The sequence below is a fragment of the Rhodoferax sp. ZS1R25 genome, assembly GCF_056521335.1.
On record NZ_JBWMAZ010000006.1, the window covers coordinates 1 to 54,765 of the forward strand.

Below are 54,765 nucleotides of genomic sequence, written 5' to 3' on the forward strand. Positions count from 1 at the left end.
GGACCATACTACCCAGAAAAATGCGGCTTTGGTCGAAGAGATGGCTGCCGCAGCGTCCAGCCTGAAATCTCAGGCTAGGGATTTGGTTGATGGTGTCGCGGTTTTTAAGATCTCAGCTGAACACAGTAGCCCGCGCCCCAAGCTTTCTCAGCCTGTGGCGCGCCCAGTACTGAAGCTAGGCTAGAGCACGATTCTCTCTCTGATGGAGGCAAGAAACGAGATCTTGCGGGTGCGGCTCCACATACGCCTGGTCGAAAGATAGCGGGACTTGCTAAAAAGCCGCGGTACTTTGCCAGGGAAGCCGAGTGAAGCACCGCTTTTATGTAGGAGCCCCAGCAAGACTTCGCGCTCAGCCTGATGTGTCGGGACTTATGGGTTGCCAGGCAACTCGACTGTTGAATTCCGCCGAAATCTGACCCACTTAGACACGGCCGGGCCTAAACCTGAGATGGTGGTGCGGCTGGCGGGGATCGAACCCACGACCCTTGGCTTCGGAGGCCAATACTCTATCCACTGAGCTACAGCCGCGTCCAGAAGAAGGCGCATTGTAGGTGTTTTCACAGAGGGCCCCCGCTATAATCCCGAGCTGTTTCAAAGCACCCGCTATTTTTGAGGACACCCATGAGCGACAACAGCCACGCCACCGCGCACGATGAGGCCCACACTGGCCCCATCAAGACCCCCAAGCAACTGCTGTTGGCGGCATTTTTCTCGTTCGTGATTCCTATTTTCGTGATCATCGGTTTGGTGTCCTATGTCACCTCCGACTACAAGCCCGCTGCGGGCACCGTGAGCGTGGAAAAGTCCACCGCTGAGCGCATCCAAAAGGTCGGCATGGTCGAAATCCGCGATGCCAACCGCGAAATGAAGACGGGCGAACAGGTCTTCAAGGCCCAATGCTCCGCCTGCCACGCCACTGGCGCTGCAGGTTCTCCCAAGTTTGGTGATGCGGCTGCCTGGGGTCCCCGCATCAAAACTGGCTTCGACGCTCTGCTGCACTCCGCCCTCAAGGGCAAGGGCGCTATGGGTGCCCAAGGGGGTGGCGATCTTGATGACTTCGAAGTAGCGCGCGCTGTGGTCTACATGGCCAACGCCGGTGGCGCCAAGTTCAATGAACCCGCAAAACCTGCGGCTCCCGCTCCCGAAGCGGCCAAGTAAGCCACTCTCTGCCCGCGGGCAGCAAAAAGCCGACCATCAGGTCGGCTTTTTTATTGTTCTTTTGGGCCTCTAGCCCCCGTGGAACATGCGCAGATTGCTATAAAAATGATAGCTATGAGCTGGCGCTATGCTGCACCGCCGGGCTGGTGACATAGGCAAACCGGACCGGTAGATCCGCCCGGCTCACGTCTTCCAGCGCCCACAGCCCCAACTCCAGTGCGCGGGCCGCATTCTCCATATCCTGGGTATGCACCAAGCCCAGGCCCAGGGCGGTGTGCAGGTACAGCCAGCCCTGCTCGTCCAGCAGCGCGCCCAACACGTGCACAGGTGCTCCCGAATGGGCCGCCACGCCAAGGTCATCTGCCACACGCCAGACCCAGGGTGTGGCTTCCAGCTCGACGTAGACGCGCTGCGGCCCGTTCTGAAAGAACCACTGGCCTGCGGCGTCGGCCGCGTAGTTGCGCTGGATGAAGTCGATCAGCTTTTCGTGCTGCAGCAGGCTGCCCTTGGCGCCGGGCCGGCCGCTGCTGAAGGCGCCCGAGGCCTGGGCGCCGTCGTCGCGCATGTACCAGTTGCCGCGCGCGTCCAGCCCCAGCCAGCCGTAGCAGTGCGGCACGTTGGGCCACTTGGCCATGGCTTGTTTGACGATGTCGTCCACGGCGCGCTCCGGTTGCTACTGCAGCTGCTGGGCCAGCCAGCCGCCCACGGCGTCGGGCATGGTGCGCACGTGCCCGGGGATGCGCCCGTGCGGAAAGCCCACGTGGCCGCCATGCGCGGGTTGCCAGAGGGTGACGTGCTGGCCCACATCGGCCTGCGAGGGCAGGCACCAGGCGGGCACAAAAGGATCGTTGCGCGCGTTCACCACCAGCGCGGGGATGCGGATGCGGTGCAGGTGCGGCTTGGCCGACGCCCGGCCCCAGTAGTCTTCGGTGCTCTTGAAGCCGTGCAGCGGCGCGGTGAACACGTTGTCGAACTCGTACAGGTCGCGCGCGGCCTTCAGCGCCTGGCCGTCAAACAGGCCGGGGTGCTGCTCCAGCTTGCGCAGCGCCTTGGGCACCATGGTGTTGAGAAACATGCGGGTGTAGACCAGCCGGTTGAAGCCACGCCCGATGGCGTAGCCGCCCGCGGCCAGGTCGATGGGCGAGCACACCGCCGCCACGCTGCGGGCCACCTGGGCCGCGCTGTCACCCATCTCCTGCGCCCAGCGCAAGAGGGCATTGCCCCCCAGCGACACACCCACGGCGATGATGGGACCGCGGTGCTGCGCACGGAATTGGGCCAGGATCCAGCCGATCTCCTCAAAGTCGCCCGAGTGGTAGGCACGGGGCGCGTGGTTCAACTCGCCGCTGCAACCGCGGAAATGCGGCACCGCGTACGCAAACCCGCGCTCCCGCGCGAAGTCGGCAAAGGCCTCGGAATAGTGGCTGCGTGAGCTGCCCTCTAGCCCGTGGAACAGCACCAACAAGGGACGCTCGGCCGCAGCAGGCACCGGGGGCAGCGCATTACGCGCAGCGACAAGCGCGGGGGCCACATCTTCCATCCAGTCCACGTCCACAAAGTCGCCATCGGGCGTGGCCCAGCGTTCACGGCGGTAGTCCAGGCGCGGACCAAACACGCGCCGCGAATACAGCGCGGGCCAAATGGTTTGCAGATTGCCACCGGGCAACCAACGGGGTGCTACATAATTCATAGCTGCTTGCGCATATTCCATGGGGCTAGAGGCCTTTTTATCTCAATGCAGTACCTGGGGTGGGTGCTGGGTTTCCGACACGTCGCCGGGCGTGCCCGGGCTGGCGTGGTGCACCACCAGGCGCCAGCCTTGCGGGGTCTTGTGGTACACGTTGGTGGCCAGTACATGGGCCTGGGCCGGGCCGTCGGCGGTCAAGACCTCCACCTTTTCCAGCACATGGTGCACCGCACTGGCCAGCGAGTCGACACGGCGGATGTGTTCGGCCTGCACCTGGATGGCACCCCCGTGGGCAAACAGTGCATCAAATGCGGCGCGTATGGCACCAGCGCCAATGATGCGCGGGCCACCAGGGTGGATGCACACGATGTCGTCTTCGTCGGCCCAGCAGGCCATGAGCTTCTCAATGTCGCCGGCTTGCAGGGCTTCGTAAAACGCGGCTTCCACGTCGTCCGGGGTTCCGCCCATGGCGGCATGGAGTTTGGCTTTGTGTCGGGGCATGGGGCGATTCTCCCCCAACTCAGGGAGCGAGCCAGGCGCGCACGGTCTCTTGCACCGTGGCTTCGCTGGTGCGGCGTGCCAGTTCGGGCGGTGCAATGTGCACACCAGGCGGCATTTCGCGCAGGGCCACGTCCACCAGCGCGGCCAGGTCGGCGGCGCGCGGCGGCATTTCGTTGCTGGGCACCATATAGGCAAAGATGGACAGCATGCGGTGCGCCAGCCACTCCAGCACATGGGCGTGCGGTGGCGCCTGGGGCGCCGCGGCGGGCCGCACCAGCAGCAGGCGCTCAAAGCCCATGGTGGCGACGGCATGTTCGTCCAGATTCGCCAACCCTGCTTTCAGGGCCTGCGGCAGCCGGCCCTGGTCATGCGGCACCACCACGGCCAGGGTATGCACACCGCAGCGCAACATCCAGGCGGCCAGTGCTGGCAACTGCGCAGGTTGCGGGGTCCACAGCGCACGCTCGCGGTCGTTGTACAGGCTGGGTGCATCAAACACGATCACGCCCACCGATGCGGGCTGCAGCGGCCACGCGCTGGGGTCGTCGGACGCCACGGTCACCATCTGCACCCGGTCTAGCGCGGGGGTGATGTCCTCCTGCGACAACACCCGCAGCTGGCGGTAATGGTGGCTGCCCGCCAGACGCCGCAGCACCTCAGTGCCCAGCGTGCCCGCCGCACCGGCCATCAGCGCTACCGGCAAGGCCGCCGGCGGTGTGGGGCCGCGCTGGGCGGCGTGCAGAACATCAAGTGGGTCCATGGTGCGGCGGTGTACAAAGGGGCTTTAGAGGGCGCTCTATAGTACGTGCTGTTGCATTAGCAGGAGGTTCACATGCGGTTGTCTTCTTTTCGGGCTTGGGCGTGGTTGGCAGCAGGTGCGGCAGCCGTGCTGCTAAGCGGTTGCGGCTACAACGACTTTCAACGGCTGGACGAGCAGACCAAGTCCGCCTGGAGCGAGGTGCTGAACCAATACCAACGCCGCGCCGACCTGGTGCCCAACATTGTGGCCACCGTCAAAGGCGAAGCCGCCTTTGAACAGGACACGCTGACCAAGGTGGTGGAGGCGCGTGCCAAGGCCACCTCCATCCAGGTGACGCCCGAAACTCTGAACAACCCCGAGGCTATGGCCAAGTTCCAGGCCGCACAGGGCGAGCTGGGCGGTGCACTGAGCCGCCTGATGGTAGTGAGCGAGCAGTACCCCAACCTGAAGGCCAACCAGGGCTTTAGCGACCTGCGCGTACAACTCGAAGGCACCGAGAACCGCATCACCGTGGCGCGCAACCGCTATATCCAGGCGGTGCAGGAGTACAACGTGCTGGCGCGCAGCTTCCCCAGCAACCTGACGGCCATGGTCTTCAGCTACCAGGCCAAGCCCGTCTTCGCGGTGCAGAACGAAGCCACCATCAGCACGCCACCGGTGGTGGACTTCAACAAGAAGTAAGCCCGCATGCAACAACGCTCTGGCGGATGGTCTTGGTTGCGGCCTTGGGTTGCAGTGTTGGCTCTGGTGCTTTGCGCGCCGGCCCTGTGGGCGCAGGACGTGCAACCGGTGCCCGCCCTCAGCAGCCATGTCATCGACACCACCGCCACTCTGAGCGCGGCACAGCAGCAGGCGCTGGACGCCAAACTCGGCGCGTTTGAGGCCAGCAGCGGCGCCCAGGTGGTGGTGCTCGTGGTGCCCAGCACCGCGCCCGAAGACATTGCCAGCTACGCCAACCGCGTGGGCAATGCCTGGAAGATTGGCCGCAAGGACATTGGCGATGGACTGATCCTGCTGGTCGCCAAGAACGACCGCAAGCTGCGCATCGAGGTGGCCAAGACGCTGGAGGGCGCCATCCCCGACCTGATGGCCAAGCGTGTGATCGACCAGGCCATTGCGCCGCGCTTCAAAGAGAGCGACTTTGCCGGCGGCATCGACGCCGGGGTGGAGCAGATCATGGGGCTGATCCGCGGCGAGGCATTGCCCGCGCCTGCGACCACAGCCAACGGCGACGATTCAGGGAGCAGCGGTCAGGCCGGATTTCAGTGGATGGACTTGGCGGTGTTTCTGTTCTTCGCGGTGGCGATTGGGGGCAGCATGGCCCGCAAGATTTTGGGCAACAAGCTCGGCTCTCTGGTCATTGGCGGTGTAGCCGGCACGGTGGCCATGGTGGTGACGTCTAGCGTCGTGCTGGCGGTGTTGGCAGGCTTTGTTGCCGTGGTGCTGACATTGTTGAGCAGCTTGAACGGCTCCAACCGCGGCGAGGGGTCCTGGGGCGGCGGTGGCAGCAGTGGCCGTGGCAGCTGGGGTTCGGGCTCCGGTGGCGGCGGGTTTAGCTCCGGCGGGGGTGGCAATTTTGGGGGCGGTGGTGCCTCCGGGGGCTGGTGATGATTCAACGACTGCCACGTCTCTTCAAACACCGCTGGATGGAAGATGCCAGCCGTGTTCTGCCACCCGAAGCGCTGCATCGCCTGCAAGCCCGCGTGGCCGCCAGCGAGCAACAACACTCGGGCGAAATCCGCATCTGCGTGGAGGCGGGCCTGCCCAACAGCTATTTGCTGCGGCCCGACACCACGGCTGACTTGCTGCGCCAACGCGCTCTGGCGCAGTTCGGCCGCCTGCGGGTGTGGGACACCGAGCACAACAACGGCGTGCTGATTTACCTGTGCCTGGCCGAACGAGCGATCGAACTGGTGGCTGACCGCGGTGTAGACCGTGTCGTGCCCACAGAACAATGGCAAGGCGTGGTGCAACAGCTGGCCGCAGCGCTGCGCACTGGCCAGTACGAACAGGGCCTGGCCCAGTCTGTCGATGCGGTGTGCGCCGTGCTGACCCAGCATTTCGCGTTGCAGCCCGGGCAGCACAACCCCAACGAATTGCCGGATGCCCCTGCTCTGTCTTAAGCCCTGAAACGACAAAACCGCCCGAAGGCGGTTTTGCGAGGGCAAGCGCAGGGCGCTTACTTCTTGTGCAGGAATCGGCGCGCAGCCGCAATCTCAGCCGCCATCATGGCGATCTCAGACTGGATCTTCGCGATGTCGATTTCGCTCTTGGCGTTCTTCAGGGCCTCTTCGGCAGCGGCCTTGGCGGCGTTGGCTTTCTCTTCGTCCAAGTCCTTGCCGCGGATGGCCGTGTCAGACAACACGGTCACGCAGTTGGGCTGTACTTCAAGAATGCCACCGGCCACGAACACAAACTCTTCGCTGCCATCGGCCTTCTGAATGCGCACCGAGCCAGGCTTGATGCGCGTGATCAGGGGCGTGTGGCGGGGCTTGATGCCCAGCTCGCCAGCCTCACCAGGAAGCGCCACGAAGACGGCTTCACCGGAGAAGATGGACTCTTCTGCACTGACCACATCAACGTGGATGGTGTTCATTATTTAGACTTTCTTCGCTTTTTCGAAGGCTTCGTCGATGGTGCCGACCATGTAGAACGCTTGCTCTGGCAGGTGATCGCACTCGCCGCCCACAATCATCTTGAAGCCACGGATGGTTTCAGACAAAGGAACGTACTTGCCGGGAGAGCCGGTAAACACTTCAGCCACGTGGAAAGGCTGGCTCAGGAAACGCTGGATCTTGCGGGCACGTGCCACAGCCAGTTTGTCTTCTGGGGCCAAGTCATCCATACCCATAATGGCGATGATGTCGCGCAGTTCGCGGTAGCGCTGCAGCGTGCCTTGCACCGCACGGGCGGTGTTGTAGTGGTCTTCACCCACCACCAGCGGATCCAGCTGACGGCTGGTGGAGTCCAGAGGATCCACCGCAGGGTAGATACCCAGCGACGCGATGTCACGGGACAGCACGACGGTGGAGTCCAAGTGGGCGAACGTGGTCGCAGGAGAGGGATCGGTCAAGTCATCCGCTGGCACGTACACGGCCTGGATGGACGTGATGGAGCCAACCTTGGTCGACGTAATACGCTCTTGCAGACGGCCCATTTCTTCGGCCAGCGTAGGCTGGTAGCCCACGGCGGAAGGCATACGGCCCAACAGCGCGGACACTTCGGTACCGGCCAGTGTGTAGCGGTAGATGTTATCCACGAAGAACAACACGTCCTTACCTTCGTCACGGAACGATTCCGCAATGGTCAGACCGGTCAGGGCCACGCGCAGACGGTTGCCTGGGGGTTCGTTCATCTGACCGTACACCATCGCCACTTTGGACTCGGGCAGGTCTTCGAGGTTCACCACGCCGGAATCGGCCATCTCGTGGTAGAAGTCGTTCCCTTCACGGGTACGCTCACCCACACCAGCGAACACGGACAAGCCGCTGTGCGCCTTGGCGATGTTGTTGATCAGTTCCATCATGTTCACGGTCTTGCCCACACCGGCACCACCGAACAGACCCACCTTGCCGCCCTTGGCGAACGGGCACACCAAGTCAATCACCTTGATGCCGGTTTCCAGCAGCTCTTGCGAAGGGCTCAGTTCGTCGTACGACGGGGCCTTGCGGTGGATGGAAGCCGTGTGCTCCTGGCTCACAGGACCACGTTCGTCGATGGGCGCACCCAACACGTCCATGATGCGACCCAGCGTGGCCTTGCCCACGGGCACAGTGATTTGCGCGCCAGTGTTGTACACCACCAGACCGCGACGCAGGCCGTCAGACGAACCCAGCGCAATGGTACGCACCACGCCGTCGCCGAGTTGCTGCTGCACTTCGAGAGTCAGCGGAGAGCCTTCCATCTTGAGCGCGTCGTACACACGGGGCATGCGGTCACGTGGAAATTCCACGTCCACCACAGCGCCGATACATTGAACAATTTTTCCTTGGGCTTGCATTTTTCGCTCCAATAATTTTGAATTCGCTTAGCCGCTGATGGCAGCTGCACCGGACACGATTTCAGACAGCTCTTTGGTAATCGCAGCCTGACGGGTCTTGTTGTAAACGAGCTTGAGCTCGGCAATGACGTTACCGGCATTGTCTGTGGCGGCCTTCATGGCCACCATGCGTGCAGCGTGCTCAGACGCCATGTTTTCGGCCAGCGCCTGGAACACCAGAGCCTCTACATACCGCACGAGCAACTCGTCAATAACGGTTTGCGCGTCCGGCTCGTAGATGTAATCCCAAGCGTGGTGGCTGCCGTCGGCCTTGCTGTCCGCAGCCATCTGGTCCGCAGACAGTGGCAGCAGTTGCTCGACCACCGGGTCCTGCTTCATGGTGCTGACAAACTTGTTGTAGCAGACGTACACCGCGCTGACTTCACCGGCCACATAGGCGTCGATCAGCACCTTGACAGGCCCAATGAGCTTGTCCAGGTGAGGACGATCGCCCAGGTGGGTCACGTGGGACACGACTTTCGCGCCCACGCGGTTCAAGAAGCCCAGACCCTTGCTGCCGATGGCAACCGCCTGTGCGGTCTTGCCGGCAGCCTGCGTATCACGCAGCTTGCCGGTCACCTGACGCAACAGGTTGGTATTGAGACCACCACACAGGCCCTTGTCCGTGGTCACCACAATCAGACCGACGGCTTTCGCGTCGTTGGTCTTCATGAAGCTGTGCACGTACTCGGGGTTGGCCTGTCCCAGATTCGTCGCAATGTCCCGGATCTTCGTGCTGTAAGGCCGGGCAGCGCGCATACGCTCCTGCGCCTTGCGCATCTTGGAGACCGAGATCATTTCCATGGCCTTGGTGATCTTCTTGGTGTTTTCCACCGATTTGATCTTGGTGCGTAGTTCCTTACCTGCTGCCATCAATGGCTCCTTGTGATCAGGGGGAAATCAAGCAAAAGTTTTCTTGAACGCGGCCACAGCAGCAGTCAATTCAGCCTCTGCATCCTTGTCCAGTGCCTTGGTGTCTTCCACCTTGGCCAACAGGGCTGCGTGCTTGTCCTTGAGGTAGGCATGAAGACCGTGCTCGAAAGCCAGGATCTTCTTGACTTCCACGTCGTCCATGAAGCCCTTGTTCACTGCGAACAGCGAGGCGCTCATGATGCTGATGGACTGGGGGCTGTACTGCTTCTGCTTCAGCAACTCGGTCACGCGGGCACCGCGGTCCAGCTGCTTGCGGGTGGCTTCGTCCAGGTCGGAAGCGAACTGCGCGAACGCAGCCAGTTCACGGTACTGGGCCAAGTCGTTACGGATACCGCCGGATTGGCCCTTGACCACCTTGGTCTGCGCAGCAGAACCCACGCGGGACACCGAGATACCGGCGTTGATCGCGGGGCGAACGCCAGCGTTGAACAACGAGGTTTCCAGGAAGATCTGGCCGTCGGTGATCGAGATCACGTTGGTAGGCACGAAAGCAGACACGTCACCAGCTTGGGTTTCGATGATAGGCAGGGCGGTCAAAGAACCGGTCTTGCCCTTCACGGCGCCCTTGGTGAAGGCTTCCACATACTCGGCGTTCACGCGGGCTGCGCGTTCCAGCAAACGGCTGTGGAGATAGAACACGTCGCCAGGGTAGGCTTCGCGGCCTGGTGGGCGGCGCAGCAGCAAGGAAACTTGGCGGTAGGCCACGGCTTGCTTGGACAGATCGTCATACACGATCAGGGCGTCTTCGCCGCGGTCGCGGAAGTACTCACCCATGGTGCAACCAGAGTACGCAGACACGTACTGCATGGCAGCAGATTCAGAGGCGGAGGCAGCCACCACAATGGTGTACTCCATAGCGCCAGCTTGTTCCAGCGCGCGCACCACGTTCTTAATCGAAGAGGCCTTTTGGCCGATCGCAACGTAGACGCAGGTCATGTTCTGACCCTTCTGGTTGATGATGGCGTCGATAGCCACGGCAGTCTTGCCGGTCTGGCGGTCGCCAATGATCAATTCGCGCTGGCCGCGGCCGACGGGAACCATGGAGTCGATGGACTTCAGGCCGGTCTGCATGGGCTGATCCACGGATTTACGGGCGATCACACCAGGTGCCACCTTTTCAATCACGTCGGTCATCTTGGCGTTGATGGGGCCTTTGCCGTCGATAGGCTGACCCAGGGCATTGACCACGCGGCCTTTGAGCTCGGGGCCCACGGGCACTTCCAGAATGCGGCCGGTGCATTTGACCGTGTCGCCTTCGGAGATGTGCTCGTACTCGCCCAGGATCACGGAACCGACCGAGTCACGCTCGAGGTTCAAAGCCAGACCGTAGGTGGGCAGGCCGTCGCTACCAGCGGGGAACTCCAGCATTTCGCCTTGCATCACGTCAGACAGACCGTGGATGCGGCAGATACCGTCCGTCACCGACACCACGGTGCCTTGGTTACGGATGTCAGCGCTGGCGGACAAGCCGTCAATGCGGCTCTTGATCAATTCAGAAATTTCTGCGGGATTGAGTTGCATGACTCTTTCCTTCTTTCTTTAGTTGGGCTTCACAGCAGGCGGCTTGCGCCTCAGGCTGTCAAAGCCGCTTTCATTTGTTCCAGACGGGCCTTGACGGAGGTGTCAAGAACTTCGTCACCCACCACCACGCGAATACCGCCGATCAGATCGGCGTCGAGCGCAACGGACACATTGAGCTTGCGGCCAAAACGCTTTTCGAGCGAAGCAGCCACATCCGTCAACGCTTGCGCATCGATCGGAAAGGCGCTGTACACCACAGCATCAGAGAGTCCACTTTGCGCATTCTTCAGCGCGCGGAACTGGGCTGCAATTTCAGGCAGGGCTTCCAGGCGTCCGTTGTCGATCACGGTGCGCAGGAAGTTCTTGCCTTGCTCCGACAGCGCAGCCTTAATCACTCCAGCAATCAGGTCATAGACCTGTGCGTTGGTGATTTTGGGATTGCTGGCAAACTGCTGCAATTGGCCGTTTTGGGCAATCGCAGCCAGCTCGTCCAGCCATCCGGCTGCGCCGTTCAAGTCCGCTTTCGCGGCCTGGAACAGGGCTTCGGCGTAGGGCCTGGCGATGGTGGCAAGTTCAGCCATGGTCTTCCCTTACAGCTCAGTCTTCAGACGAGACAGCAAGTCGGCATGCACACCGGCATTGACTTCCTTGCGCAGGATCTGCTCAGCGCCTTTGACAGCGAGGGCGGCGACCTGTTCGCGCAAAGCCTCACGGGCTTTCACGGACTGCTGCTCAGCCTCTGCCTTGGCAGCCGCGATGATGCGGTTGCCTTCGTCGGTGGCGCGGGTCTTGGCATCTTCCACAATGGTCTGTGCACGGCGCTCGGCGTCAGCCAAGAGACCTGCAGTTTCATTGCGAGAGCTGGCCAATTCGGCTTCCACGCGCTTGTTGGCAGATGCCAGTTCGGCCTTGGCCTTGTCGGCGGCGGCAAGGCCGTCGGCGATTTTCTGTGCCCGCTCGTCCAGCGCTTTCGTGATCGGGGGCCACACGAATTTCATCGTGAACCACACCAGGATCGCAAAAACGATAGCCTGCAGGAACAGGGTTGCGTTGATGTTCACGGTTTGATTCCTTCTCTAACGTGAAGGGCCGTTGATTACTTCAGAACGAAGGGGTTGGCGAATGCGAACAGCAGAGCGATAGCAACACCGATCAGGAACGCAGCGTCAATCAGACCAGCCAAGATGAACATCTTGGTTTGCAGTTCGTTCATCAGTTCGGGCTGACGTGCAGAAGATTCGAGGAACTTGCCACCCATCAGCGCGATGCCGATGGAAGCGCCGATAGCGCCCAGACCAACGATGATGCCGCAAGCCAAAGCCACGAGGCCGAGAATGTTTTCCATGAGAAGCTCCTAAAAGTTAGTGGAAAAAGAAAAACGAAAACAGAAAAAGCGAAACAGTTACATCAATGTGCGTCGTGCGCTTGACCGGTGTAGATCAGCGTCAACATCATAAAGATGAAGGCTTGCAAGGTGATCACCAGAATGTGGAACAGGGTCCACACGGTTCCGGCGATGACGTGACCGATGGCCAAGCCAACACCTGTTGCTGACAACGCCCAGCCACCACCCATCAGGGCAATCAGCATGAACACCAGCTCACCTGCAAACATATTGCCAAACAACCGCATGCCATGGGACACGGTCTTGGCAAGGTACTCAATCATCTGCATCAGGAAGTTCACGGGGTACAGTGCCCAGTGGTCGCCAAACGGTGCAGCAATCAGTTCGTGCGCCCAGCCGCCCAAGCCCTTGATCTTGATGTTGTAGAACACGCAGATCAACAAGACGGAACAGGACAGACCCAGGGTGGTGGACAGGTCGGCAGTGGGAACCACGCGCATGTAATCTTTGAAGCCCAGTGCAGGGCCGGTGCTATGCCAGACCGAGGGGATCAAGTCCACGGGCAGCATGTCCATCGCGTTCATCAGGAAAATCCAGACGAACACGGTCAGCGCCAGAGGGCCAATGACCTTGCGGCTCTTGGCATTGTGGATCACGCCCTTGGCCTGGTTGTCCACCATTTCGGTCAGGATTTCGACGGCAGCCTGGAAGCGTCCGGGAACGCCGGAAGTCGCCTTGCGTGCGGCATTCCACAGCACAAAGCAGCCGATCGCTCCGAGCAACAGCGAGAACACCAGCGAGTCAAAGTTGAACAGGCTGAAGTCGACGATGCTGTGTTGCTCGACGTTTTCAAAATTGAAGTTCTTCTGCAAATGATGCAGATGGTGCTGGATGTACTCTCCAGCAGACGGGGCATGTGTTCCAGCGTGTTCAGCAGCCATATGTCACCAAATATCAATTCGAAACATTGAGATTCCGGCGCTTGGGATACAGCCACGCGGCCACCCAGTACACCTTCATCGTCAACACGAAACCAGCCACCAGGGCCAGCCAACTGAGTGATGAAACCACTTTGGGCGCCGCAAACAACATTGCGATCGTCAAAATGACCTTCACCGACTCCCAAACTACAAATCCCAGCATCACAGCACCCGGCTGTGTGACGGCACGTTGGCGCTGCATGCCCCGCACCAGCAAGGCTGCGGGCAACACGACGGCCAAGACTCCATAGCCCGCCGACCAACCTGCCGAGGAACCCCACCCCCAGCCGGCCACTGCACAAACCAGCAAACCGACTACCGCTTGGCACACAATGACCCACCAGGGAGACATTGCGGGATGGGTGCTACGCCACTGCCTGGCCTCTTCGGCCGTCAGGGGCTTGAACTCTGCGTCAAAGACCCCATTTAGGTTCTCTGCGTCAGCGGGCTGGGATACCAAAGGCGTGATTGTCGACATCGAGAATTACGCCCAGGTTACAGCCACTGTTCAATGCACAGCCCACGATTATACGTAGAAACCCGGCCATGCCTAGAACTTCCCGCATTCTGCCCGCATGCCCCATGCGACAGATCGGCAACCCACAACGATAATCACCCCATGAGCACCTCCACCACGCCCCCTGGCGCCGAAGGCAATCCCCGCGCCGAATCGCTGATCGAATACCCGTCGCAGTTCCCCATCAAGGTCATGGGCCACAAGGTGGATGGGCTGGTGCACGCCATCTCGGTCATTGCCAAGCAACTTGATCCCGCGTTTGACGCCTCCACCATCGAGCTGCGCGAAAGCAAAGGCGGCAACTACCTGGGCGTGACCATCACCATCACCGCCACCAGCCGCGAGCAGCTCGACGAGCTGTACCGCACGCTGTCGACCCACCCCATGGTCAAAGTGGTGCTCTGACCCGTGACCATCGACATCTCGCAGCTCGGGCGGCAGGACTACCTGCCCACCTACGCGGCGATGCAGGCGTTTACGAACGAAAGAGCCGTCGGGCCCTCGTCCACTGTGCGCGACCAGCTATGGATTTGTGAGCACCCACCGGTCTTCACCCAGGGCTTGGCGGGCAAGCCAGAGCACATCTTTCTGCCTGGCGACATTTCTGTGGTGCCCACCAACCGCGGCGGCCAGGTGACCTACCATGGCCCCGGCCAAGTGGTGGGCTACCCGCTGATCGACCTCAAGCGCGCGGGTTACTTCGTCAAGGAATATGTCTACCGCATCGAAGAGGCCGTCATCAAGACGCTGGCGCACTTCTGCGTGACCGGCCACCGCGTGGCGGGCGCCCCCGGCATTTATGTGCGGCTGGACGACCCCACGGGCCACGCCCCGTTGGCACAACGGCCCCAGAACGGTGCGGCCAGCCACGCCGACCCCGACTTCACCGACTTGGGCAAGATTGCAGCCCTCGGCATCAAGGTCAGCCGCAACTGCACCTACCACGGCGTGGCACTGAATGTGGCCATGGACCTGGAACCCTTCTCACGTATCAACCCCTGCGGCTACGCCAAGCTGCAAACCGTGGACCTTTCTACAATTGGGGTCTCTGTTGGCTGGGCTGATGCCGCCGACGTTCTGGGCCACAAGCTCGCCACCTACCTCACACCATGAGCCAAGACACACCCAACGCCACCGTCCGCGAGGTGCAATCCACCGAAACCTACAAAGCCACCGACAAGCAAAAGGCAGCGGCCAAGCTGTCGCGCATTCCAGTCAAGGTGGTGCAGGGCGAAGTGCTCAAGAAACCCGACTGGATCCGCGTCAAGGCGGGTAGCCCCAGCACCCGTTTTTACGAGATCAAGGACGTGCTGCGGGCCAACAAGCTGGTCACCGTGTGCGAGGAAGCCAGCTGCCCCAACATCGGCGAATGCTTTGGCAAGGGCACGGCCACCTTCATGATCATGGGCGACAAGTGCACGCGCCGCTGCCCGTTCTGCGACGTCGGCCACGGTCGCCCCGACCCGCTGGACGTGAACGAGCCCGACAACCTAGCCAAGACCATTGCCCAACTCAAGCTCAACTACGTGGTCATCACCAGCGTAGACCGCGACGACCTGCGTGACGGCGGTGCCGGCCACTTTGTGGAATGCATCCGCAAGACCCGCGAACTCTCGCCCAAGACGCAGATCGAAGTGCTGGTGCCCGACTTCCGCGGCCGCGACGACCGCGCACTCGAAATCCTCAAGGCCGCGCCACCCGATGTGATGAACCACAACCTGGAAACCATCCCGCGTCTCTATAAGGAAGCGCGCCCGGGGTCCGACTACCAGTTCTCGTTGAACCTTCTGAAGAAGTTCAAGGCCCTGTTCCCCGATGTGCCGACCAAGAGCGGCCTGATGGTGGGCCTGGGTGAGACCGACCAAGAGATTCTGGACACCATGCGCGACATGCGCGCCCACAACATCGAGATGTTGACCATTGGCCAGTACCTCGCGCCATCCACATCGCATTTGCCCGTGCGCCGCTACGTGCACCCCGACACCTTCAAGATGTTCGAGGCCGAGGCCTACAAAATGGGTTTCAAGCACGCGGCCGTGGGCGCCATGGTGCGCTCCAGCTACCATGCAGATGTGCAGGCCGGGCATGCGCTGGGAGCTGCTACTGCTGCGATGCCTGCAGCGTAGGCCAAGTCCTACCGCCAGACACAGCCTCGGCCTATGGAAGGCGCCCCGGTTTGGGCGGACGATGTGCTTCTTATTCCCAAAGGAGCACACCATGTCCACATCCAGCCAAACCCTCATCGACCTCGAAACCAAGTTCTGGCAATCCATGGTGGACCAAGACACGGACTCCGCCCTGGAGCTATTGGCCGAACCCGCCCTCATGGTCAGCGCCCACGGCGCCTTCAAATTCGACCACGCGGGCTACCGCAAGATGGCTGACCAGGCCTCCATGACGGTGGCGTCGTTCAAACTGAGGGATGCGGAAGTGGTTTTCCCTGACGACACAACCGCCATCGTCACCTACAGCGTGAAGCAGGAAATCGTCGCCCCAGGCGTGGGCAAGCCCCTGACCCAGGACATGCACGACTCCTCCACCTGGATCCACAAAGACAAGCGCTGGCAGTGCGTTATGCACACCGAAACGCCTGCAAACGCCAAGCACTGATAAGTTCGCCGCTTAGCGCGGCTTTGCAAACCCGCCCTCTGCCCACGCCACCGCACTGCTGCGGTTGAGCTTGAACGAGGGCGGAACGCGCACCTCGGCCAGCAGGTCGTCGCCCTCGTCCCGGGCGCTCAGCACGGCGGAAGGGTTGTCTTCGTCGGGTGTGATGTCCAGGCACACCGTGACGCGGGCTGTTCCCACCGTCACCGCAATACTCTGATGCAGCGTGGCATGCAGCTGCTGTTCGCTGCGGCGCACAAACTCGCTGGCGGTTTTCACCAGCGTCAAAAAAGCGCTCTGATCCAAGGGTTTGGGGTTCTTTTTGTCACGCCCCATGGTCCAGGGCCCCACCAGCGCGGGCTCGGAAGCGCCATCTGCCGTCATGGCCACCGCCCAGCCGTCGTCGTCTTCGTTCTTCACCACGCGGGCCGTCCAGCCATCGCTGCTCCAGAGCCGGGGCTCCTGTACTTTCATGTCGGATTCGTTCAAGTTCATGGCAGAGAGTATGCAGGCATACGCGCTGCCGTTTTCCGCGGAATGCCCACGATGGTGCACTGCCGCAATGCGCCATTTTGGACCTGCGCACGACAAACGTGCGATGTCGGATTTGGACAAAACTTCGTCTTCCGGGCGCAAGGTCGTGCACCCCTGAAGAAAAACAATAGCGCCAAGACAGTTTCCCTGGACCACCACAAACTTCATGCGCGGCCAACACTACTCCCTCTGGAGCCTGCTCAAGCACGGTTTCAAAAACCACACCACCTGGGAACCCGCTTGGGAACGGGTGGCCCTGAAGCCTTCGTATGACGTGGTCATCGTGGGCGGCGGCGGGCACGGCCTGGCCACGGCCTACTACCTCGCCAAAAACCACCCGGGCATTGGCAAGATCGCCGTGCTGGAAAAAGGCTATCTGGGCGGCGGCAACACGGCCCGCAACACCACCATCGTGCGCTCCAACTACCTGTGGGATGACGCGGCAGCGATTTACGAACACTCCCTCAAGCTGTGGGAGAGCCTGACGGAAGACCTGAACTTCAACGTCATGTTCAGCCAGCGCGGTGTGTTCAACCTGGGCCACACCCTGCAGGACATGCGCGACATCGAACGTCGCGTGAACGCCAACGCGCTGCAGGGCATTGATGCCCATGTGCTCAACGCCAAGGAAGTGCAGGAGAAAATCCCTCAGCTCGACTGCAGCGCCAGCCGCCGCTACCCCGTCCTGGGCGCCAGTTGGCAACCCCGCGCCGGCGTGGCCCACCACGACGCCGTGGCCCGCGGGTTTGCCCGCGCCGCCAGCCGTCTGGGCGTGGACCTGATCGAAGGCTGTGAAGTCAGCGGCATGGACATCGAGGCCGGCCGGATCCGCGGCCTGCAAACCAACCTGGGTTATGTGAAAGCCGGTCGCGTGGGCTGTGTGGCTGCGGGCCACTCCTCGGTGCTGGCCAAGATGGCCGGGCTGCGCATGCCGCTGGAGAGCCACCCCCTGCAGGCCTTTGTGTCCGAGTCCATGCAGCGCGTGATTGACACCGTCATCATGTCCAACGCCGTGCATGGCTACCTGAGCCAGTCTGACAAGGGCGAGCTGGTCATCGGCGCTGGCATCGACAGCTACCTTGGCTACGGCCAGCGCGGCAGCCCACATGTCATCGAACACACCGCCGCGGCCATCATTGAAATGTTCCCGCAGTTCTCCCGCGTGCGCATGAACCGCCAGTGGGGCGGCATTGTGGATGTCACGCCGGACGCCTGCCCGATCATTTCCACCACCGCGGTACAGGGCCTGTTCTTCAACTGCGGCTGGGGCACCGGCGGCTTCAAGGCCACACCCGGCTCCGGCCATGTGTTCGCCGACATGCTGGCCCAAGGCGAGGCCAATGTGCTCTCCAAGGCCTTCTCGGTCGACCGCTTCCACACCGGCCACCTCATTGACGAACACGGCGCGGCCGGCGTTGCCCACTAATTCTCAGGACCACCATGTTTCTAATGCATTGCCCCCACTGCGGCGAATTGCGGGACGAAGAAGAGTTCAGCTACGCCGGTGAAGCCTATATCCCCCGCCCCGCCCAACCCGAAGCGGTGGACGACGCCACCTGGGGCGACTACGTGTTCTTCCGCAAAAACCCCAAAGGCTGGTTCTGGGAACAGTGGCAACACACCGCCGCTTGCCGCAAGGTGCTGGCCGTGAAGCGCAACACTGCCACCTACGAAATTGCCGGCACCTGGACCCTGGCCGAGGCCAAGCCCCTGTACCTGGCCGACCTGGACCGCGAGGTGAAGGCATGAGCGGCACCCGCGTCTCCCTGGCTGGCACGCGCATCGACACCGCGCAAACCCTCCGCTTCAGCTTCAATGGCCGCGACTACACCGGCCACCCCGGCGACACCCTGGCCTCCGCCTTGCTCGCCAACGGCGTACGCCGCATGGCCCGCAGCTTCAAGTACGGCAGGCCCCGCGGCATCATCGGCGCGGGCGCCGAAGAACCCAATGCCTTGGTGCAGCTGGGTACCGGCGCACTCACCGTGCCCAATATCAAAGCCACCCAGGCCGAGCTGTACGACGGCCTGGTCGCCAACCCCACTTCGGGCTGGCCTTCGCTGGATTTCGATTTGAAATCCGTGCTGGGCCAGGGCTCGCGTTTCATGCCCGCCGGCTTTTACAGCAAAACCTTCAAATGGCCTCGCAAACTCTGGCCGTTGTATGAAACGGTGATCCGCAAGTTCGCGGGCTTTGGCAGCGCGCCTACCGAGGCCGACCCCGAACGCTACGACCATCTGCACCACCACGTGGATGTGCTGGTCGTGGGCGGCGGTGCCTGCGGCCTGCTCGCGGCATGGCAAGCTGGCCAGGCGGGCCTCAAGACCCTGCTGCTGGATGAGCAAAATGAACTGGGCGGCTGGCTGCTGTCCGACACCACGGCGCAGATTGACGGGCGCAACAGCGAGGCCTACATCCGCGCGGTCCGCACGGCACTGCAAGACATGCCGCACGTGACCGTGCTAACCCGCACCACCGCCTTCGGTATGTACGAGCAAAACCTGGTGCAGGCCGTGGAGCTGGTGCAAGACCACCTCGCCCCCACGCAGCGCAATGCAGACATGCCGCGCCACCGACTGCACAAGATCCGCGCCCACCACGTGGTGCTGGCCACCGGCGCCATTGAACGCCCCCTGGTGTTCGGCAACAACGACCTGCCCGGCGTGATGACGGTATCTGCCGGCCAGACCTTCCTGCAACGCTACGGCGTGCTGGTTGGGAAAAACATTGTGCTGTGCGGCACCAGCGATCTGGTGCATGACGCGGCCGAACTGCTGGCCAGCGCCGGTGCCAATGTCACGGTGGCCGATGTCCGCGCCGGTGCCAAGGCCCGCAGCAACCGCTACACCGTCATGGCCGGTTACGGCATTGCCGAGGCCCATGGCCGCGGCGAGGTCAGCGGCGTGAGCCTGTTGCCGCTGCATGCCGAGCGCGACGAGGCCGCTGGCCCAGGCACCACGCTGGCCTGCGACGCCGTGCTCAGCTCTGGCGGCCTCTCGCCCACGGTGCACCTGTTCTGCCACGACGGCGGCCGCCCCGTGTGGGACGAATCCATCGCCGCCTTCGTGGTGCCCCGCACCGGCCGCAAGGGTGTGGCCTGTGTGGGCGCAGTAACCGGCACGTTTGAGTTGGCGGACGCCTTGGCCCAAACCACCCGCGCCATGCAAGACGTGGTGTCTGTCTTGGGCAAGTCCACCACATTGACCGTACCCGCCTGCCCCAGCCCCGTGCGCATGGCGGCCCGCCCCATGTTCCGCCTGCCCGACGGCAAAGCGGAAGGTGCAGGCGCCAAGGCCTTTGTGGACTACCAAAATGATGTCAGCGCGGCCGACATCGAACTGGCCGTGCGCGAAAACTACCACTCCATCGAGCACGTCAAGCGCTACACCGCACTGGGCTTTGGTACCGACCAGGGCAAGCTCTCCAATGTCAACGGTTTTGTCATCACGGCCCGCGCGCTCAAGCGTCCTGTGTCCGAGGTAGGCACCACCACCTACCGCCCGGCCTACACCCCGGTGAGCTTGGGCGCCTTGGCCGGCACCATGCGCGAAGAGTGCTTTGACCCCAGCCGCACCACCGCCATCCATGCGTCGCACGTGGCGCGCCAGGCGGCACTGGAGCCCGTGGGCCAATGGCTGCGCCCCTGGTACTTCCCCAAACCGGGCGAAGACCTGCATGCCGCCGTCAACCGTGAATGCCTGGCTGCCCGCAACGGCGTGGCCGTGATGGACGCCTCCACCCTGGGCAAGATCCAGATCGACGGTCCGGATGCGCGCGAATTTCTGAACCGCATTTATTCCAACGCCTGGAGCCAACTGGCCGTGGGCAAGTGCCGCTATGGCCTGATGCTGGATGAAAACGGCATGGTGATGGATGACGGCGTAACCGCCTGCATCGAGCCTGACCAGTTCTACATGACCACCACCACCGGCGGTGCCGCCCGCGTGTTGAACTGGCTGGAGCGCTGGCACCAGACCGAATGGCCAGAACTCAAGGTGTGGATGACCTCGGTCACCGACCACTGGTCCACCGTGGCACTGGTGGGCCCCAAGGCCCGCGCCGTGCTGGCCAAGCTGTGCCCGGACATCGACCTGTCGCCCGAGAACTTCAAGTTCATGGACTGGCGCGCTGGCACGGTCTGTGGCCTGCCGGCCCGTGTGTTCCGCATCAGCTTCTCGGGCGAACTGTCGTATGAGCTGAACGTCGAATCCGGCTACGGCCACGCGCTGTGGGAGGCCGTGATGGCCGCCGGCGCCGAGTTCGACATCACCCCCTACGGCACCGAAACCATGCACGTGTTGCGGGCCGAAAAGGGGTTCATCATCGTCGGCCAGGACACCGACGGCTCCATGAGCCCGCTGGACCTGGACATGGCCTGGGCCGTAGGCATGAAGAAACCCTTTAGCTTTCTGGGCAAGCGCTCGCTGGCACGTAGCGACACGGCCCGCGCCGGTCGCAAGCAACTGGTCGGCCTGCTGCCGGAGGACCCCAGCGCGGTCCTCATTGAGGGCGCCCAAATCATGGAAAGCGCCGTGGCGCAGCCCGATGGCAATAACCAGATGCTGGGCCATGTGACCTCCAGCTACTACAGCGCCTTCCTCGGCCGCTCCATCGCCATGGCGGTGGTGGCCGGTGGACTGGAGCGCAAAGACCAGACCCTGCACGTGCACGCCCACGGCAAGGTCACACCGGTCAAGGTGTCGGGCAGTGTCTTTGTGGATGTGAAAGGTGATCGCCAAAATGTCTAAGCCCACCCTGCAATCCCCTCTGCACGCCTTCGGGCTCGATGCGCAGGCCGTTCCCCCTTCGGCCTTGAACCGCGTGGTCTTTAGCGAGCTAGCCCACCTGGGTTACATCGTGCTGCGTGGCAAAGCCGATGACAGTGCCTTCATGCAGGGCGTGGCCTCTGTACTCGGACACAGCGTTCCGGTGCAGCCGCGCCAGGTGCTGCAGACCGCCGAGGGTGCGGTGCTCTGGCTTTCGCCCGACGAATGGCTGCTGGTCTGCCCCCGCAGCCGGCGCGATGCCGTGTTAGCCGCGCTGACAGCTGCGCTTAAAGGGCTGTTCGCCCAGGTGGTGGACAACAGCGGTGGCTTCACCACCCTGCGCCTGGCCGGCCGCGAGCACCTGGCCCTGCTGCGCCAGCTCGGCCCCTACGACTTCGAGGGCCAAGCCATCGGCACCGTGGCCAGCACCGTGATGTCCAAGAGTTCGATCACCGTGGTGCGCACCGACGCCGCCGGTGTGCTGTTGGTGTTCCGCCGCAGCTTTGCGGGCTACCTGTGGCAATTGATTGAACGCACGGCCAAGCCCTACCACCCCTGCATCGCCGCACCGACCGCGGTGGCCGACCCGGTATTCACCCCCCTGCTCAACGCATAAGAACGAGACACACCCATGAACCACTTTTTCTCCACCGGTGTGGCAGAGGCAGACCCCGCCGTCTCCGCCGCCATGGACCACGAACTGCAACGCCAGCGTGACCAGATCGAACTCATCGCCTCCGAGAACATCGTCTCCCAGGCGGTGCTGGAAGCACAGGGCTCGGTGCTCACCAACAAATACGCAGAGGGCTACCCCGGCAAGCGCTACTACGGCGGCTGCGAGCATGTGGACGTGGTGGAGGCACTCGCCATTGAACGCTTGTGCAAGCTATTCGGCTCTGAGTTTGCGAATGTGCAGCCCCACTCCGGCGCACAGGCCAACACCGCGGTAATGCTGGCGCTGGTGCAGCCCGGCGACACGGTGCTGGGCATGGCCCTGTCCGCCGGCGGCCACCTGACCCACGGTGCCAAACCAGCGCTGTCGGGCAAATGGTTCAAGGCCGTGCAATATGGCGTGCGCCGCGCCGACTCGCTGATCGACTACGACGAAGTCGAAGCCCTGGCCGTCGAGCACAAACCCAAACTCATCATCGCCGGTTTCTCGGCCTACCCGCGCACCATTGACTGGGCGCGCTTCCGCGCGATTGCCGACAAGGTAGGCGCACTGCTCATGGTGGATATGGCCCACGTCGCCGGCCTGGTCGCCACCGGCGTCTACCCCAGCCCGGTGCCGCACGCCCATGTCACCACCTCCACCACCCACAAAACTCTGCGCGGCCCGCGTGGTGGTGTGATCCTGACGAATGACGCCGAGATCGCCAAGAAGATCAACTCCGCCGTCTTCCCCGGCGCCCAGGGTGGCCCACTGATGCATGTGATCGCCGCCAAGGCCGTGGCCTTTGGCGAGGCCCTGCAGCCCCGCTTCAAGGCCTATACCCAGCAGGTCGTGGCCAACGCAAAGGCGCTGGGCGCGGTGCTCAAAGCCGGTGGCCTGGACCTGGTGACCGGTGGTACCGACAACCACCTGCTGCTGGTCGACCTGCGCCCCCTAGGCCTGAAGGGCAACACCACCGAAGTGGCGCTGGAGCGCGCAGGCATCACCTGCAACAAGAACGGCATCCCGTTTGATGACGAGAAGCCGACCATCACCTCCGGCATCCGTGTCGGCACCGCTGCCGGCACCACCCGCGGCTTCGGCGTGGCTGAGTTCGAAGAAGTGGGCCGCTTGATGCTGGAAGTCTTCAACAGCCTGAAAACCAAACCGGAAGGCGATGCCGCCCTGGAGGCCTCGGTCTACGCCCGCGTGAAAGCGCTGACGGCCCGTTTCCCTCTGTACGCATAAAGGACACGCACCATGAGCACCCTGCACCAGGACTCCATCGTCATCGACGGCCTCATCATCGCCAAGCTGGACCGCAGCGTCTTTGAGGACATGAAAAAGGGCGGCTTGGCCGCCGCCAACTGCACCGTCTCGGTGTGGGAAGACTTTCCAAAGACGGTGGACAACATCGCCCAGCTGAAACAGCTGATCCGCGACAACAGCGACCTCGTCACCCTGGCACGCAACACGGCTGACATCGTCCAAGCGAAAGCCGATGGCAAAACCGGCATCGTCCTCGGCTTCCAGAACGCCCATGCCTTTGAGGACAACCTCGGCTATATCGAGGCCTTCCACGACATGGGGGTGCGCGTGGTCCAGCTTTGCTACAACACGCAGAACCTGGTGGGCACCGGCTGCTATGAGCGCGATGGCGGGCTTTCCGGCTTTGGTCGCGAGGTCATCGCAGAGATGAACCGTGTCGGCATCATGGTCGACCTGTCGCACGTGGGCAGCAAGACCTCGGAAGAAGCGATCCTGGCCTCCACCAAGCCAGTGGCTTACACCCACTGCCTGCCCCTGGGTCTGAAGGACCACCCGCGCAACAAGAGCGACGCCGAGCTGAAGTTCATCGCCGACCACGGTGGCTTCATCGGCGTGACCATGTTCTCTCCCTTCCTCAAGCGCGGCAATGATTCGACCGTGCACGACTACGTCGAGGCGATCGACTATGTCATCAACATCGTTGGCGAAGACTGTGTGGGCCTGGGCTCGGACTTCACCCAAGGCCACGGCCATGAGTTCTTCGACATGCTGACGCATGACAAAGGTCGCTGGCGCCGCCTGACCAATTTCGGTCAGGTGATCAATCCCGAAGGCATTCGCACCATCGGCGACTTCCCCAACCTGACGGCCACGATGCAGCAAACCGGCTGGTCCGATGCCCGCATCACCAAGGTGCTGGGTGCCAACTGGATGACATTCTTCGACCAGGTCTGGGGCACCTAAGCCTCAGACCCGCCCGGCCACCCCATCCCCGCTCCGCTTCCATTCTTCCCATCCAACCCCCACCAGGAGTTAGCCGCTATGACCGTTTCGTTCTCTCCCCGCAAACGCCGTGAGTTCCTCACCCAGACCCTGGGCCTGTCCGCCTTGGCCCTGTCGGGCACCGCCGCCCTCGCGCAGGCCAAGCCCACCCTGAAAATCGGCTTTGTCGATGGCTGGTCCGACAGCGTAGCCACCACCCACCTGGCAGCCGCCATCATGCGCAGCAAGCTCGGCGTGAACGTGGAGCTGGTGCCCCTGGCCGCCGGCATCATGTGGCAAGGCGTGGCCCGCGGCGACATCGACATGACGCTCTCCGCCTGGCTGCCCGTGACGCACGAGGCCTACCTGACCAACTTCAAGGACAAGGTGCAGATCGTTGGTGCCAACTACCCCGGCGCCAAGATCGGCCTCATCGTGCCCGACTACGTCAAGGCCACCAGCCTGGCCGACCTTAACACCTTCCGCGCCGACTTTGACAACCGCATCGTGGGCATCGATGCCGGCGCCGGCGTGATGAAGAAGACCGAAGAGGCCATCAAGGCCTATGGCCTGGAAATGCGTCTGCAGCCCAGCTCCGGCCCTGCCATGGTGGCCGAACTGGACCGCGCCTACCGCGCCCAGAAATCGATTGCTGTCACTGGCTGGATCCCGCACTGGATGTTTGCCAAGTACAAGCTGCGCTTCCTGGCCGACCCCAAAACCATCTACGGTGCCGAAGAACATGTGGACAGCGTCATCAACCCCGGCCTGAACACCAAGGCGCCTGCGGTGGTGGCCTTCCTGAAGAAGTTCTCCTGGAAGCCCGAAGAAATCGGCGCCGTGATGCTGGCCGTCGAAGGCGGCTCCAAGCCGGCCGAAGCCGCAGAAAAGTGGATGAACGACAACGCAGCCCGCGTCTCCGGCTGGCTGTAAGACTGACGCGACCGAGGTAAGACCATGCACCCCCAACTCCCCATCGACGTTGACGCAGACACCGGCGTCTGGACCACCGACGGCCTGCCGATGATCTATGTGCCCCGGCACTTTTTCGTCAACAACCATGTGGAAACCGAAGCCGTGGTGGGTCGGGAGGTGTATGCGCCTGCGCTCTATAAGGCCGGCTACCGTTCGGCCTACTTCTGGTGCCAGAAAGAAGCCGCCACCCATGGCCTATCCGGCATGGCGGTGTACGAGCATTACCTCAAGCGCCTGTCCCAGCGCGGCTGGGGCCTGTTCTCGTTCACCTCGGCAGACGCCCGCACCGGCCACGCCACCGTGAAGCTGGAGCACTCGGTGTTTGTGCTGGCCCAAGGCATCGCCGGAGTGCCGGTGAACCACAGCAAGGTCTGCTACCTGTTTGCCGGTTGGTTCTCGGGAGCGATGGACTGGGTGCTGGAGACCAGCGGCGCCAGCATCCGCACCACCAGCGAAGAAACCCAGTGCGCCGCTGAAGGCCATGCGCACTGCGTGTTCACCGTCCGCCCCCTGTAAACCCACCTAGCCAGGCACCCCGCCATGCGTTACCCGCACTTGTTTGAGCCCATCCGTCTGAACCAGGTTCTGGTGCGCAACCGCATCGTCAGCACCGCGCACGCCGAGGTGTATGCCGAAGGCGGCCATGTGTCGGAGCGCTACATCCGCTACTACGAGGAAAAAGCCAAGGGCGGCGTAGGCCTGGCCATCTGTGGCGGCTCCAGCCCCGTGTCGCGCGACAGCCCCTGGTCGTGGTGGAGCTCGATCAACCTGGCCAACAGCTCGGTGGTCGACTCTCTGGCCAAGCTGGCCGAGGCCATGCACAAGCATGGCGCCAAGATCATGATCCAGGCCACCCACATGGGCCGGCGCAACGCCTGGCACGGCTTTGACTGGCCGCACCTGGTCAGCCCCTCGGGCATTCGCGAGCCGGTGCACCGCGGCAATGCCAAGACCATCGAGATTGAAGAGATCCGCCGCATCGTGGCCGACTATGGCCGCGCCGCCAAGCGCGTCAAAGACGCGGGCCTGGACGGCATAGAAATCTCGGCCGCCCACCAGCAGCTGATCGACCAGTTCTGGAGCCCCCGCGTCAACCACCGCACCGACGAATACGGTGGCAGCCTGGAAAACCGCATGCGCTTTGGCATGGAGGTACTGCAGTCCATCCGCGAACAGGTAGGGGCCGACTTCTGCGTCGGGCTACGCATGTGCGGCGACGAATTCCATGAAGACGGCATCAGCCACGACATGGCCAAGGACATTGCCCAAGGCATGAGCGAGTCCGGCCTGATCGACTTCCTGAGCGTGGTCGGTTCTGGTGCTGACACCCACAACACCCTGGCCAACTGCATGCCGCCCATGGCGCTGCCGCCCGAGCCCTTTGTGCACCTGGCCGCCGGCATCAAGTCCGTGTCCAAGGTGCCGGTCATGCATGCGCAGAGCATTCGCGACGCCTCGCAGGCCGAGCGTATCCTGGCCACCGGCATGGTGGACATGGTAGGCATGACCCGGGCGCAGATCGCCGACCCGCACATGGTCATCAAGATCCGCGACGGCAAGGAAGACCAGATCAAGCAATGCGTGGGCGCCAACTACTGCATCGACCGCCAGTACAACGGCCTGGATGTGCTGTGCGTGCAAAACGCCGCCACCAGCCGGGAGCAGACCATGCCCCATGTGATCGCCAAGACCACCGGCCCACGCCGCAAGGTGGTGGTGGTGGGCGCGGGCCCGGCCGGGCTGGAAGCGGCCCGCGTGGCCCGCGAGCGCGGCCACGACGTGGTGCTGTTCGAGAAAAACCCGCTGGTGGGCGGCCAGGTGAACCTGGCGGCCAAGCCTCCCAAGCGTGAACAGATGGCCGGCATCATCCGCTGGTTTGACATGGAGACCGTGCGCCTGGGCGTGGACCGCCGCCTGGGTGTGGCGGCCACGGCCGAAATGATCCAGGCCGAGGCCCCCGACATCGTAGTGCTGGCCACCGGTGGCGTGCCCCACACGGGGCAAACGCCGGCCTGGGGCGCGGCCGAAGGCCTGTGCGTGAGCGGCTGGGACATCCTGAGCGGCGCCGTACAACCCGGCGAGAACGTGTTGGTGTACGACAGCATCAGCACCCACGCCGGCACCGGTGTGGCCGACTTCATCGCCGCACGCGGCAAGCAGGTAGAGATCGTCACGCCCGATGTGAAGGTGGCCGACGACACCGGTGGCACCACCTTCCCCATCTTCTACCGCCAGCTCTACGCCAACGGCGTCATCCAGACGCCCAACCACTGGCTGGAAAAGGTGTACCGCGAAGGCGACAAACTGATCGCGGTGCTGAAGAACGAGTACACCGAAGTGCTGGAAGAGCGCGCCGTGGACCAGGTGGTGGTGGAAAACGGCATCCTGCCGAACGACGGCCTCTACTGGCAGCTCAAACCCCTGTCGCTGAACAAGGGGCAGACCGACCTGGACGCGCTGTTTGACGCCCTGCCCCAACCGGCGCTGAGCCAACCTACCGGCAACGGCCAGTTCTTGCTCTACCGCGTAGGCGACTGCATTTCCATGCACAACATCCACGCCGCCATTTACGACGCGCTGCGTCTGTGCAAGGACTTCTGAGATGCTGCCCCAGCTCGTCAGCACGGTTTTCTGGTTGGCAGTCCTGGCGCTGGGCTGGGGCCTGGCGCGCCGCGCACTTCTATGGAAAAAGGGCCGCAAGCCCCCGGTGGATATGCGCGGACTGCTACAAATTCCGAAGCGCTACTTTGTCGACCTGCACGATGTGGTGGCGCGCGAGCCCTTCGTTGCCCGGGCCCACGTGGGGGTGGCTGGGGGTGCCATCCTGGCACTGGCCCTCATCGCTTTGAACTACGGCTTGGGCCTGTACCTGCGGGTGCTGGATGGCGCGCTGCTGTTCGCGGGTGTGCTGATGGTGGCCGGCGCCAGCGCCATGGCCTGGCGCCGCCGCGCGGCACCGGCCCGCCTCTCGCGCGGCCCCTGGAGCCGCCTGCCTTTCAGCCTGCTGCTGTTTGCCGTGGCCGTCAGCCTCGCCTCCGCGGTGGCCCTTACCGGCACCGCGCTCGCCCCCTGGCTGGCGGGCCTCATCAGCCTGGCCTTCGCCGCGGGTGCCGCCGAGCTGGCGCTGGGCATCGGCCTGGGCGGCCCCATGAAACACGCGGTGGCCGGTTTGCTGCACCTGGGCTTGCACCCGCGGCCCGAACGCTTTGGCACGCCGGCGGAAAAACGCTTTGCCACCGCCCTGCGCCCGCTCACCCTGACGGCCGATGACATGGGTGTGGGCAAGCCCGCCGACTTTGCCTGGAACAAGCTGCTGTCGTTCGATGCCTGCGTGCAATGCGGCAAGTGCGAGGCCGCATGTCCCGCCTTCGCTGCGGGCCAGCCACTCAACCCCAAGAAGCTGATCCAGGACCTGGTGGTGGGCATGAGTGGTAGCACCGATGCTGCCTATGCCGGCAGCCCTTACCCCGGCCAGATAGTTGGTGAACACAGCGGCGCACCCCACCTACCCATCGTGGGTGGCCTGATCAGCAGCGACACCCTGTGGTCCTGCACCACCTGCCGCGCCTGTGTGCAGGAATGCCCCATGCTGATCGAGCATGTGGACAGCATCGTCGACATGCGCCGCCACATGACCCTGGTGGGCGGTGTGGTACCCAACAAGGGCAACGAAGCGCTGGACAACCTGCGCGACACAGACACCGTGGGTGGCTTTCCCTTGAGCGCGCGCCACCACTGGGCGGCAGACCTCAACGTGCCGGTGCTAGCAGCCGGCGACTCCACCGACTGGCTGGTGCTGGTGGGCGAAGGGGGTTTTGACATGCGCTACCAGCGCACCCTGCGCGCCTTCATCAAGACGCTGCAAAAGGCCGGCCTGAAGATCGCCCTGCTGGGCGCTGCAGAAACCGACGGGGGCGACCTGGCCCGCCGCCTGGGCGACGAAGCCGGCTTCCAGCGCCTGGCCCGGCAGCTCATGGCCACGCTGCAGGCGCGCAGTTTCAAAGGCATCGTGACCGCGGACCCGCACCTGTTCCACCTGCTCAAAAACGAATACCCCGCACTGGGTGGCCACTTCACGGTGCTGCACCACACCCAGTTGCTGGCCGAGCTGATGGCCAAGGGCAGCCTGAAAGCCACCCGCGGCGCCGGCGTGGACAGCCTGACCTACCACGACCCCTGCTACCTGGGTCGCTACGGCCAAGAGGTAGACGCCCCCCGCGCCGTGCTCAAGGGCATCGGCATCAAGGTTGTGGAGATGGAACGCCATGGGGTCCGTGGCCGCTGCTGCGGCGGCGGTGGTGGTGCGCCATTCACCGACATCCCCGGCAGCACCCGCATCCCCGATATCCGCATGGCAGACGCCAAAGCCACTGGCGCCGCCGTCGTGGCCGTGGCCTGCCCGCAATGCACGGCCATGCTCGAAGGCGTGGTGGGCCCACGCCCCGAGGTGCGCGACATTGCAGAACTCGTGGCCCACGCCGTGGAGGCCGTATGAACACCACAACGCCTGCGCAACCCATCCGCCGGGTGGACCCGCGCCGCCCCGCCATCATTACGCCCCAGGGGCTACGCCGCATTGTGTTGGGCAGCACCGAAGGCGAGCGCGGTGCCGCGCGCTTGCACACCGTGCACGACGCCCCGAAGCCCGTGCGCAGCCAAGGCCCATTCAGCCATGCCCATGTGGTGGTCACCCACACCGAACGCGGTGCCTTGGGCGATGGCGCGCGCCAGACGCTGGCCGCCGCTGCCAACCTGGCCGATGCCGCAACCGAAGTGGTGCTGCTGGCCCTGGGCCCCTGCAAGGACGATGCGGCGGCGTTGGGTGCCGACCGCGTGCTGTGCGCAACGGACTTTGACGCCAGCCACTACCAACCCGAGGCCACCGTCGCCTGGCTGCAGGCGCTGCACACCCCGCTGGCGGTGCGCCATTGGTTCTTTGCCGACCACACCGCCGATGGCGAGCTGGGCCGCCGCTTCGCTGCCGCCAGCGGCTTACCGGCCAGCTGTGGCGTGGCAGAGATCAACGCACGCGAGACACGCACACCAATCAGTCCCACCCACGACCGCGTGCAGCCCCATACCGCCGTCCTGCTGCTGGGCAAGGGAGTCGCCTCTACCCAGTTGCCGTTTGTGGGCCTGGGCCAGGCAGCGGCGGCCCCGGCATGGGTGGGCATGGCCCACCCCCAAGTTGAAGAGCTGGGCGTGCAGGTCGGCGACCCACAGTCCCTGGCGCTGGAAGAGGCGGACTTCATCGCCGCAGCTGGCAACGGGGTGCAGAACGTGGCCCTGTTCCATGAATTGGCCCGCAGCCTCGGCGCGGCCGTAGGGGCATCCCGCGTGGCGGTGGACGATGGCCGCTTCACCCGCGCACAGCAAGTGGGGGCGACCGGCAAGACGGTGACGGCGTCGACCTACCTCGCGCTGGGTATTTCGGGCGCGGTACAACACTTGCAAGGCATCAAGGATTGCCGCCATGTGATTGCCGTGAACACCGACGCCTCTGCCCCCATGACCAAACGCGCCGACCTTACGCTGGTCGAAGACAGTGCCGCGCTGATGCAGGCCCTGCTGCAACTGGTGCGCCAAGGCAAGGAGCCAGCATGAGCCGCATGACCGTGTTGGTAGCCGCCAGACAGCACCCCGTGAGTGGCAAGCCCGCCCGCAGCCCTGCCGATGCCAAAGCCGTTGCGGTGGCGCTGGGCATGCCGGGGGGGGACGTGCAGCTGCTCAGTGCCGGTTCTCTGACTGACGACGTGGCCCGCGACTACCTGGCCCAAGGCGCACGCTCCATCGAAGTGATTGCCACCGACGCGGATGTATGTGCAGCGCTGCTGCTGCCTCTGACGGAAGTGCCCTGGGTGTTGACCGGCACCCGCAGCGCGGAGGAGGCTGGCGGCAACCTGTTGCCCTTCCAGCTGGGGGCCGCCCTGGGCCGCCCGGTGGTCACCCAGGTGGTGGCAATCGAAGACCACGGCACGCACTGGATCGTGACCCAGGCGCTGCCCAAAGGTGCACGTCGCCGCCTGAAGGTGACGGCCCCTGCGGTGCTGGCCATCAGCGAGGCGGCACCGGCTACGGTGCGCTACGCGCTGGCAGACAAAACAGCGGGACGTATTTTTCGCACCGCCGCCGGCGCAACGGCACAGGCCTCTGCCAATACCAGTACGCTGGTACCCCGCAGCAAACGCCGCGCCGTGCTGCAAGCCAAGGTGACACAGAGCGGCCATGCCCGCATGCTGGGCGCGATCGATTCGCCGGCTGGCGGCGGCACCGTGGTCAGCACCGGCAGCCCCGAACACAAAGCGCAGGTCCTGTTGGACTACCTGCGCCGCCATGCACTCGTCAATTTCTAGGGAAGGTACAAGAGACACCATGCAAACCACCATTTCCGCACACACCCTGTTGACCCGCGAGTTACTGGCACGCCGCCGCCCCGGCTACAGCCTGGAGGCCCCGTTCTACCTGAGCGAGACCATTCTGGCGGCCGACCTGGAACACATCTTTGGCAAACACTGGATATTTGTCGCGGTGGAGCCGCAGATACCGGAAGCTGGCGACTACATCACGGTGGACTTTGGCAAGAACTCCATCCTCATCGTGCGCGATGACGACATGCAGGTCAAAGCCTTCCACAACGTCTGTCGCCACCGCGGATCCCGGCTGTGCGCCAGCCAAAGTGGTTCGGTGGGCAACATCGTCTGCCCTTACCACCAGTGGACCTATGACCTGAGCGGCAAGCTGATCCACGCCAAGCACATGGGCGATGATTTCGACCCCTCTGGCTCCGGCCTCAAGACCGTGCACGTGCGCAGCATGGGCGGGCTGATCTTCATTTGTCTGGCCGAGAACCCGCCCGAAGACTTTGAACAAATGGCCGCGGAGATGACGCCCTACATCGCGCCGCACCGCCTGGCCGACTGCAAGGTGGCAGCCCAGATCGACATCATCGAAGACTGCAACTGGAAGCTCACCATCGAGAACAACCGCGAGTGCTACCACTGCGTGAGCAACCACCCGGAGCTGACGATCTCCCTCTACGAATACGGCTTTGGCTACCAACCCGACGCCCACAACGCCGCAGGTCTGCAGCGCTTCAAAGACATCACCGCGGCCAACCATGCGCGCTGGGAGGGCATGGGCCTGCCCTCGGCCGAAATCGACAACCTGGACAACCGCGTCACCGGCTTTCGCACCCAGCGCCTGCCGATTGACCGTGCGGGCCAGTCGCAGACCATGAACACCGAAGTGGCGTCCAAAAAATTGCTGGCCGATTTTGTGGACCCGGCATTGGGTGGCCTGTCGTTTTGGGCGCAACCCAACTCGTGGCACCACTTCATGAGCGACCACATCGTGAGCTTCTCGGTGCTACCCATCTCCGCTGGCAAGACGCTGGTGCGCACCACCTGGTGTGTGCACAAGGACGCGGTGGAGGGCGTGGATTACACCGTAGACAACCTGACGGCCGTGTGGAATGCTACGAACGCGCAGGACCGCCGCCTGGTGGAAGAGTCGCAGATCGGCATCGCCAGCGGTGCGTACGAGCCCGGCCCCTACTCGCCCTTCACCGAAGGGCTGGTCGAGAAGTTCTGCAACTGGTACGTGGGCCGCATGCGCGAGCTGACCCGCTGATCCTCCCGCCTCCCTTTCACTGACCGATTGCCCCATACCACCGCATGAGCTTTCCCGCCCACTTGCCTGACTTTGCCGGCGCGCCGTCCCAGCCCTGGTCTTCGGACCGGGACGAGACCCTGCGCTGCATCCACATCCGCCAGGAAACACACGATGTCAAAACCTTCGTGCTGGCGGCCGATGCGCCACGCAGCTTTCGCTACCTGCCCGGCCAGTTCATCACCCTGGAGCTGGTGATTGCGGGGCAAAAAATCAACCGTTGCTACACGCTGTCGTCGTCGCCTACGCGGCCAGACGTGGTCAGCATCACGGTCAAGCGCGTGCCCGGCGGCGTGGTGTCCAACTGGCTGCACGACCACCTGCGCGTGGGCATGGCACTGGGCGTGATGGGCCCGTCCGGCGACTTCAGCTGCTTTCCGCCGCGCGCCAAGCACTACCTGCTGATGTCGGGCGGCAGCGGCATCACACCGCTGATGTCCATGGCACGTGCGCTGCACGACCTGGGCAGCGACGCCGATGTGGTGTTTGTGCACTGCGCACGCACGCCGGCCGATGTGCTGTTTGCCGAAGAACTGACACTGATGGCGCGCAACATGCCGAAGTTCCGCGTGGCCATCGTCTGTGAGCAGCACACCGCGGGCAGCAGTTACGCAGGCCACCTGGGGCGCATGGATGCCGCACGCCTGGCGCACATTGCGCCCGACTTTATGCAGCGCGATGTGTACACCTGCGGACCGGCACCATTCATGGGCGCGGTACGCACCTTGCTGGGCCAGGCTGGCTTTGACATGGCGCGCTACCGCCAGGAAAGCTTCTCGTTTGAAGAGACCGTAGCGTCTGCAGCTGCCACCCCAGAGCCAGCACACGCCACAGCCGGTGGCGCGGTGCTGCACACCATCACACTGAAGAAGACCGCACAAAGTTTCACCTGCGCAGAAGACCAGACCATTCTGCAGGCCGCATTTGCGGCCGGCGTGCGCCTGCCATCGTCGTGCAGCAGCGGGGCCTGCGGTACCTGCAAGTCGCTGAGCCTGTCCGGCAAGGTGCAGATGCACCACGCAGGCGGCATCCGCCAGCGGGAAATTGACCAAGGCTGGATGCTGCCCTGCTGCTCCAAACCCTTGGGCGACGTGGCGCTGGACCGCTGACCCCGACGGAGTGCATGTCCCAACCGCCGATGAACCGCCCCATGCACTCCCTTTTTTCAGCTGCAGTCTTTGCGCCAGGTTTGGCGCAAAAGCCTTGCTGCGCGCGGCTTCGCCCCCGAAAAAACCATCCCAAGCCCAGGCCTAACTGGCTCGCCCCTTGCTTACCCCATCAGCGCTTTTTGTCATCACGCGATGAACTTTGGAGACCTCCATGTCGGATCTGAAAATCAGTGTCAAGAACCTTTACAAAATCTTCGGCAACAACACTGCGGCGGCGCAGAACATGTTGAACGAAGGCTTCAGCAAGGATGAGGTGTTCGCCAAGACGGGGCATGTCGTCGGCGTCAACCGCGTCAGCTTCGACGTCAACCAGGGCGAGATCTATGTGCTGATGGGACTGTCGGGGTCCGGCAAGTCCACGCTGATACGGCTCATCAACCGCCTGGTCGAACCCACCGACGGCATGATCATCATTGACGGGCAAAACATTGCCCGCCTGCCACAACCAGAGTTGGTCAAATGGCGGCGCAAACGCGTGGCCATGGTGTTCCAGTCCTTCGCACTGATGCCACACCGCAGCGTGTTGGACAACGCCGCCTTCGGCCTAGAGATGGCAGGCACCGACCGCAAGGAGCGCGAGAAGCGCGCCATGGAGGTACTGGCCCAGGTGGGCCTGCACACCTATGCCGCCAAGTACCCGCACCAGCTCTCCGGTGGCATGCAGCAGCGAGTCGGCCTGGCCCGCGCGCTGGCCGTGGACCCCGACATTCTGTTGATGGACGAGGCCTTCTCGGCGCTGGACCCGCTCAAGCGCGTGGAGATGCAGACCCTGATGCTGGAGCTGCAGCGCGAGCAGAAACGCACCATCCTGTTTGTCTCGCACGACCTGGAAGAAGCCCTGCGCATCGGCAACCGCATCGCCATCATGGAAGGCGGCCAGCTGGTGCAAGAAGGCACGGCGCACCAGATCATCACGCAGCCGGCCAACGCCTATGTGCGCAGGTTCTTTGAAGGCGTGGATACGTCGCGCTACCTCACCGCCGCCGACCTGCTCGACAGCAGCCTCAACGGCCACTCGTACCACGGCGGGCCACGCCTGTCCTGGTCCACCCCCTTGCCGGACGCCATGAAACTGGTCATGGGCCTGGACGAACCCGTGGGCGTGTTTGACGCCGCGGACCACCTACTGGGCTGCATCTCTGCGCGCAGCCTGCTTGTCAAAATGTCCCAGGAAGCCCGCCATGTCTGATCTCTTGACCACAGTGACCGAAGCCTCGCACGACATGCTGCCGCTGGGGCAGTGGGTGAACGCCGGTGTGAAGGTGCTGCTCGATAACGGTGCATCGGTGTTCGACTCCGTGGGGGTCGTGGTGGAGGGGTTTGCCCAGTCCATCGAGCAGGGTTTGCTCGCAATTCCCTTCTGGCTGGTCATCGTGGTGGCCACCTATGTGGGCATCAGGCGGCTGGGCTGGGGCTTTGGCCTGTTTGTTGCTTTGGCTTTGATGCTGATTGTGGTGACCGGCTTCTGGCCGCAGACCATGGTGACCTTGGCGCTGACCCTGTCCGCCACCCTGATCAGCTTGCTGTTTGGGATTCCGCTGGGCATCTGGTGTGCCCGCAACAACCATGTCAACGCCAGCGTTCGCCCTGTTTTGGACTTCATGCAAACCATGCCCGCCTTTGTGTACCTGATTCCCGCAGCCATGCTGTTTGGGCTTGGGCGCGTGCCGGGCACGATTGCCACCGTGATCTTCGCCATGCCGCCCGTGGTGCGCCTGACCAGCCTGGGCATTCGCCAGGTGAGTTCCGAACAGGTGGAGGCTGGCAACGCCTTTGGCTGCACCTCGGCCCAGCTGCTCTTCAAGGTGCAGCTGCCGATCGCCCTGCCGACCATCATGGCCGGTGTGAACCAGACCATCATGATGGCGCTGTCCATGGTGATCATTGCCTCCATGGTGGGGGCCGGCGGGCTGGGCAACGACGTGCTGGCCAGCATCCAACGCCTGGACATTGGCTTAGGGTTTGAGAGTGGTCTTGCTGTTGTTTTGCTGGCTATTATTCTGGACCGCATCACCGAGAGCTTCGGTGTGGCACGCCAGAGCCACGACAGCTAAGAACAAAAGCGGATCAGGAGCAGGAGCATCACGTGCAACGGACACCCCAGGACATGAACTCGGCCGCAGCCCAGGGCGCGAATGCATCGCGCGCTGATGGCGCGCCCACGCACGTTGGCTTCATCCTGATGCCGGACTACTCGATGATCGCGTTCGCCAATGCCATCGAAACCCTGCGCATGGCCAACTACATCAGCCGCAGCACGCTGTACCGCTGGTCGGTGGTCAGCACCGACCAGGCTGGCGCAGTGGCCAGCAATGGGCTGTGCATGGCCTCGGGCTGTGGCGCCGAGACGCTGTCGGGCTGCGACATGGTGTTTGTGTGCGGCGGCGTCAATATCCGCGCCAACACCGACGACAAAGTGCGCCAGCTGCTGCACCAGTGTGCGGCCAGCGGTGCGGCCATGGGTTCCTTGTGCACCGGCTCGTTTGCACTGGCCAGTGCTGGGTTGCTGGACGGCTACAAATGCGCCATCCACTGGGAGAACCTGGCCGCCATCAGCGAAGAGTTTCCCCGCGTGCAGTTCTCCACCGAAGTGTTTGTGCTGGACCGCGACCGCTACACCTGTTCGGGGGGCACCGCGCCCCTGCACCTCATGCTGCACCTGGTGCGCGCGCACCACGGCGCCAAGCTGGTGATGGACATTTCCGAGCAGTTCATTGTGGAGCGCCTGCGCGCCAGCAACGACCGCCAGCGCATTCCCCAGCCCGAGTGCATTGGCCCGGGCTACCAGCATCTGACCGAGGCCGCCGAGATCATGGCGGCCAATATCGAAGAACCTCTGCCGCTGGCCGAGCTGGCTGCCGTCATCCACGTGTCGCTGCGCCAGCTGGAGCGGCTGTTCCACCGCTACTTCAGCATGAACCCGGCGCAGTACTACATGAACCTGCGCCTGCGCCGTGCGCAGGAGTTGCTGACCCACAGCAGCATGCCCATCATGCAGGTCACTGTGGCCTGCGGTTTTCAGTCGGCATCGCATTTCTGCAAGGCCTACCGCAGCCTGTTCGGCCATTCCCCCAGCGAAGAACGCCGCAACCAGGCGGCCGCCCCCGAGGCCCGCAACGCGCCCCCCAGCCGCCGGACCAGCACCCGCACCTTCGAAGCCATCGCCCACGCCTGAGGCCGGCGCCGGACCGCTGGCGCCAGGCGTTGCTACGCCCGTCCATTTGCTACTTATTTCATAGCTGCTTGCGCAATATCTGCGGGGGCTAGCGGCACTTTTTCCTTAAATTCTCTGTTTCAAGGCCCATGCCGCGCTGGAGCCATTTCACGTCGTTCTGAGCAAAGTTGGGCACGGCCAACCTGCCAAAGTCGCAGGGCGTTTAGCTCGAAATTCCCCCACCTCACACGATTGGAACTGGTCATGAAGCTCACACTCTCGACGCTGGCTTGCACAGCCGCTGTACTCTCCCTCACCGCACCGCTGGCCCAGGCAGAAGATGCCAGCTGCAAGGCCGTGCGTTTTGCCGACGTGGGCTGGAGCGATATCGCTGCCACCACCGGCATGGCCTCGGTGGTGCTGGAAGGCCTGGGCTACAAGCCCACGGTGACCATCGCGTCGGTGCCCATCACCTTTGCGGGCATCAAGTCCAAGCAGATCGACGCATTCCTGGGCTACTGGAACCCCAGCATGACCCCGATGATCGAGCCCTTTGTAAAGGCCGGTCAGATCAAGGTGCTGGACCAGCCCAACCTGGTGGGTGCCAAGTACACCCTGGCCGTGCCCGCCTACCTGTACGACAAGGGCCTGAAAACCTTCGCCGACATTTCCAAGTTCCAGAAAGAGCTGGACGGCAAGATCTACGGCATTGAGCCCGGCAACGACGGCAACGCCCTGATCATCGACATGATCAAGAAGAACGACTTCAACCTCAAGGGCTTCAAGATCGTGGAGTCGTCTGAGGCCGGCATGCTGGCCGAAGTGATGCGCTCCACCCGGGGCAGCAAGCCCATCGTCTTCCTGGGCTGGGAACCCCACCCCATGAACGTGCAGGTGAAGATGAAATACCTGGAGGGTGGAGACGCCGTGTTCGGCCCCAACCTGGGTGAGGCCAAGGTGTTCACCGCGATTCCGCCAGCCTACGAAACCCGCTGCCCCAACGTGGTGGCCCTGCTGAAGAACCTGCAGTTCAACACCGGCATGGAAAACAGCGTGATGCTGTCCATCATGGGCAAGGCCAAGCCCAATGCCGCCGCCAAGGACTACCTGAAGAAAAACCCTGCCGTGCTGGAAGGCTGGCTCAAGGGCGTGAAGACCTTCGCGGGCCAGGACGGACTGCCTGCCGTTGTCGCGTCCCTGAAGTGAGCAGGACTGCATGAGCCTGGACACCGCCACCCACTACTGTCTCAACCTGTCTTGCGGGAGTGCCCGCGGCCAGGTGGCCGCCATCTCGAACCTGCTGAACGAGCATGGCGCCTACATCGAGCAGTTCTCTGTGTTTGACGACCACACCACGGAGCGGTTTTTTGTGCGCGGTGTCTTCAGCCTGCGCAGTCCGGTGCAGGTGCTCGAACACGCACTCACCGGGCTGGCCGCGACGTTCCCGAATGCGCAGTGGAAAGTGCACGACCTGGCCGTACCTACCAAGGTGCTCATCATGGTCTCCAAGTTTGACCACTGCCTGCGCGAGCTGATTGCGCAATGGCGGCGCGGCGAACTGAATATGGACATCGTGGCCGTGGTGTCCAACCATGCCGACCTGGCCAGCATCGCCCAAGCCGAGGGCCTGCCATTTCACCACCTGCCCATCAGCGCCGACACCAAGCCGCAGCAGGAAGCGCAGCTGGAACACATCATTGTGGACACGGGCGCAGAGTTCGTCGTGCTGGCCCGCTACATGCAGGTGCTCAGTGAAGACCTGTGCCATCGCCTGCATGGCCGCGTCATCAACATCCACCACTCCTTCCTGCCCGGATTCAAGGGCGGCAAGCCCTACCTGCAGGCGTTCGAGCGTGGCGTCAAACTCATCGGTGCCACGGCCCACTTTGCCACCACCGATCTGGACGAGGGTCCTATCATCGAACAATCCGTCGAGCGCGTAGACCACGCAGACACGCCCCAGAACCTGGCCCAGGCGGGTCGGCTGGTGGAGAGCCTGGTGCTCTCGCGTGCCATGCGCTTTGTGCTGGACCGGCGGGTGTTCATCAACGGTAAAAAAACGGTGGTGCTGCGCTGAGCCGCAGCCAAAAAGGACGCTTGTGACGGATGTTGTAGTTCCCAGTTTTATTGACGGCCAGGCCGTGCACGGCAGTGGCGCGCGCTTTGACACCCTGAACCCGGCCACGGGCCAGGTCATCGCGGGTGTGCATGACTGCACGCCGGCCGATGTAGAGGCCGCCGTGGCCGCCGCCCAGCGCGGCTTTGCGGTCTGGTCGGCCCTGACCGGCACCGAGCGCGGCCGCATCCTGCAACGCGCGGTGCAAATCCTGCGCGCGCGCAACGACGAACTCGCCGCCCTGGAAGTGCAAGACACTGGCAAACCCTGGCAGGAGGCCCAAGTGGTTGACGTGGCCAGCGGTGCGGACTGTATCGAGTACTTTGCCGGCGCCGCTGCCACCTTGGCCGGTGCCCAGTACCCGCTCAAAAACGCCTTCGCCTACACCCGCCGCGAACCCCTGGGCGTGTGCGTGGGCATCGGTGCCTGGAACTACCCCATCCAGATTGCGTGCTGGAAATCCGGCCCCGCGCTGGCCGCGGGCAACGCGATGATTTTCAAACCTTCAGAGCTAACCCCAATGACCGCGGTGAAGCTGGCCGAGGTGTACCTGGAGGCCGGTGTGCCTCCGGGTGTATTCCAGGTGCTGCAGGGCCGTGGCAACACCGGCGCCCTGCTGGCCGCGCACCCCGATGTGGCCAAGGTCTCCGTCACCGGCTCGGTGCCCACCGGCAAACGCGTCATGGCCAGTGCTGCAGACACACTCAAGCGCGTGACCATGGAGCTGGGTGGCAAGTCAGCGCTTGTGGTGTTTGAGGACGCAGACTTCGAGCAGGCCGTCACCGCCGCCATGATGGCGAACTTCTACACCCAGGGCGAGATCTGCACCAACGGCACCCGCGTCTTCGTGCAGCGCAGCATGCTGCCGCGCTTCATCGCGCGCCTGCAGGAGCGCACCGCGCTCTTGCGTGTGGGCGACCCCATGCACCCCGACACCGAGGTGGGCGCATTGATTTCAGCCGCGCACCGAGACAAGGTGATGGGCTACATCCAGATCGGCAAGGACGAGGGCGCCACCCTGGTGTGCGGCGGCCACACCGTGGCCGTGCCAGGCATGGAAGGCGGCTACTTTGTGGCCCCCACCATCTTTGCCGATTGCACCGACCCCATGCGCATCGTGCAGGAGGAGATCTTCGGGCCCGTGATGTCCATCCTGGCGTTTGACGACGAAGCCGAAGTGCTGCGCCGTGCCAACGACACCCGCTTCGGCCTCGCCGCCGGTGTGTTCACGCGGGACAGTGCGCGCGGCCACCGCATGGCGGCCGGCCTGAAAGCGGGCATCTGCTGGATCAACAACTACAACATCACGCCGATCGAAATGCCGTTCGGCGGCGCCCGTGAATCCGGCATCGGCCATGAGAACAGCATGGTCGCGCTGGAACACTACACCCAGCTCAAAACGGTCTACGTCGAACTCGGCCAGGTGGCCTGCGGCTACCGCTAACCCTTCGCCACGCCTTGCCATGCGCACAGAAACTTTTGACTACATCATCGTGGGGGCCGGCTCTGCCGGCTGCGTGCTGGCCAACCGCCTGACCGAGGATCCCGAGGTGTCGGTGCTGCTGCTCGAAGCCGGCCCGGGCGACAAGAGCATCTTCATCCACATGCCCTCGGCGTTTGCTTACCCGCTGGCCAACGACAAGTACAACTGGTACTACCACTCCGAGCCCGACCCGTACATGAACCACCGCACCATGTACTGCCCACGCGGGCGGGTGCTGGGGGGCTCCTCGTCCATCAACGGCATGGTGTACATCCGCGGCCACGCCATGGACTACGAGGGCTGGGCCTCCCACGCCGGGCTGGAGAACTGGTCGTATGCCGACTGCCTGCCCTATTTCCGCAAGGCCGAAACACGGGCCAAGGGCGGGGACGATTACCGGGGCGACAGCGGTCCCCTGCATGTGTCCACCGGCGCCTGCAAGAACCCGCTGTACACCGCCTTCATCGAAGCGGGCCAGCAGGCCGGCTATGCCCGCACCGACGACATGAACGGCTACCGCCAGGAGGGCCTGGGCCCCATGGACATGACCGTGCACAAGGGCCGACGCTGGAGCACCGCCATGGCCTACCTGCGCCCCGCGCTGCAACGCCCCAACCTGCAGGTGCGCACCCGCGCCCTGGTAGCGCGCGTCACCTTTGCAGCCGACACCAACCCGCCCCAAGCCACGGGCGTGGAGGTGGTCAACGGCCACCGCACCGACACCATTCGGGCCAACCGCGAGGTGATTCTGTGCGGCGGCGCCATCAACTCGCCACAACTGCTGCAGCTCTCCGGCATTGGCAACCCTGACGCACTGCGCGCCCTGGGCATCCCCGTGGTGGCCCCGCTGCGCGGCGTGGGCGAGAACCTGCAGGACCACCTGGAGACCTATGTGCAGTACGCCTGTCAAGAGCCCATCACGCTCTACAGCGCGATGAACCCCATCGCCAAGGTGAAGATCGGGCTGGAGTGGATGCTCAAGGGCACGGGCCTGGGGGCGACCAACCACTTTGAATCGGGCGGCTTTATCCGCAGCGAGGCCGGCGTGCAACACCCGGACCTGCAGTACCACTTTCTGCCCATGGCGATCAGCTACGACGGCAGTGCGCCAGCGAGCTTCCACGGCTTCCAGGCGCATGTGGGGCCCATGCGCCCGACCAGCCGCGGCTTCGTCAAGATCAAGAGCGCCAACCCCAAGGAAGCGCCGCGCATTCTGTTCAATTACATGGCCACCGAGCAGGACCGCAAGGAGATGCGGGCCGGCATCCGCCTGACCCGTGAAATCTTCAGCCAAAAGGCCTTTGACCGCTTCCGGGGCGAGGCCGTATCGCCCAAGGACGATGTGCAAACAGATGCAGAGATCGACGCCCACATCCGCGAGCACGCCGAGAGCGCGCTGCACCCGTCCTGCACCTGCCGCATGGGCAGTGATGAGATGGCGGTGACCGACGGCAGCGGCCGCGTGCATGGGGTCACCGGCCTGCGCGTGGTGGACGCGTCCATCATGCCCGACGTGGTGAGCGGCAACCTGAATGCGCCCACCATCATGCTGGCCGAAAAAATGGCCGACACCATCCGCAACAAGCCCGCCTTGCCGCGCTCGCAGGCGCCGTTTTTCATACACCCTGCGTACGAAACGCAACAGCGCTGAAGCGTGGTGCGGCGCAAGTAACAAAAAAGCGTCACTTTCTAGTTCAGTTGCGACACGCGCAATTGCGCTGCAGGGGGGTTCAGGGGGAAGATGCTAAGGCCGTCATGCATCCGTCACAGGACTGTCATTTGGAACCTGAACACTGGCGACGCTTTCTTTTTTATAGGGAACTTTATGTCAACACGTTTTTCTGTTCGCCCCGCGCTCAGCGCCTTGACCACCGCCGTTCTGGCCGTCTGCGCGGCACCTGCCGCCCACGCCCAGTCCGCCGAATTGATTGCTGCCGCCAAGACCGAAGGCCAGCTGACGGTGATCGCCCTGGCACGCAACTGGTGCGGCTACGGCCCCATCATTGATGCCTTCAAGGCCAAGTACGGCATCAAGGTCAACGAGCTGAACCCTGACGCAGGTTCGGGCGACGAAATCGAAGCCATCAAGGCCAACAAAGACAACAAAGGCCCCCAAGCCCCTGACACCATTGACGTGGGCCTGTCCTTCGGCCCCGCTGCCAAGGCTGCCGGCCTGATCCAGCCCTACAAGGTCTCCACCTGGTCCACCATTCCCGATTCCGCCAAGGACCCTGAAGGCTACTGGTACGGCGACTACTACGGCGTGCTGACCTTCCAGGTGAACACCGACCTGGTCTCCAAGGTTCCGACCGACTGGGCCGACCTGCTCAAACCCGAATACAAAAATGCAGTCGCCCTGGCGGGTGACCCGCGCAGCGCCAACCAGGCCATCCAGGGCATCTACGCCGCGGGCCTGGGCACCTCCGGTGGTGATGCGTCCAAAGCCGCTGCAGGCGGTTTGAAGTTTTTCTCTGACCTGAACAAGGCCGGCAATTTTGTGCCCGTGATCGGCAAGGCGGCCTCCTTCACCCAAGGCACCACCCCCATCATCATCCGCTGGGACTACCTGGCCCTGGCCGACCGCGACACGCTCAAGGGCAACCCCAAGGTGGAGGTCGTGGTACCCAAGTCTGGTGTGATTGCCGGGCAGTACGTGCAGGCCATCAGCGCCTACGCACCCCACCCCAACGCAGCCAAGCTGTGGATGGAGTACCTGTACTCCGACGAAGGCCAGCAAGGTCTGCTGAACGGCTACTGCCACCCCATCCGCTTCACCGACATGGTGGCCAAGAACAAGTTCACCAAAGCCTCGCTGGACCATCTGCCGCCTGCCGCGGCCTATTCCAAGGCTGTGTTCCCGACCCTGGACCAGCAGAATGCGGCCAAGGAAACCATCACCAAGCAATGGGACCAAGTGGTGGGAGCCACCGTCAAGTAAGCCTTTGGCTTGAACATTGCTAATCGGGCAAGACCGCAGACCGCGGTCCTGCCCGATTTTGTTTGGTAACGCTTCTGCCTGAACTGCCCATGCCTGTCGCCTCACCCGCCTCCCAAGCACCGCCCGCGGTCGCTGCCAAACCGGCCTCCTTCAACCTGCTGGGCGTTGTGCCCTTCATGCTGTTCGCGCTGCTGTTTCTCATTTTGCCGACGGGCTACCTGATGGTGGGCGCCTTCCAGGATGCCGAGGGCCGCTTCACGCTCGCCAACCTTCGCGGCTTGATGGAGCCCAATGTGCTGGAGGCTTACTGGATCAGTTTCAAAATCAGCGCGGCCTCCGCCCTGGGTGGCGGCCTGCTGGGCTTTGTGCTCGCATGGGCTGCCGTCATGGGCAAGCTTCCCGCGTGGATACGCCCCACGCTGATGACCTTCTCCGGCGTGGCCTCCAACTTTGCCGGGGTGCCACTGGCGTTTGCCTTTCTCTCCACCTTGGGGCGCATGGGTCTGGTCACCGTGCTGCTGCGCACCTACCTGGATGTCAACCTGTATGCCAGCGGTTTCAGCATCCTGAGCTTTGTGGGCCTGGCCCTGACCTACCTGTACTTCCAGATTCCGCTCATGGTGCTCATCGTGACCCCGGCGCTGGAAGGCCTGAAAAAGGAATGGCGTGAGGCCTGCGACTGCCTGGGCGGCACCGCGTTCCACTACTGGCGCTATGTGGCCCTGCCAGTGCTCTGGCCCAGCATGGTGGGCGCTATGCTGCTGCTGTTCGCCAATGCCTTCGGTGCCGTCGCCACGGCCTACGCGCTGACTGGCAGCTCGCTCAATATCGTGCCCATCCTCTTGTACGCGCAGATCCGCGGTGACGTGCTGCACAACCCCAACCTGGGCTACGCCATGGCGCTGGGCATGATCGTGATCACCGGCCTGGCAAATGCCGGTTACATGGTCCTGCGCAGCAAGACCGAAAGGAGCCGCGCATGAACCGCCAGTCCCGCCTGGGCGCCTGGATCGCCATGGCCATCGGTGCCAGCTACTTCCTGATCCCGCTGATCGCCACCTTCGAATTCAGCCTGCGCATGCGGCGCGGCGAATACAGCTTCGATGCCTACCGCGTCGTGTTTGCCGACCCGCAGTTTCAGACCACTTTTGGCTACTCCATCGTGATGGCCGTGGTCACCATCCTGGTGGGCGTGTTGCTGGTGGTGCCCACGGCCTACTGGGTGCATTTGCGCATGCCCAAGCTGCGCCCGCTGGTGGAGTTCATCACACTGCTGCCCCTGGTCATCCCGGCCATCGTCATCGTGTACGGCTACCTGCGCATGTACAACAGCAGCTCCATCATCCCGCTCACCGGCAGCGAGCGGGCAACCGACTTTTTGCTGATGTGCAGCTATGTCACGCTCGCGCTGCCGTATATGTACCGCTCGGTGGACACGGGGCTGCGCACCATCGACATCCGCACGCTCACCGAGGCCGCCGAGGTGCTGGGCGCCAACACCGCCACCATCCTGTTCAAGGTGATTTTTCCCAACATCACCTCGGCCATCCTGTCAGGCGCCTTCTTGACCTTTGCGGTCGTCATCGGCGAGTTCACCATGGCCAGCCTGCTGGACCGCCCGGCCTTTGGTCCCTACCTGCAGCTCATCGGTGCCAACCGCGCGTATGAGCCTTCTGCGCTGGCGGTGATTGCCTTCCTGCTGACCTGGGCCTCGATGGGCTTGATCCAGGTCTTCGGTCGCAACTCTGCAGCACGCACCCAAAAATAATTTTTACGAGAACTCCGACATGGCTTTTCTGGAAATCTCCCAGCTGCAAAAACACTTCGGCAACCAAACAGCCGTCAAGGACTTTTCCATCTCCATCGAGAAGGGCGAGTTCATCACCTTCCTCGGCCCCTCGGGCTGCGGCAAGACCACCATCCTGCGCATGCTGGCGGGCTTCGAGTCGCCCTCCCAAGGCAGCATCGTGTTTGATGGACAGGACGTGACCCAGCTGCGCACCAGCCAGCGCAATGTGGGCATGGTGTTCCAGTCGTACGCGCTGTTCCCCAACATGACGGTGGCGCAGAACATCGGCTTTGGCCTCAAAGTGGCCAAGATGCCGCAGGACCAGATTGACGCGCGCGTGAAAGAAATGCTGGCGCTCATCAAGCTGGAGAAACTGGCCGACCGCTATCCCTGGCAGATGTCGGGTGGGCAGCAACAGCGCGTGGCCCTGGCACGCGCAATTGCCAACAAACCCAAAGTGCTGCTGCTGGACGAACCCCTGTCGGCGCTGGACGCCAAGATCCGCATCTCTCTGCGCGAAGAAATCCGCACGCTGCAACGGGCCCTGAACATCACCACCGTGTTCGTGACCCATGACCAGGAAGAGGCCCTGTCCATCTCCGACCGCATCGTGGTGCTGAACGAAGGCGGTGTGGAGCAGACCGGCACGCCGTCCGAGATTTACAACGTTCCGCGCACCCGCTTTGTGGCCTCGTTCATCGGCACGCTGAACCAGGTGAACGCCACCGTGGCCGACGTGCAAGCCGGCACCCTGCGCGTGGGCGACCAGACCCTGACCAGCAGCCACCCCCTGACCGGCCTGCAAGCGGGCCAGTCCTGCATGCTGGCCCTGCGGCCCGAGGCCGTGAGCATGGCCGCACCCGAGGCTGGCAAAAACAACCTGCAGGTGGTGGTGGACGACGTGAGCTTTCTGGGCTCCATCGTGCGCATCCGCACGCGGGCTGGCGACCAAGTCGTGTCGCTGGACGTGTTCAATGCCCCCCATCGGCAACTCCCGCAACGCGGCACACCGGTGAACCTCAGCTTCGCGCACGAGAACCTGCTGGTGCTGCAGTAACGACGGGGCGCACCGCATGAACTGGTTGTACCTGGCGATTGCCATCGCCTGCGAGGTGTTCGCCACCTCGGCACTCAAAGCGACGGAGGGCTTCACGCGCTGGCAACCGTCGTCGCTGGTGGTGGTGGGCTACGGCCTGGCCTTCTTCTTTCTGTCACTCACGCTGCGCAGCATCCCGGTGGGCGTGGCCTATGCCATCTGGGCCGGGGCCGGGGTGGTGCTGGTGTCGATTGCCGGCTGGTTGCTGTACCAGCAGGCACTGGACGCGGCCGCCATCCTCGGCATTGGCCTGATCGTGGCCGGCGTGCTGGTCATCAACCTCTTTTCCAAGGTGGTGGTGCACTGAAACCCCGCGCCCACCGGCGGTGCCAAAAAAGGCCACAATGCTGCATTCTGTTGTTCCACCTTTTTTGTGAAGTGCACCATGTACCACGCAGCCTCTGACCGTTACGACGGACGTGTTCCCTACCGCACCTGCGGCAAAAGCGGCCTCAAACTCCCCGCGGTGTCGCTGGGCCTGTGGCACAACTTTGGCGATGCCACGCCCTTCCAGACCCAGCGCGACATGCTGCGCACGGCCTTTGACCTGGGCATCACCCACTTCGACCTGGCCAACAACTACGGCCCGCCCTACGGCAGCGCCGAGACCAACTTTGGCGAGCATCTGCGCCGCGACTTCAAACCCTACCGCGACGAGCTGCTGATCTCCAGCAAGGCTGGCTACGACATGTGGCCGGGCCCCTATGGCCAAGGCGGCGGTTCGCGCAAGTACGTGCTGTCCAGCCTGGACCAAAGCCTCAAACGCATGGGCCTGGAGTACGTGGACATCTTCTACAGCCACCGCTTTGACCCCGACACCCCCCTGGAAGAAACCATGGGCGCACTGGCGACCGCCGTGCAACAGGGCAAAGCGCTGTACGCCGGCATCAGCAGCTACTCGGGCACCAAAACGCGCGAAGCCGCGGCCATCCTGAAAAGTATGGGCGTGCCCATGTTGATCCACCAACCCTCGTACAGCCTGATGAACCGCTGGATCGAGGAAGACCTGCTGGACGCGCTGGACGACACCGGCATGGGCTGCATCGCCTTTAGCGCGCTGGCCCAGGGCCTGCTGACCAACAAGTACCTCAACGGTGTGCCAGCCGACGCCCGCATCAACCGCCCCGGCGGCGGATCGTTCAACAAGGACCACCTGAGCGAGCAGAACCTCAAGCATGTGCGCGCCCTCAACGACATCGCCCTGGCCCGCGGCCAGAGCCTGGCACAGATGGCCACGGCCTGGGTGCTGCGTGACAAGCGTGTCACCTCGGCCCTGATTGGCGCGAGCAAGCCTGAACAGATCATCGACCTGGTGGGTGCCATGGGCAACCTGACGTTCAGCGCCGACGAGCTGACCACCATCGACCGCCACGCGGTGGACGGCGGTATCAACCTGTGGAAGCGCCCCTCCACAGACCAGCGCCTGGCCTGAAGCAGCCCCCATGCACGCCGCCCATGGTTCCTTGTCGCTGCGCCAGTACGGCCCATCGCCCGGCAGCCATGCGCACGACCATTTCCAGGTGCTCTTGGGCCTGGAGGGCACGCTGGAGCTGGAAGTACAAGGCCGCGGCCAGCGCATCACGGCCGGCGGCGGCTGCGTGATTGCGCCCGGCGAGCGGCATGACTTTGAGGCCAACGGCAACGCGCGCTGCCTGGTGCTGGATACGGCCGAAGCCGACTGGGCGGCTGCCGTCGGCACACCGGTGCAGCCGGCCACGGCGCTGGCCCTGGCGCATTACCTGCAGCTGGCCTTGGCCGAGCAAAACAGCCTGGCGCAGCACTATGGCCCGCTTTTGCTGCTGGACTGCTGGCGCGCGCCAACAACCCAGCCCACCCGCAGCCAGCGCCGCATTGACTGGGGCGGCCTGAACCTGTGGTGCCAGCAGCAGCTGCACACGCCGCTGACCGTGGCCAATCTCGCCCAACAGGTGTTTTTAAGCCCTACCCAGTTTGCCGTGCGCTGCCAACAGGAAACCGGCATGCGCCCCATGCAGTGGCTGCGTGACTTGCGCCTGCAACGGGCCCGCCAACTGCGCGCCCAAGGCCTGGCCATGGCCGACATTGCACGCCGCTGCGGCTACCAGTCCGCATCGGCCCTGACTGCCGCCCTGCGCCAGCACACGCGCCACTGAGCAGCGGCAACACCACCGTTTCGCGACAGCAGACCGTGGTTGCGCGCTAGCACCTGCCGCTAAGCTTGTCACCATGCAAGCCTCCCTCCTCGCCCTCGCTGCCATTGCCCTTTGGGGTTCGCTCGCCCCGCTGGGTGTCTCGCTGGGCCATGTGCCACCGTTTTTGCTGACCGGCTGGGCGCTGCTGATTGGCAGCCTCATTGGGCTTGTCCTCTCCAACGGCCGGGTGCAACAGTGGCGGGTGCCCGCATCCACACTGGCGCTGGGCGTGTACGGGCTGTTTGGTTTTCACTTTCTGCTGTTCATTGCGCTGCGCCATGCGCCACCGGTGCAGGCCAACCTGGTGAACTACCTGTGGCCGCTGGGCATTGTGCTGATGGCGCCGCTGTTCCTGCCCGGCATGCGGCTGCAGGGCCTGCACATTGCGGCCGCGTTGCTGGGCTTTGCCGGTGCGGCGCTGGCCATTGTGGGCGGGCGTGACTTGCAGGGCGGCTTTGCGTGGGGCTACGTGCCGGCGCTGGTCTCGGCCTTCGTCTGGGCCAGCTACTCGCTGCTGACCCAGCGGGTGCCCGCCTTTCCCAGTGCGGCCATTGGCCTGTTCGGGCTGGTGTCTGGGCTGCTCTCGCTGCTGTGCCACACGCTGCTGGAAACCCCGGTCGATTTGAGTGCGCACGACTGGGCGCTGCTCGCCGCCATGGGTCTGGGACCGCTGGGTGGCGCGTTTTACCTGTGGGATGCGGCGCTCAAGCGTGGCGATGCGCGGCAGATCGGCGTGCTGTCCTTCCTCACGCCGCTGCTGTCGACGCTGGCGCTGCTGTGGCTGCGTGGCGAGTGGCCGAGCGCCTCGGTGGTGCTGGCGGCCGTGATGATTGTGGGGGCTGCGGTGCTGGGCTCGCGGGCTGGCAAATAGGCTAATTACGAGTCAAATCGATCTCTAGCCCCCGTCAATACTGCGCGAACAGCTCCTGTTTTTATAGCGGCATGGGCCGGCTACTGAGTTCCTCGCCGGGCTCTTCAGCGTCGCACACACCCTGCGCCCAGGCCTCCAGCTTGCCGGCGTCGGCGCGCAAGATCTCTTGTTTGACCGCGAGTATCTGCGCCGGGTGCATGGAGAAGCTGCGCAGGCCCAGGCCCAGCAGCAGGCGCGTCATGCTCACGTCGCCGGCCATCTCGCCGCACACGCTCACGTCCTTGCCCTGGGCGCGGCACTCGGCAATGGTGTCGGCCACCAGGCGCAGCACCGCGGGGTGCATGGGGTCGTACAGATGCGCCACCGACTCGTCGGCCCGGTCGATCGCCAGCGTGTACTGGATCAGGTCGTTGGTGCCGATGGACAGGAAATCAAAGTACTTCAGGAACAGCCGCAGGCTTAAAGCCGCGGCCGGAATCTCGATCATCGCGCCGAGCTGAATGGGCCCGTAGGCCACGCCACGGCGGTCCAGCTGGGCGCGCGCCTTCTCCACATGGGCAATGGTCTGGCGGATCTCGCTGGCATGGGCCAGCATGGGGATCAGCATGCGCACCTTGCCATGCGCCGCGGCGCGCAGGATGGCGCGCAGCTGGGTCAGAAACATGCCGGGGTCGGCCAGGCTCCAGCGAATGGCGCGCAGGCCGAGCGCGGGGTTCAGGTGGGCGTCGTCGCGCACCGAGGCGTCCAACGGCTTGTCGGCGCCCACGTCCACCGTGCGGATCGTCACAGGCAGGCCCTGCATGCCCTCCACGGCTTTTTTGTAAGCCTGGTACTGCTCTTCCTCATCGGGCAGGCGACCCTGGCGGCCCATGAATAAAAATTCGCTGCGGAACAGGCCCACACCCAGCGCGCCGGCCTTGAGCGCCACCTGCGCGTCCTCGGGCATTTCGATGTTGGCCAGCAGTTGCACGCGCTGGTCGTCCATGGTCACGGCGGGCGTATGCAACAGGCGCTGCAGGCGGCCGCGCTCCAGCTCGCCCTGGCGCTGCTTGAAACCGTACTCGGCCAGGATGATGGGCGAGGGGTCCACGATGACCACGCCGGCATCGCCATCGATGATGATCCAGTCGTCCTGGCGCACCAGCTGGCTGCAGGTGCGTGCCCCCACCACGGCCGGAATGTCCATGCTGCGCGCCACGATGGCGGTGTGCGAGGTCTTGCCACCCACGTCGGTGATGAAGCCGGCAAACACGCTCTGCTTGAACTGCAGCATGTCCGCCGGCGACAGGTCGTGCGCGATCAGCACCAGCGGCACGTCCACCGTGTCGTCCAGCAGCAGGTCTTGTTGCGAGGGCTTGCGCGGGCTGCGCTGCACCGGCTGCAGCACGGGCGACTGCGCGCCCTTCATGGCGCGCAGCACACGTTCGCAGATCTGCTCCATGTCAGTCTTGCGCTCGCGCAGGTAGGCGTCTTCCATTTCGTCGAAATGGCGCGCAATGATTTCCAGCTGTGTGGTCAGCGCCCACTCGGCGTTGTACAGCCGGTCGGTGATCCAGTGCTTCACCCCTGCCACCAGCTCTTCGTCCTGCAGCAGCATCAGGTGCACATCCAGCAGGGCCGACAACTCATGCGGCGCCTCCTTGGGGCCCATGCGCGTGATGCTGTCCTGCAGGCGCGCAATCTCTTCCACCACCGCATCGCGCCCGGCGCGCACGCGGTCTATCTCCGATTCCACCTCATGGGGTTTGACGAAGTAGTGCGCCACATCCACGCGACTCGACGCCACCAGCACGGCACGCCCAATGGCAATGCCGCGCGAGACGGTGAGGCCGTGGATGGAGAAAGTCATTCGCCTTCGCCAAACTTGTCGTTGATCAACGCCAGCAATGCGTCCATGGCTTCCTGCTCGCGCTCGCCGCTGGTTTCCAGCATGACTTCGGAGCCTATGCCGGCGGCCAGCATCATCACGCCCATGATGCTCTTGGCGTTCACGCGGCGTTCGCCACGGGCCATCCACACCTCGCAGGGGAAACTGCCTGCCAGCTTGGTCAGCTTGGCCGACGCTCGGGCGTGCAATCCCAGTTTATTGACTATGGTCGTGTTGGTGCTGATCATGGGGTTTGCGATGTTGGTTTTGGGGAGCGGTGACCGCCACTTGCATGATGCTCTGGATACCGCCCGCCAGCGCCCGCGTGACCAGCACGTCCAGGACTTCATGGCGGTAGTTGACGGTGCGCAGCAGCATGGGCAGATTGGCGCCGGCCACCAGTTTGGTGGTGATGCCATCCACCACCTTTTGCGCCACATTGCAGGGCGTGGCACCGAACACATCCGTCAGCACCAAGGCCTGCGGTGTGCCCAGCTGGGCCAGCAGCGCCTGGGCCGCCACGCGGGTGATGTCGGTGCTCTCGTTGGGGGCCACGTCCAGCGCCAGCACACCGGCTGCCGCTTCGGGGTACACGTGCAGGGCCGCCGTGCGCAGCGCACTGGCCAGCGGTGCATGGGCGACGATGAGAATGCCTGTGTTCATGAAAGGGCGCAGAGGGGGTGGAAGGGGATTATGGCGCCTTTGCCCGCAAGAAATGCGCATAGGCCGCGACACAGGTGAGGCCATACACACCAAAGCCCGCCTGGTATGCCGCCACCTCTCCCAACCCGAGCGCCCTGAAGCCGTCCAGCAGCAAGCCGATGCCCCACTGCACGGCAAACACGCCGGCAAATATCATCAGGTTGTAGGCCGACAGCGCCCGCCCCGCCAACGCGGGCGCAAAGGCCATGCCCACTGCCGGCTGCGCCAGCGCGCATACCGTGCAGCTCACGCATACCAAGGCAAACAGCACCGTAGCCCCCGTAGTAATTGCGCCAGCAGCTATCAAAAGAGTAGCAAAGAGCAAAAAATTCACCGGCAGCCCCAGCGTGATCAGGCGCGTGGCGGTGTAACCCTGGCGTGCCAGCCAGGGGTTGGCCCAACCCCACAGCAGGTAGGCCAGCAGCATGGACACGTTGAGCCAGAACAGACCGGTGGCCGCCTGCAGCGCGCTGTACCCCGCCACCTTGACCATCCACGGCCCGGCCCACAGCGTTTGTAAAGCCACCAGCCCGCCGTAGTTGAAGAAGCCCAGCGGCGCCAGCTTGCGGAAATACGGGTGGCGCCAAACCTCGCGGTAGCTGGCCAGCACCCCCTCTTGCGCGGGCGCCGCCGCAGCCTCGGCGGGCCAGGCGGGCGATTGCCAGGCAATGGACAGCACCGCCAGGGCCACCAGCGCACCGAGCACCACGAAGACACCGCGCCAGCCGATGACCGGCATCAGCCACTGCACCGGCAGCGTGGACGCCACCATACCCAGTGCTCCCACCATCAGCATCCAGGAGTTGGCGCGCATCTGCTGCTCGGGGGCGTACCAGCGGCGGTAGCCGGTCAGCGGAGCCATCAGGCAGGCACTGACGCCCGCACCGCACAACACGCGCGCCGCCATCAAACCCCAAAAGCTGGTGGCCAACGCAAACGCGAGGCAGCCCACCAGGGCCACCGACAGAAATGCGATCTCCACACGTTGGGGGCCCATGCGGTCCAGCCAACGGCCCAGCGGCAGCTGGGTGGCAGCGAAGCCCAGAAAGTAGCCACCGGCCAGCAGCCCCAGGTCGCGTGACTGCAGGCTGAACTCCTGCACCAGCGTGGGGGCCAGCGTGGCGGTGATGGCCCGGATGAGGGCGGAGAGAAAGTAAGCCAGCCCAAAGGCCAGAAAGACCCCCACGGCCTTGCGGGGCGACAGCAGCGTCATGGCTGCGGCGTCTCGGCGAAAAACGGCTCTGTCATGTCGGGCCCCAGCCGCTCGGCATACACCGCCCAGTGAACAATCTGGCGCCCCCGCAGGCGCCACAACAGCTGGGCTTGCACCGCGCTGCCGTCGGGGCGCAGACCCTGTGCCTGCAGCAGCGTGGCGCCCGCCATGGGCTGGTCTTGCACCTGGCTGGCGCGCAGCGCCGCCAGTGCCTGGGCCCGCCAGGCGGCCAGCACCTCGGGTGCGGCCACGCCTTCGGGCAACTCCACACGGCTCACCGCAAACAGCGCGCCGGCCGCCTCGCAGCCCACCATGTCCATCGCCAAGGTGTGCGGCACCAGCGTCACGCTGCGCTGCGCCTTGTCGGGTTTACAGGGCAGCATCACCGGGACCGACGCCACGCTGGCCTGGCGCCAGTTCAGCGCCGGACTGCAGGCGGACAGTACAGCAAGCCCCAGCACCGGCAGCAGTGCCCGTGCGGTCGCCACGCGCCTCACTTCAGCGCGCCAAAGACCTTGGTCAGAATCGAGCTGCCGTACGCCACGGGGTTTTGGCGGATCTTTTTCTCCTCTTCCGAAATCATGAAGAACAGGCCATCCAGCGCCTTGCCGGTCACGTACTGCTGGATGTTGGCGTCTTCCTTTTTCATCAGCCCCAGCTCCGAGGCCTTGCCGGCCAGCTGGTTGTACTTGTCGGCCAGGCCGACTTTCGCCGTGGCCTTGGTCACGATGGGCAGGAATTTGACGCCCAGCGGCGAGCGGGTTTTTTCGGCAAAAAACTGGGTCACTGCGGTGTCACCCCCCGTCAGAATGCCCTTGGCATCGTTCACTGACATGGTCTGCACCGCCTTGACCAGCAAGTCCTTGGCCATGGGCACGGCAGCCTCGGCACCGCGGTTCATGGAGGTCACCAGCTCATCCACGCGGGCGCCCTGGCCAAAGGTGCGCAGCAGTTTCCCGGCATCTTCGAGGTAACCGGGCAAAGGAATGCGAACTTTTTCGTTGCCCAGGAATCCATCCGTGGTGCCCAGAATGCCTACGGCGGCCAACGCGCCTTTTTCCAGCGCGGTTTTCAAGCCCTTGGAGGCGTCTGCATTGGTCAGGTCCTCCAGACTCAAGGCGTAGGCGGGTTGCAAACTGGCTGCTGCCCACAGGGCGGCACTGGTCAGCGTGAAAGAATTAAAATGTCGACGGTCCATGCGGGGTACCTACTGAGATGAAAAAACAAATCGTGATCGCCAGCATCGTAGCGGCTTGTGCCGTGCTTGCTGGCGCTTATTTGCTGGGCAGTGGCAATGCCGCAC

General features: G+C 63.7%; 58 protein-coding genes, 1 tRNA gene and 1 pseudogene (1 of these 60 only partly in view). 39 read left to right on the top strand and 21 right to left on the bottom strand.

What is annotated here, in order from left to right:
* Positions 1-184 (top strand): annotated as a pseudogene (locus AC097R_RS20800) (hypothetical protein); the annotation flags it as partial.
* A 268-nt stretch (positions 185-452) separates the two neighbouring features.
* On the opposite strand, the gene AC097R_RS20805 reads toward AC097R_RS20800, so the two are convergent.
* Positions 453-528: transfer RNA gene (locus AC097R_RS20805), tRNA-Arg, on the bottom strand.
* Positions 529-621: 93 nt separating this feature from the next.
* Between AC097R_RS20805 and AC097R_RS20810 the strand changes: the two genes are divergently transcribed.
* Entirely contained in the window at positions 622-1,158 is a 537-nt protein-coding gene (locus AC097R_RS20810) for a c-type cytochrome (protein ID WP_479600131.1), read from the top strand.
* Between the two features lie 112 nt (positions 1,159-1,270).
* On the opposite strand, the gene AC097R_RS20815 is transcribed toward AC097R_RS20810, so the two are convergent.
* Genes AC097R_RS20815 through AC097R_RS20830 form a run of 4 tightly spaced genes read right to left on the bottom strand, consistent with a single transcriptional unit; the run spans position 1,271 to position 4,106 of the window.
* Complete coding sequence (locus AC097R_RS20815; RefSeq protein ID WP_479600132.1) at positions 1,271-1,816, bottom strand: DUF2946 family protein; 546 nt, start codon at positions 1,814-1,816, stop codon at positions 1,271-1,273.
* 15 nt (positions 1,817-1,831) lie between these two features.
* Positions 1,832-2,848, bottom strand: a complete 1,017-nt coding sequence (locus AC097R_RS20820; RefSeq protein WP_479600133.1) for a YheT family hydrolase — start codon at positions 2,846-2,848, stop codon at positions 1,832-1,834.
* 42 nt (positions 2,849-2,890) lie between these two features.
* Positions 2,891-3,346, bottom strand: coding sequence for a YybH family protein (locus AC097R_RS20825; RefSeq protein WP_479600134.1), 456 nt, complete (start codon positions 3,344-3,346; stop codon positions 2,891-2,893).
* Positions 3,347-3,365: 19 nt separating this feature from the next.
* A complete protein-coding gene (locus tag AC097R_RS20830; protein ID WP_479600135.1) occupies positions 3,366-4,106 on the bottom strand; it encodes a Rossmann-fold NAD(P)-binding domain-containing protein in 741 nt (246 codons plus the stop codon).
* A gap of 72 nt (positions 4,107-4,178) precedes the next feature.
* On the opposite strand from AC097R_RS20830, the gene AC097R_RS20835 reads away from it, so the two are divergent.
* Genes AC097R_RS20835 through AC097R_RS20845 form a run of 3 tightly spaced genes read left to right on the top strand, consistent with a single transcriptional unit; the run spans position 4,179 to position 6,229 of the window.
* Entirely contained in the window at positions 4,179-4,787 is a 609-nt protein-coding gene (locus AC097R_RS20835) for a LemA family protein (protein WP_479600136.1), read from the top strand.
* A gap of 6 nt (positions 4,788-4,793) precedes the next feature.
* Positions 4,794-5,714, top strand: coding sequence for a TPM domain-containing protein (locus AC097R_RS20840; protein WP_479600137.1), 921 nt, complete (start codon positions 4,794-4,796; stop codon positions 5,712-5,714).
* Entirely contained in the window at positions 5,714-6,229 is a 516-nt protein-coding gene (locus tag AC097R_RS20845) for a TPM domain-containing protein (RefSeq protein ID WP_479600138.1), read from the top strand. Before AC097R_RS20840 ends, AC097R_RS20845 begins: the two co-directional genes overlap by 1 nt.
* A gap of 56 nt (positions 6,230-6,285) precedes the next feature.
* Here AC097R_RS20845 and AC097R_RS20850 read toward each other — a convergent pair whose 3' ends face one another.
* The 9 genes from AC097R_RS20850 to AC097R_RS20890 all read right to left on the bottom strand — a co-directional run bounded on the left by AC097R_RS20850 (position 6,286) and on the right by AC097R_RS20890 (position 13,402).
* Positions 6,286-6,702 (bottom strand): F0F1 ATP synthase subunit epsilon, encoded by a 417-nt coding sequence (locus AC097R_RS20850; protein WP_479600139.1) that lies wholly within the window; start codon positions 6,700-6,702, stop codon positions 6,286-6,288.
* A 3-nt stretch (positions 6,703-6,705) separates the two neighbouring features.
* A complete protein-coding gene (gene atpD / locus AC097R_RS20855; RefSeq protein ID WP_310342376.1) occupies positions 6,706-8,106 on the bottom strand; it encodes a F0F1 ATP synthase subunit beta in 1,401 nt (466 codons plus the stop codon).
* A gap of 27 nt (positions 8,107-8,133) precedes the next feature.
* On the bottom strand, positions 8,134-9,018 hold the full coding sequence (atpG, locus tag AC097R_RS20860) for a F0F1 ATP synthase subunit gamma (protein ID WP_479600140.1): 885 nt from the start codon (positions 9,016-9,018) through the stop codon (positions 8,134-8,136).
* Between the two features lie 27 nt (positions 9,019-9,045).
* Positions 9,046-10,599, bottom strand: coding sequence for a F0F1 ATP synthase subunit alpha (gene atpA, locus AC097R_RS20865; protein WP_310342381.1), 1,554 nt, complete (start codon positions 10,597-10,599; stop codon positions 9,046-9,048).
* A gap of 50 nt (positions 10,600-10,649) precedes the next feature.
* The gene (locus AC097R_RS20870; RefSeq protein WP_479600141.1) at positions 10,650-11,180 is read right to left on the bottom strand and encodes a F0F1 ATP synthase subunit delta; all 531 of its coding nucleotides are present in this window, start codon (positions 11,178-11,180) and stop codon (positions 10,650-10,652) included.
* A 9-nt stretch (positions 11,181-11,189) separates the two neighbouring features.
* Entirely contained in the window at positions 11,190-11,660 is a 471-nt protein-coding gene (locus AC097R_RS20875; RefSeq protein WP_310342384.1) for a F0F1 ATP synthase subunit B, read from the bottom strand.
* Positions 11,661-11,695: 35 nt separating this feature from the next.
* On the bottom strand, positions 11,696-11,944 hold the full coding sequence (gene atpE, locus AC097R_RS20880; RefSeq protein WP_105261674.1) for a F0F1 ATP synthase subunit C: 249 nt from the start codon (positions 11,942-11,944) through the stop codon (positions 11,696-11,698).
* Positions 11,945-12,006: 62 nt separating this feature from the next.
* Positions 12,007-12,885, bottom strand: coding sequence for a F0F1 ATP synthase subunit A (gene atpB / locus AC097R_RS20885; RefSeq protein ID WP_479600142.1), 879 nt, complete (start codon positions 12,883-12,885; stop codon positions 12,007-12,009).
* Between the two features lie 13 nt (positions 12,886-12,898).
* Positions 12,899-13,402: an ATP synthase subunit I gene (locus tag AC097R_RS20890; RefSeq protein ID WP_479600143.1), complete on the bottom strand. Its 504-nt coding sequence runs from the start codon at positions 13,400-13,402 to the stop codon at positions 12,899-12,901.
* 141 nt (positions 13,403-13,543) lie between these two features.
* Here AC097R_RS20890 and AC097R_RS20895 point away from each other — a divergent pair, with 141 nt between their 5' ends.
* The 4 genes from AC097R_RS20895 to AC097R_RS20910 all read left to right on the top strand — a co-directional run bounded on the left by AC097R_RS20895 (position 13,544) and on the right by AC097R_RS20910 (position 16,051).
* Positions 13,544-13,846 (top strand): YbeD family protein, encoded by a 303-nt coding sequence (locus AC097R_RS20895; RefSeq protein WP_479600144.1) that lies wholly within the window; start codon positions 13,544-13,546, stop codon positions 13,844-13,846.
* A gap of 3 nt (positions 13,847-13,849) precedes the next feature.
* A complete protein-coding gene (lipB, locus tag AC097R_RS20900) occupies positions 13,850-14,554 on the top strand; it encodes a lipoyl(octanoyl) transferase LipB (RefSeq protein ID WP_479600145.1) in 705 nt (234 codons plus the stop codon).
* A complete protein-coding gene (lipA, locus tag AC097R_RS20905; protein WP_479600146.1) occupies positions 14,551-15,567 on the top strand; it encodes a lipoyl synthase in 1,017 nt (338 codons plus the stop codon). The genes lipB and lipA overlap by 4 nt, the downstream gene beginning before the upstream one ends.
* 91 nt (positions 15,568-15,658) lie before the next feature.
* Positions 15,659-16,051, top strand: coding sequence for a nuclear transport factor 2 family protein (locus AC097R_RS20910; RefSeq protein ID WP_479600147.1), 393 nt, complete (start codon positions 15,659-15,661; stop codon positions 16,049-16,051).
* A gap of 12 nt (positions 16,052-16,063) precedes the next feature.
* On the opposite strand, the gene AC097R_RS20915 is transcribed toward AC097R_RS20910, so the two are convergent.
* The gene (locus AC097R_RS20915) at positions 16,064-16,543 is read right to left on the bottom strand and encodes a hypothetical protein (protein WP_479600148.1); all 480 of its coding nucleotides are present in this window, start codon (positions 16,541-16,543) and stop codon (positions 16,064-16,066) included.
* 205 nt (positions 16,544-16,748) lie between these two features.
* On the opposite strand from AC097R_RS20915, the gene AC097R_RS20920 reads away from it, so the two are divergent.
* The 29 genes from AC097R_RS20920 to AC097R_RS21060 all read left to right on the top strand — a co-directional run bounded on the left by AC097R_RS20920 (position 16,749) and on the right by AC097R_RS21060 (position 49,680).
* Complete coding sequence (locus AC097R_RS20920; protein ID WP_479600149.1) at positions 16,749-18,008, top strand: sarcosine oxidase subunit beta family protein; 1,260 nt, start codon at positions 16,749-16,751, stop codon at positions 18,006-18,008.
* Positions 18,009-18,022: 14 nt separating this feature from the next.
* Positions 18,023-18,331 (top strand): sarcosine oxidase subunit delta, encoded by a 309-nt coding sequence (locus AC097R_RS20925; RefSeq protein WP_479600150.1) that lies wholly within the window; start codon positions 18,023-18,025, stop codon positions 18,329-18,331.
* On the top strand, positions 18,328-21,330 hold the full coding sequence (locus AC097R_RS20930; protein WP_479600151.1) for a sarcosine oxidase subunit alpha family protein: 3,003 nt from the start codon (positions 18,328-18,330) through the stop codon (positions 21,328-21,330). Before AC097R_RS20925 ends, AC097R_RS20930 begins: the two co-directional genes overlap by 4 nt.
* On the top strand, positions 21,323-21,964 hold the full coding sequence (locus tag AC097R_RS20935) for a sarcosine oxidase subunit gamma (RefSeq protein WP_479600152.1): 642 nt from the start codon (positions 21,323-21,325) through the stop codon (positions 21,962-21,964). Before AC097R_RS20930 ends, AC097R_RS20935 begins: the two co-directional genes overlap by 8 nt.
* A gap of 15 nt (positions 21,965-21,979) precedes the next feature.
* On the top strand, positions 21,980-23,248 hold the full coding sequence (locus AC097R_RS20940) for a serine hydroxymethyltransferase (RefSeq protein WP_479600153.1): 1,269 nt from the start codon (positions 21,980-21,982) through the stop codon (positions 23,246-23,248).
* Between the two features lie 12 nt (positions 23,249-23,260).
* The gene (locus AC097R_RS20945; RefSeq protein ID WP_479600154.1) at positions 23,261-24,232 is read left to right on the top strand and encodes a dipeptidase; all 972 of its coding nucleotides are present in this window, start codon (positions 23,261-23,263) and stop codon (positions 24,230-24,232) included.
* A gap of 78 nt (positions 24,233-24,310) precedes the next feature.
* Positions 24,311-25,183, top strand: coding sequence for a glycine betaine ABC transporter substrate-binding protein (locus tag AC097R_RS20950; RefSeq protein ID WP_479600155.1), 873 nt, complete (start codon positions 24,311-24,313; stop codon positions 25,181-25,183).
* A gap of 24 nt (positions 25,184-25,207) precedes the next feature.
* Positions 25,208-25,741, top strand: coding sequence for a DUF5943 domain-containing protein (locus AC097R_RS20955; protein WP_479600156.1), 534 nt, complete (start codon positions 25,208-25,210; stop codon positions 25,739-25,741).
* A 24-nt stretch (positions 25,742-25,765) separates the two neighbouring features.
* Positions 25,766-27,826, top strand: a complete 2,061-nt coding sequence (locus AC097R_RS20960; protein ID WP_479600157.1) for an oxidoreductase — start codon at positions 25,766-25,768, stop codon at positions 27,824-27,826.
* A gap of 1 nt (position 27,827) precedes the next feature.
* Positions 27,828-29,720 carry a DUF3483 domain-containing protein gene (locus AC097R_RS20965; protein ID WP_479600158.1) on the top strand — a complete coding sequence of 631 codons (1,893 nt, stop codon included), beginning with the start codon at positions 27,828-27,830 and terminating at the stop codon, positions 29,718-29,720.
* Complete coding sequence (locus tag AC097R_RS20970) at positions 29,717-30,829, top strand: electron transfer flavoprotein subunit alpha/FixB family protein (RefSeq protein ID WP_479600159.1); 1,113 nt, start codon at positions 29,717-29,719, stop codon at positions 30,827-30,829. The genes AC097R_RS20965 and AC097R_RS20970 overlap by 4 nt, the downstream gene beginning before the upstream one ends.
* Complete coding sequence (locus tag AC097R_RS20975) at positions 30,826-31,578, top strand: adenine nucleotide alpha hydrolase family protein (RefSeq protein WP_479600160.1); 753 nt, start codon at positions 30,826-30,828, stop codon at positions 31,576-31,578. Before AC097R_RS20970 ends, AC097R_RS20975 begins: the two co-directional genes overlap by 4 nt.
* 19 nt (positions 31,579-31,597) lie before the next feature.
* Entirely contained in the window at positions 31,598-32,854 is a 1,257-nt protein-coding gene (locus AC097R_RS20980; protein ID WP_479600161.1) for an aromatic ring-hydroxylating oxygenase subunit alpha, read from the top strand.
* A gap of 44 nt (positions 32,855-32,898) precedes the next feature.
* Complete coding sequence (locus tag AC097R_RS20985) at positions 32,899-34,002, top strand: FAD-binding oxidoreductase (RefSeq protein WP_479600162.1); 1,104 nt, start codon at positions 32,899-32,901, stop codon at positions 34,000-34,002.
* A 211-nt stretch (positions 34,003-34,213) separates the two neighbouring features.
* A complete protein-coding gene (locus AC097R_RS20990) occupies positions 34,214-35,251 on the top strand; it encodes a quaternary amine ABC transporter ATP-binding protein (protein ID WP_479600163.1) in 1,038 nt (345 codons plus the stop codon).
* On the top strand, positions 35,244-36,116 hold the full coding sequence (locus AC097R_RS20995) for an ABC transporter permease (RefSeq protein WP_479600164.1): 873 nt from the start codon (positions 35,244-35,246) through the stop codon (positions 36,114-36,116). Before AC097R_RS20990 ends, AC097R_RS20995 begins: the two co-directional genes overlap by 8 nt.
* 32 nt (positions 36,117-36,148) lie before the next feature.
* Entirely contained in the window at positions 36,149-37,237 is a 1,089-nt protein-coding gene (locus AC097R_RS21000) for a GlxA family transcriptional regulator (protein ID WP_479600165.1), read from the top strand.
* 243 nt (positions 37,238-37,480) lie between these two features.
* Complete coding sequence (locus AC097R_RS21005) at positions 37,481-38,422, top strand: choline ABC transporter substrate-binding protein (RefSeq protein WP_479600166.1); 942 nt, start codon at positions 37,481-37,483, stop codon at positions 38,420-38,422.
* Positions 38,423-38,432: 10 nt separating this feature from the next.
* A complete protein-coding gene (gene purU / locus AC097R_RS21010) occupies positions 38,433-39,293 on the top strand; it encodes a formyltetrahydrofolate deformylase (RefSeq protein ID WP_479600167.1) in 861 nt (286 codons plus the stop codon).
* Between the two features lie 22 nt (positions 39,294-39,315).
* The gene (betB, locus tag AC097R_RS21015) at positions 39,316-40,776 is read left to right on the top strand and encodes a betaine-aldehyde dehydrogenase (protein WP_479600168.1); all 1,461 of its coding nucleotides are present in this window, start codon (positions 39,316-39,318) and stop codon (positions 40,774-40,776) included.
* 19 nt (positions 40,777-40,795) lie between these two features.
* The gene (gene betA / locus AC097R_RS21020) at positions 40,796-42,466 is read left to right on the top strand and encodes a choline dehydrogenase (protein WP_479600169.1); all 1,671 of its coding nucleotides are present in this window, start codon (positions 40,796-40,798) and stop codon (positions 42,464-42,466) included.
* A gap of 174 nt (positions 42,467-42,640) precedes the next feature.
* The gene (locus AC097R_RS21025) at positions 42,641-43,753 is read left to right on the top strand and encodes an ABC transporter substrate-binding protein (protein ID WP_479600170.1); all 1,113 of its coding nucleotides are present in this window, start codon (positions 42,641-42,643) and stop codon (positions 43,751-43,753) included.
* Between the two features lie 89 nt (positions 43,754-43,842).
* Positions 43,843-44,736 carry an ABC transporter permease gene (locus AC097R_RS21030; protein ID WP_479600171.1) on the top strand — a complete coding sequence of 298 codons (894 nt, stop codon included), beginning with the start codon at positions 43,843-43,845 and terminating at the stop codon, positions 44,734-44,736.
* A complete protein-coding gene (locus tag AC097R_RS21035) occupies positions 44,733-45,521 on the top strand; it encodes an ABC transporter permease (protein WP_479600172.1) in 789 nt (262 codons plus the stop codon). The genes AC097R_RS21030 and AC097R_RS21035 overlap by 4 nt, the downstream gene beginning before the upstream one ends.
* 19 nt (positions 45,522-45,540) lie before the next feature.
* The gene (locus tag AC097R_RS21040) at positions 45,541-46,599 is read left to right on the top strand and encodes an ABC transporter ATP-binding protein (RefSeq protein ID WP_479600173.1); all 1,059 of its coding nucleotides are present in this window, start codon (positions 45,541-45,543) and stop codon (positions 46,597-46,599) included.
* Positions 46,600-46,615: 16 nt separating this feature from the next.
* Positions 46,616-46,945, top strand: a complete 330-nt coding sequence (locus AC097R_RS21045; protein ID WP_479600174.1) for a DMT family transporter — start codon at positions 46,616-46,618, stop codon at positions 46,943-46,945.
* A 78-nt stretch (positions 46,946-47,023) separates the two neighbouring features.
* A complete protein-coding gene (gene mgrA / locus AC097R_RS21050; protein ID WP_479600175.1) occupies positions 47,024-48,070 on the top strand; it encodes an L-glyceraldehyde 3-phosphate reductase in 1,047 nt (348 codons plus the stop codon).
* Positions 48,071-48,080: 10 nt separating this feature from the next.
* The gene (locus AC097R_RS21055; protein ID WP_479600176.1) at positions 48,081-48,770 is read left to right on the top strand and encodes a helix-turn-helix transcriptional regulator; all 690 of its coding nucleotides are present in this window, start codon (positions 48,081-48,083) and stop codon (positions 48,768-48,770) included.
* Between the two features lie 73 nt (positions 48,771-48,843).
* The gene (locus AC097R_RS21060; RefSeq protein WP_479600177.1) at positions 48,844-49,680 is read left to right on the top strand and encodes a DMT family transporter; all 837 of its coding nucleotides are present in this window, start codon (positions 48,844-48,846) and stop codon (positions 49,678-49,680) included.
* A 61-nt stretch (positions 49,681-49,741) separates the two neighbouring features.
* Here the strand turns inward: AC097R_RS21060 and ptsP are convergent, their stop codons facing one another.
* Genes ptsP through AC097R_RS21090 form a run of 6 tightly spaced genes read right to left on the bottom strand, consistent with a single transcriptional unit; the run spans position 49,742 to position 54,660 of the window.
* Positions 49,742-51,529, bottom strand: a complete 1,788-nt coding sequence (gene ptsP, locus AC097R_RS21065) for a phosphoenolpyruvate--protein phosphotransferase (RefSeq protein ID WP_479600178.1) — start codon at positions 51,527-51,529, stop codon at positions 49,742-49,744.
* Entirely contained in the window at positions 51,526-51,795 is a 270-nt protein-coding gene (locus AC097R_RS21070; protein ID WP_479600179.1) for an HPr family phosphocarrier protein, read from the bottom strand. Before AC097R_RS21070 ends, ptsP begins: the two co-directional genes overlap by 4 nt.
* Positions 51,764-52,210 (bottom strand): PTS sugar transporter subunit IIA, encoded by a 447-nt coding sequence (locus AC097R_RS21075; RefSeq protein ID WP_479600180.1) that lies wholly within the window; start codon positions 52,208-52,210, stop codon positions 51,764-51,766. The genes AC097R_RS21070 and AC097R_RS21075 overlap by 32 nt, the downstream gene beginning before the upstream one ends.
* A 28-nt stretch (positions 52,211-52,238) precedes the next feature.
* Positions 52,239-53,462, bottom strand: coding sequence for an MFS transporter (locus AC097R_RS21080; RefSeq protein ID WP_479600181.1), 1,224 nt, complete (start codon positions 53,460-53,462; stop codon positions 52,239-52,241).
* Positions 53,459-53,950 carry a hypothetical protein gene (locus AC097R_RS21085; RefSeq protein ID WP_479600182.1) on the bottom strand — a complete coding sequence of 164 codons (492 nt, stop codon included), beginning with the start codon at positions 53,948-53,950 and terminating at the stop codon, positions 53,459-53,461. Before AC097R_RS21085 ends, AC097R_RS21080 begins: the two co-directional genes overlap by 4 nt.
* A gap of 5 nt (positions 53,951-53,955) precedes the next feature.
* Positions 53,956-54,660, bottom strand: coding sequence for a DUF4197 domain-containing protein (locus AC097R_RS21090; protein WP_479600183.1), 705 nt, complete (start codon positions 54,658-54,660; stop codon positions 53,956-53,958).
* Between the two features lie 17 nt (positions 54,661-54,677).
* Here AC097R_RS21090 and AC097R_RS21095 point away from each other — a divergent pair, with 17 nt between their 5' ends.
* Positions 54,678-54,765 carry the 5' portion of a TlpA family protein disulfide reductase gene (locus AC097R_RS21095; protein WP_479600184.1) on the top strand. It continues 410 nt past the right edge of the window, so only the first 88 of its 498 coding nucleotides appear in the window; it begins with the start codon at positions 54,678-54,680; its stop codon lies off the right edge, out of view.

What these genes read in the sequence shown, in the direction of transcription:
- AC097R_RS20825 (WP_479600134.1), bottom strand. Translation starts at nt 3,346, where the DNA reads ATGCCCCGACACAAAGCCAAACTCCATGCCGCCATGGGCGGAACCCCG.
- AC097R_RS21075 (WP_479600180.1), bottom strand. Translation starts at nt 52,210, where the DNA reads ATGAACACAGGCATTCTCATCGTCGCCCATGCACCGCTGGCCAGTGCG.
- ptsP (WP_479600178.1), bottom strand. Translation starts at nt 51,529, where the DNA reads ATGACTTTCTCCATCCACGGCCTCACCGTCTCGCGCGGCATTGCCATT.
- betA (WP_479600169.1), top strand. Translation starts at nt 40,796, where the DNA reads ATGCGCACAGAAACTTTTGACTACATCATCGTGGGGGCCGGCTCTGCC.
- AC097R_RS21090 (WP_479600183.1), bottom strand. Translation starts at nt 54,660, where the DNA reads ATGGACCGTCGACATTTTAATTCTTTCACGCTGACCAGTGCCGCCCTG.
- AC097R_RS20935 (WP_479600152.1), top strand. Translation starts at nt 21,323, where the DNA reads ATGTCTAAGCCCACCCTGCAATCCCCTCTGCACGCCTTCGGGCTCGAT.
- AC097R_RS20965 (WP_479600158.1), top strand. Translation starts at nt 27,828, where the DNA reads ATGCTGCCCCAGCTCGTCAGCACGGTTTTCTGGTTGGCAGTCCTGGCG.
- AC097R_RS20915 (WP_479600148.1), bottom strand. Translation starts at nt 16,543, where the DNA reads ATGAACTTGAACGAATCCGACATGAAAGTACAGGAGCCCCGGCTCTGG.
- AC097R_RS20955 (WP_479600156.1), top strand. Translation starts at nt 25,208, where the DNA reads ATGCACCCCCAACTCCCCATCGACGTTGACGCAGACACCGGCGTCTGG.
- atpG (WP_479600140.1), bottom strand. Translation starts at nt 9,018, where the DNA reads ATGGCAGCAGGTAAGGAACTACGCACCAAGATCAAATCGGTGGAAAAC.
- AC097R_RS20895 (WP_479600144.1), top strand. Translation starts at nt 13,544, where the DNA reads ATGAGCACCTCCACCACGCCCCCTGGCGCCGAAGGCAATCCCCGCGCC.
- atpD (WP_310342376.1), bottom strand. Translation starts at nt 8,106, where the DNA reads ATGCAAGCCCAAGGAAAAATTGTTCAATGTATCGGCGCTGTGGTGGAC.
- AC097R_RS20835 (WP_479600136.1), top strand. Translation starts at nt 4,179, where the DNA reads ATGCGGTTGTCTTCTTTTCGGGCTTGGGCGTGGTTGGCAGCAGGTGCG.
- atpB (WP_479600142.1), bottom strand. Translation starts at nt 12,885, where the DNA reads ATGGCTGCTGAACACGCTGGAACACATGCCCCGTCTGCTGGAGAGTAC.
- AC097R_RS20820 (WP_479600133.1), bottom strand. Translation starts at nt 2,848, where the DNA reads ATGAATTATGTAGCACCCCGTTGGTTGCCCGGTGGCAATCTGCAAACC.
- AC097R_RS20845 (WP_479600138.1), top strand. Translation starts at nt 5,714, where the DNA reads ATGATTCAACGACTGCCACGTCTCTTCAAACACCGCTGGATGGAAGAT.
- atpE (WP_105261674.1), bottom strand. Translation starts at nt 11,944, where the DNA reads ATGGAAAACATTCTCGGCCTCGTGGCTTTGGCTTGCGGCATCATCGTT.
- AC097R_RS21045 (WP_479600174.1), top strand. Translation starts at nt 46,616, where the DNA reads ATGAACTGGTTGTACCTGGCGATTGCCATCGCCTGCGAGGTGTTCGCC.
- AC097R_RS20940 (WP_479600153.1), top strand. Translation starts at nt 21,980, where the DNA reads ATGAACCACTTTTTCTCCACCGGTGTGGCAGAGGCAGACCCCGCCGTC.
- AC097R_RS21080 (WP_479600181.1), bottom strand. Translation starts at nt 53,462, where the DNA reads ATGACGCTGCTGTCGCCCCGCAAGGCCGTGGGGGTCTTTCTGGCCTTT.
- AC097R_RS21060 (WP_479600177.1), top strand. Translation starts at nt 48,844, where the DNA reads ATGCAAGCCTCCCTCCTCGCCCTCGCTGCCATTGCCCTTTGGGGTTCG.
- AC097R_RS21005 (WP_479600166.1), top strand. Translation starts at nt 37,481, where the DNA reads ATGAAGCTCACACTCTCGACGCTGGCTTGCACAGCCGCTGTACTCTCC.
- AC097R_RS20980 (WP_479600161.1), top strand. Translation starts at nt 31,598, where the DNA reads ATGCAAACCACCATTTCCGCACACACCCTGTTGACCCGCGAGTTACTG.
- AC097R_RS20850 (WP_479600139.1), bottom strand. Translation starts at nt 6,702, where the DNA reads ATGAACACCATCCACGTTGATGTGGTCAGTGCAGAAGAGTCCATCTTC.
- AC097R_RS21040 (WP_479600173.1), top strand. Translation starts at nt 45,541, where the DNA reads ATGGCTTTTCTGGAAATCTCCCAGCTGCAAAAACACTTCGGCAACCAA.
- AC097R_RS20930 (WP_479600151.1), top strand. Translation starts at nt 18,328, where the DNA reads ATGAGCGGCACCCGCGTCTCCCTGGCTGGCACGCGCATCGACACCGCG.
- mgrA (WP_479600175.1), top strand. Translation starts at nt 47,024, where the DNA reads ATGTACCACGCAGCCTCTGACCGTTACGACGGACGTGTTCCCTACCGC.
- AC097R_RS20810 (WP_479600131.1), top strand. Translation starts at nt 622, where the DNA reads ATGAGCGACAACAGCCACGCCACCGCGCACGATGAGGCCCACACTGGC.
- AC097R_RS20920 (WP_479600149.1), top strand. Translation starts at nt 16,749, where the DNA reads ATGCGCGGCCAACACTACTCCCTCTGGAGCCTGCTCAAGCACGGTTTC.
- AC097R_RS20910 (WP_479600147.1), top strand. Translation starts at nt 15,659, where the DNA reads ATGTCCACATCCAGCCAAACCCTCATCGACCTCGAAACCAAGTTCTGG.
- atpA (WP_310342381.1), bottom strand. Translation starts at nt 10,599, where the DNA reads ATGCAACTCAATCCCGCAGAAATTTCTGAATTGATCAAGAGCCGCATT.
- AC097R_RS21070 (WP_479600179.1), bottom strand. Translation starts at nt 51,795, where the DNA reads ATGATCAGCACCAACACGACCATAGTCAATAAACTGGGATTGCACGCC.
- AC097R_RS21030 (WP_479600171.1), top strand. Translation starts at nt 43,843, where the DNA reads ATGCCTGTCGCCTCACCCGCCTCCCAAGCACCGCCCGCGGTCGCTGCC.
- AC097R_RS21035 (WP_479600172.1), top strand. Translation starts at nt 44,733, where the DNA reads ATGAACCGCCAGTCCCGCCTGGGCGCCTGGATCGCCATGGCCATCGGT.
- AC097R_RS20985 (WP_479600162.1), top strand. Translation starts at nt 32,899, where the DNA reads ATGAGCTTTCCCGCCCACTTGCCTGACTTTGCCGGCGCGCCGTCCCAG.
- AC097R_RS20950 (WP_479600155.1), top strand. Translation starts at nt 24,311, where the DNA reads ATGACCGTTTCGTTCTCTCCCCGCAAACGCCGTGAGTTCCTCACCCAG.
- AC097R_RS20990 (WP_479600163.1), top strand. Translation starts at nt 34,214, where the DNA reads ATGTCGGATCTGAAAATCAGTGTCAAGAACCTTTACAAAATCTTCGGC.
- AC097R_RS20995 (WP_479600164.1), top strand. Translation starts at nt 35,244, where the DNA reads ATGTCTGATCTCTTGACCACAGTGACCGAAGCCTCGCACGACATGCTG.
- AC097R_RS20970 (WP_479600159.1), top strand. Translation starts at nt 29,717, where the DNA reads ATGAACACCACAACGCCTGCGCAACCCATCCGCCGGGTGGACCCGCGC.
- AC097R_RS20870 (WP_479600141.1), bottom strand. Translation starts at nt 11,180, where the DNA reads ATGGCTGAACTTGCCACCATCGCCAGGCCCTACGCCGAAGCCCTGTTC.
- AC097R_RS20960 (WP_479600157.1), top strand. Translation starts at nt 25,766, where the DNA reads ATGCGTTACCCGCACTTGTTTGAGCCCATCCGTCTGAACCAGGTTCTG.
- AC097R_RS21025 (WP_479600170.1), top strand. Translation starts at nt 42,641, where the DNA reads ATGTCAACACGTTTTTCTGTTCGCCCCGCGCTCAGCGCCTTGACCACC.
- AC097R_RS20925 (WP_479600150.1), top strand. Translation starts at nt 18,023, where the DNA reads ATGTTTCTAATGCATTGCCCCCACTGCGGCGAATTGCGGGACGAAGAA.
- AC097R_RS20890 (WP_479600143.1), bottom strand. Translation starts at nt 13,402, where the DNA reads ATGTCGACAATCACGCCTTTGGTATCCCAGCCCGCTGACGCAGAGAAC.
- AC097R_RS21055 (WP_479600176.1), top strand. Translation starts at nt 48,081, where the DNA reads ATGCACGCCGCCCATGGTTCCTTGTCGCTGCGCCAGTACGGCCCATCG.
- AC097R_RS20945 (WP_479600154.1), top strand. Translation starts at nt 23,261, where the DNA reads ATGAGCACCCTGCACCAGGACTCCATCGTCATCGACGGCCTCATCATC.
- purU (WP_479600167.1), top strand. Translation starts at nt 38,433, where the DNA reads ATGAGCCTGGACACCGCCACCCACTACTGTCTCAACCTGTCTTGCGGG.
- AC097R_RS20840 (WP_479600137.1), top strand. Translation starts at nt 4,794, where the DNA reads ATGCAACAACGCTCTGGCGGATGGTCTTGGTTGCGGCCTTGGGTTGCA.
- AC097R_RS20975 (WP_479600160.1), top strand. Translation starts at nt 30,826, where the DNA reads ATGAGCCGCATGACCGTGTTGGTAGCCGCCAGACAGCACCCCGTGAGT.
- AC097R_RS20830 (WP_479600135.1), bottom strand. Translation starts at nt 4,106, where the DNA reads ATGGACCCACTTGATGTTCTGCACGCCGCCCAGCGCGGCCCCACACCG.
- lipA (WP_479600146.1), top strand. Translation starts at nt 14,551, where the DNA reads ATGAGCCAAGACACACCCAACGCCACCGTCCGCGAGGTGCAATCCACC.